General features: G+C 53.0%; 38 protein-coding genes, 1 tRNA gene, 1 rRNA gene and 1 pseudogene (1 of these 41 cut by a window edge). 23 read left to right on the top strand and 18 right to left on the bottom strand.

The window, feature by feature from the left end:
- Together rrf and AC3CB2_RS18195 are read left to right on the top strand one after the other, a co-directional pair.
- Positions 1 to 103, top strand: a 5S ribosomal RNA gene (gene rrf / locus AC3CB2_RS18200); the annotation flags it as partial.
- A gap of 52 nt (positions 104 to 155) precedes the next feature.
- Positions 156 to 232, top strand: a tRNA-Met gene (locus AC3CB2_RS18195).
- Between the two features lie 79 nt (positions 233 to 311).
- On the opposite strand, the gene AC3CB2_RS18190 is transcribed toward AC3CB2_RS18195, so the two are convergent.
- The 5 genes from AC3CB2_RS18190 to AC3CB2_RS18170 all read right to left on the bottom strand — a co-directional run bounded on the left by AC3CB2_RS18190 (position 312) and on the right by AC3CB2_RS18170 (position 4,720).
- Positions 312 to 473: a hypothetical protein gene (locus tag AC3CB2_RS18190; RefSeq protein ID WP_008548723.1), complete on the bottom strand. Its 162-nt coding sequence runs from the start codon at positions 471 to 473 to the stop codon at positions 312 to 314.
- An 18-nt stretch (positions 474 to 491) separates the two neighbouring features.
- Positions 492 to 1,604 (bottom strand): ABC transporter ATP-binding protein, encoded by a 1,113-nt coding sequence (locus tag AC3CB2_RS18185; protein WP_352935130.1) that lies wholly within the window; start codon positions 1,602 to 1,604, stop codon positions 492 to 494.
- A gap of 10 nt (positions 1,605 to 1,614) precedes the next feature.
- Complete coding sequence (locus AC3CB2_RS18180) at positions 1,615 to 2,502, bottom strand: carbohydrate ABC transporter permease (protein WP_014284571.1); 888 nt, start codon at positions 2,500 to 2,502, stop codon at positions 1,615 to 1,617.
- A complete protein-coding gene (locus tag AC3CB2_RS18175; protein ID WP_008548294.1) occupies positions 2,495 to 3,403 on the bottom strand; it encodes a carbohydrate ABC transporter permease in 909 nt (302 codons plus the stop codon). The genes AC3CB2_RS18180 and AC3CB2_RS18175 overlap by 8 nt, the downstream gene beginning before the upstream one ends.
- Before the next feature lie 69 nt (positions 3,404 to 3,472).
- Positions 3,473 to 4,720: an ABC transporter substrate-binding protein gene (locus AC3CB2_RS18170; protein ID WP_352935126.1), complete on the bottom strand. Its 1,248-nt coding sequence runs from the start codon at positions 4,718 to 4,720 to the stop codon at positions 3,473 to 3,475.
- A 203-nt stretch (positions 4,721 to 4,923) separates the two neighbouring features.
- Here AC3CB2_RS18170 and AC3CB2_RS18165 point away from each other — a divergent pair, with 203 nt between their 5' ends.
- From AC3CB2_RS18165 to ptsG, 6 genes are all read left to right on the top strand, one after another.
- A complete protein-coding gene (locus AC3CB2_RS18165) occupies positions 4,924 to 5,640 on the top strand; it encodes a response regulator (protein WP_208982245.1) in 717 nt (238 codons plus the stop codon).
- 27 nt (positions 5,641 to 5,667) lie between these two features.
- On the top strand, positions 5,668 to 7,095 hold the full coding sequence (locus AC3CB2_RS18160; RefSeq protein ID WP_352935123.1) for a sensor histidine kinase: 1,428 nt from the start codon (positions 5,668 to 5,670) through the stop codon (positions 7,093 to 7,095).
- A gap of 213 nt (positions 7,096 to 7,308) precedes the next feature.
- Positions 7,309 to 8,205, top strand: a complete 897-nt coding sequence (locus AC3CB2_RS18155; RefSeq protein WP_008548456.1) for a sugar kinase — start codon at positions 7,309 to 7,311, stop codon at positions 8,203 to 8,205.
- 1 nt (position 8,206) lies between these two features.
- The gene (locus tag AC3CB2_RS18150; RefSeq protein ID WP_352935120.1) at positions 8,207 to 9,247 is read left to right on the top strand and encodes an oxidoreductase; all 1,041 of its coding nucleotides are present in this window, start codon (positions 8,207 to 8,209) and stop codon (positions 9,245 to 9,247) included.
- A 580-nt stretch (positions 9,248 to 9,827) separates the two neighbouring features.
- Positions 9,828 to 12,380: a phosphoenolpyruvate--protein phosphotransferase gene (gene ptsP / locus AC3CB2_RS18145; protein WP_352935118.1), complete on the top strand. Its 2,553-nt coding sequence runs from the start codon at positions 9,828 to 9,830 to the stop codon at positions 12,378 to 12,380.
- Positions 12,381 to 12,480: 100 nt separating this feature from the next.
- Positions 12,481 to 14,190 carry a PTS glucose transporter subunit IIBC gene (ptsG, locus tag AC3CB2_RS18140; protein WP_352935116.1) on the top strand — a complete coding sequence of 570 codons (1,710 nt, stop codon included), beginning with the start codon at positions 12,481 to 12,483 and terminating at the stop codon, positions 14,188 to 14,190.
- 162 nt (positions 14,191 to 14,352) lie between these two features.
- Here ptsG and AC3CB2_RS18135 read toward each other — a convergent pair whose 3' ends face one another.
- From AC3CB2_RS18135 to AC3CB2_RS18100, 8 genes and pseudogenes are all read right to left on the bottom strand, one after another.
- Positions 14,353 to 15,543, bottom strand: a complete 1,191-nt coding sequence (locus tag AC3CB2_RS18135) for an NnrS family protein (protein ID WP_352935113.1) — start codon at positions 15,541 to 15,543, stop codon at positions 14,353 to 14,355.
- Between the two features lie 1,174 nt (positions 15,544 to 16,717).
- A complete protein-coding gene (locus AC3CB2_RS18130; protein ID WP_352935111.1) occupies positions 16,718 to 18,238 on the bottom strand; it encodes a hypothetical protein in 1,521 nt (506 codons plus the stop codon).
- A 547-nt stretch (positions 18,239 to 18,785) separates the two neighbouring features.
- On the bottom strand, positions 18,786 to 20,300 hold the full coding sequence (locus tag AC3CB2_RS18125) for a cytochrome D1 domain-containing protein (RefSeq protein ID WP_352935108.1): 1,515 nt from the start codon (positions 20,298 to 20,300) through the stop codon (positions 18,786 to 18,788).
- Positions 20,301 to 20,334: 34 nt separating this feature from the next.
- Positions 20,335 to 20,754, bottom strand: a complete 420-nt coding sequence (locus tag AC3CB2_RS18120) for a cupredoxin domain-containing protein (RefSeq protein ID WP_008548712.1) — start codon at positions 20,752 to 20,754, stop codon at positions 20,335 to 20,337.
- A gap of 211 nt (positions 20,755 to 20,965) precedes the next feature.
- Entirely contained in the window at positions 20,966 to 22,108 is a 1,143-nt protein-coding gene (locus tag AC3CB2_RS18115; RefSeq protein WP_425328961.1) for an ethylbenzene dehydrogenase-related protein, read from the bottom strand.
- A gap of 90 nt (positions 22,109 to 22,198) precedes the next feature.
- Positions 22,199 to 22,690, bottom strand: a pseudogene (locus AC3CB2_RS18110) (NapC/NirT family cytochrome c); the annotation flags it as partial.
- A gap of 246 nt (positions 22,691 to 22,936) precedes the next feature.
- Entirely contained in the window at positions 22,937 to 24,610 is a 1,674-nt protein-coding gene (locus tag AC3CB2_RS18105) for a cytochrome D1 domain-containing protein (protein WP_037036452.1), read from the bottom strand.
- 365 nt (positions 24,611 to 24,975) lie between these two features.
- Entirely contained in the window at positions 24,976 to 25,614 is a 639-nt protein-coding gene (locus AC3CB2_RS18100) for a TetR/AcrR family transcriptional regulator (RefSeq protein WP_352935105.1), read from the bottom strand.
- A gap of 299 nt (positions 25,615 to 25,913) precedes the next feature.
- Here AC3CB2_RS18100 and AC3CB2_RS18095 point away from each other — a divergent pair, with 299 nt between their 5' ends.
- The 6 genes from AC3CB2_RS18095 (at position 25,914) to AC3CB2_RS18070 (ending at position 33,333) form a co-directional block, all read left to right on the top strand.
- Entirely contained in the window at positions 25,914 to 28,247 is a 2,334-nt protein-coding gene (locus tag AC3CB2_RS18095; RefSeq protein ID WP_352935103.1) for a TonB-dependent siderophore receptor, read from the top strand.
- A gap of 69 nt (positions 28,248 to 28,316) precedes the next feature.
- Entirely contained in the window at positions 28,317 to 29,357 is a 1,041-nt protein-coding gene (locus tag AC3CB2_RS18090; RefSeq protein WP_352935100.1) for an iron-siderophore ABC transporter substrate-binding protein, read from the top strand.
- Positions 29,357 to 30,406, top strand: coding sequence for a FecCD family ABC transporter permease (locus AC3CB2_RS18085; protein ID WP_352935097.1), 1,050 nt, complete (start codon positions 29,357 to 29,359; stop codon positions 30,404 to 30,406). Before AC3CB2_RS18090 ends, AC3CB2_RS18085 begins: the two co-directional genes overlap by 1 nt.
- Positions 30,403 to 31,443, top strand: a complete 1,041-nt coding sequence (locus AC3CB2_RS18080; protein ID WP_352935094.1) for a FecCD family ABC transporter permease — start codon at positions 30,403 to 30,405, stop codon at positions 31,441 to 31,443. Before AC3CB2_RS18085 ends, AC3CB2_RS18080 begins: the two co-directional genes overlap by 4 nt.
- The gene (locus tag AC3CB2_RS18075; protein ID WP_352935091.1) at positions 31,443 to 32,234 is read left to right on the top strand and encodes an ABC transporter ATP-binding protein; all 792 of its coding nucleotides are present in this window, start codon (positions 31,443 to 31,445) and stop codon (positions 32,232 to 32,234) included. The genes AC3CB2_RS18080 and AC3CB2_RS18075 overlap by 1 nt, the downstream gene beginning before the upstream one ends.
- A gap of 40 nt (positions 32,235 to 32,274) precedes the next feature.
- A complete protein-coding gene (locus AC3CB2_RS18070; protein WP_352935088.1) occupies positions 32,275 to 33,333 on the top strand; it encodes a siderophore-interacting protein in 1,059 nt (352 codons plus the stop codon).
- A 6-nt stretch (positions 33,334 to 33,339) separates the two neighbouring features.
- Here the strand turns inward: AC3CB2_RS18070 and feoB are convergent, their stop codons facing one another.
- Both feoB and AC3CB2_RS18060 read right to left on the bottom strand, forming a co-directional pair.
- On the bottom strand, positions 33,340 to 35,163 hold the full coding sequence (gene feoB / locus AC3CB2_RS18065; protein WP_352935085.1) for a ferrous iron transport protein B: 1,824 nt from the start codon (positions 35,161 to 35,163) through the stop codon (positions 33,340 to 33,342).
- Entirely contained in the window at positions 35,147 to 35,476 is a 330-nt protein-coding gene (locus AC3CB2_RS18060) for a FeoA family protein (protein WP_352935083.1), read from the bottom strand. Before AC3CB2_RS18060 ends, feoB begins: the two co-directional genes overlap by 17 nt.
- 260 nt (positions 35,477 to 35,736) lie before the next feature.
- On the opposite strand from AC3CB2_RS18060, the gene AC3CB2_RS18055 reads away from it, so the two are divergent.
- The 9 genes from AC3CB2_RS18055 to AC3CB2_RS18015 all read left to right on the top strand — a co-directional run bounded on the left by AC3CB2_RS18055 (position 35,737) and on the right by AC3CB2_RS18015 (position 48,465).
- On the top strand, positions 35,737 to 37,065 hold the full coding sequence (locus AC3CB2_RS18055) for an MFS transporter (RefSeq protein WP_352935080.1): 1,329 nt from the start codon (positions 35,737 to 35,739) through the stop codon (positions 37,063 to 37,065).
- An 8-nt stretch (positions 37,066 to 37,073) separates the two neighbouring features.
- A complete protein-coding gene (locus tag AC3CB2_RS18050) occupies positions 37,074 to 39,257 on the top strand; it encodes a TonB-dependent receptor (protein WP_352935077.1) in 2,184 nt (727 codons plus the stop codon).
- A gap of 197 nt (positions 39,258 to 39,454) precedes the next feature.
- The gene (locus tag AC3CB2_RS18045; RefSeq protein ID WP_352935074.1) at positions 39,455 to 41,425 is read left to right on the top strand and encodes a beta-galactosidase; all 1,971 of its coding nucleotides are present in this window, start codon (positions 39,455 to 39,457) and stop codon (positions 41,423 to 41,425) included.
- A gap of 87 nt (positions 41,426 to 41,512) precedes the next feature.
- A complete protein-coding gene (locus AC3CB2_RS18040) occupies positions 41,513 to 42,667 on the top strand; it encodes an ABC transporter ATP-binding protein (RefSeq protein WP_352935071.1) in 1,155 nt (384 codons plus the stop codon).
- Between the two features lie 13 nt (positions 42,668 to 42,680).
- Positions 42,681 to 43,919: an ABC transporter substrate-binding protein gene (locus AC3CB2_RS18035; protein WP_352935068.1), complete on the top strand. Its 1,239-nt coding sequence runs from the start codon at positions 42,681 to 42,683 to the stop codon at positions 43,917 to 43,919.
- A 20-nt stretch (positions 43,920 to 43,939) separates the two neighbouring features.
- Positions 43,940 to 44,884, top strand: a complete 945-nt coding sequence (locus tag AC3CB2_RS18030; RefSeq protein WP_352935065.1) for a carbohydrate ABC transporter permease — start codon at positions 43,940 to 43,942, stop codon at positions 44,882 to 44,884.
- A complete protein-coding gene (locus tag AC3CB2_RS18025) occupies positions 44,877 to 45,689 on the top strand; it encodes a carbohydrate ABC transporter permease (protein ID WP_352935062.1) in 813 nt (270 codons plus the stop codon). Before AC3CB2_RS18030 ends, AC3CB2_RS18025 begins: the two co-directional genes overlap by 8 nt.
- Positions 45,690 to 45,692: 3 nt before the next feature.
- Entirely contained in the window at positions 45,693 to 47,405 is a 1,713-nt protein-coding gene (locus AC3CB2_RS18020; RefSeq protein ID WP_352935059.1) for an amylo-alpha-1,6-glucosidase, read from the top strand.
- A 7-nt stretch (positions 47,406 to 47,412) separates the two neighbouring features.
- Positions 47,413 to 48,465, top strand: coding sequence for a substrate-binding domain-containing protein (locus AC3CB2_RS18015; RefSeq protein WP_352935056.1), 1,053 nt, complete (start codon positions 47,413 to 47,415; stop codon positions 48,463 to 48,465).
- Here AC3CB2_RS18015 and AC3CB2_RS18010 read toward each other — a convergent pair.
- The 3 genes in view from AC3CB2_RS18010 to AC3CB2_RS18000 are tightly spaced (each overlapping or abutting the next) and all read right to left on the bottom strand, a layout consistent with a single transcriptional unit that may run on beyond the window.
- Positions 48,462 to 49,427, bottom strand: a complete 966-nt coding sequence (locus AC3CB2_RS18010) for a ThiF family adenylyltransferase (protein WP_352935053.1) — start codon at positions 49,425 to 49,427, stop codon at positions 48,462 to 48,464. The genes AC3CB2_RS18015 and AC3CB2_RS18010 overlap by 4 nt on opposite strands.
- Complete coding sequence (locus tag AC3CB2_RS18005) at positions 49,424 to 50,017, bottom strand: thiamine phosphate synthase (protein ID WP_352935051.1); 594 nt, start codon at positions 50,015 to 50,017, stop codon at positions 49,424 to 49,426. Before AC3CB2_RS18005 ends, AC3CB2_RS18010 begins: the two co-directional genes overlap by 4 nt.
- A protein-coding gene (locus AC3CB2_RS18000; protein ID WP_352935049.1) for a thiazole synthase crosses the window boundary here: on the bottom strand, positions 50,017 to 50,373 show its 3' end. 411 nt of this gene lie beyond the right edge of the window; 357 of the gene's 768 nt are visible here — the last part of the coding sequence; the start codon falls outside the window, past its right edge — the gene reads right to left on this strand; the stop codon is at positions 50,017 to 50,019. The genes AC3CB2_RS18005 and AC3CB2_RS18000 overlap by 1 nt, the downstream gene beginning before the upstream one ends.

Below are 50,373 nucleotides of genomic sequence, written 5' to 3'. Positions count from 1 at the left end.
GGCGGGGCGCCCCCACCCGATCCCATCCCGAACTCGGAAGTGAAACGCCCCTGCGCCAATGGTACTTCGTCTTAAGACGCGGGAGAGTAGGGCGCCGCCGGGCATGAATAAAGCACACACAATCTCTCAAAATAAAACAGAACATACCTTATTACCGCGGGGTGGAGCAGCCCGGTAGCTCGTCAGGCTCATAACCTGAAGGTCGCAGGTTCAAATCCTGCCCCCGCAACCAAAATATCAAACCCGCTATCGCAAAGATGGCGGGTTTTTTGTTGTCCAGATTTTGAAACAGAAACCGGCAACTAACCGGCCTAGGCCGGGAAATTCTGCTCTCCATCAAAGTACTTCCAGATATGTGAGGCCACCGGACCCGAATGGTGGTTGCCGCGCTTGGCAAGGCAGATTGGCAGGCTGATCTCGCCAAGAGTTGGCAGGGTCTTCAGAACGCCCTCAGAAAGCTCCTGAGCAATCATATGATGGGGGAGGCGGCCCTACCCAATCAACTCCTCCTTCTCCCCGTCAAACAAGCACACGCGTTCCATATCAACGGAAAACACCATGCTCTCTCCAGGGTAACATGCGAACAAGGGGGATACTCTGGCTTTGGCGGGGTGGCCGGATAGGCGGAGGAGGCAGAGGGTGTCGGCGCCGGTGGGTTCTAGGAGTTCGACGTCGCATTCGATCTGTGGGGTATTTGGGGCTGCGAAGGCGTTGTGGGTGATCATTTCGGGGCGCAGGCCGAGGATGACTTTTGTGTTTTCGCGCAGCTCCAGTTGCTTTGAAACTGGCAGCGGGAGGAAGTAGTCCTTGGGCTCACCTTTCAGGACAGCTGGGAGAATGACACCGAGCTGGTCGTGCTGCTTCACCAGATCCACTTTGACAAAGTTCATGGGCGGTGCGCCGACGAAGCCGGCGACGTACATGTTGGCGGGTTTGCTGTAGATCTCTTGCGGTGTGCCGATTTGCTGGATCACGCCGTCTTTCATGATGGCGATGCGGTCTGCCAGCGTCATGGCCTCGATCTGGTCATGGGTCACATAGACCATGGTGGCCTTGAGGGTCTGATGGAGTTTCTTGATCTCCGTGCGCAGTTCGCCGCGCAGTTTGGCGTCCAGATTGGAAAGCGGTTCGTCAAACAGGAAGATCTTGGGGCGGCGCACCAAAGCTCGGCCCATGGCGACCCGTTGGCGCTGGCCGCCTGAAAGTTGGGCTGGTTTGCGGGCAAGCAGATGCTCGATTTGCAGCATGCTGGCCACCTCGCGCACGGCGGCTTTGCGCTCAGCCTTGCTGATCCTGCGCATTTCCAAGCCAAACGCGATGTTGCGTTCCACCGTCATGTTTGGATAGAGCGCATAGCTTTGGAACACCATGGCGATGTCGCGGTTTTTGGGGTGAACGTCGTTGACCACCTCACCATCCAGCCGGATTTCACCGTCTGCAATAGGTTCCAGACCGGCGATGATGTTGAGCAGCGTGGACTTACCGCAGCCGGAGGACCCGAGCAGGACGAGGAACTCGCCGTCTTTCACATCAAGGGAGATGTCTTTCAAAACCTCAGTGGAGCCAAAGGACTTGGACGCATGTTCGATGGATATGGTTGCCATAAATGAGCCTCTAGCCTTTGACTGCGCCGGCGGTGAGCCCGCGCACGAAGAACCTGCCAGCGATGATGTAGACAACAAGGGTCGGCGCTGCGGCGATGAGGGCGGCGGCCATGTCCACGTTGTACTGCTTTACGCTGGTGGTGGAGTTGATGAGATTGTTGAGCGCGACTGTCACCGGCTGCGCTCCGCCGGAGGTGAAGCTGGCCCCGAAGAGGAACTCATTCCACACCTGCGTGAACTGCCAGATCACTGAGACAACGATGATCGGCACGGAAAGCGGCAGCATGATGTGCCAGAAAATGCGGAAGAACCCTGCCCCATCCATAGTGGCAGCGCGCACCAGCTCTTGCGGAACGGACACATAATAGTTGCGGAAGAACAGTGTGGTGAAGCTGATGCCGTAGATGGTGTGCACCACGATCAGGCCGGTGATAGAGTTGGCAATGCCCAGAAACCCAAGGGTTTGGGCCATGGGCAAAATCACGATCTGGAACGGGATGAAGCAGCCGAACAGCATCAGGGCGAAGATGATGTTGGCACCGCGGAAACGGAAGAGCGACAGGGCGTAGCCGCTCAAAGCACCGATCAGGGTGGAGATCACCACCGATGGCACGGACATGATCACCGAGTTGAGGAAGTATGGCCGCAGGCCCTCACAGCGCACGCCGATGCAGGCGCTGGACCAGGCCTCGCGCCAGGCGGTGAAGTTGAGCTCGTGGGGCAAGTCCAACAGAGCGCCTGCGCGGATTTCGGCCAGATCTTTCAGGGAGGTGGAGAGCACCACATAAATCGGGCCCAGATAGAGCACGGCGGCGGCGAGCAGCAAGGTCCAGATGAAGAGACGGCCAAGCAGGTAGCGTTTGCCACTGGCGCCGGGGAGTGTTTTGGGTTCAGCCATGGCGCTTTGCCCTCAACTCAGAATAAAGATAGGGCACGATGATTGCGGCCACAGTGGCCAGCATCATCATGGCAGAGGCTGCGCCAAGACCGATCTGGTTGCGGCGGAAGGCCATCTCGTACATGAAGTTGGCGGGCAGCGTGGAAGAATAGCCCGGACCACCATTTGTCAGCGCCACCACAAGATCAAAGCTCTTGATGGACAGGTGCGCGAGAATGACGAAGGCGGAGAGAAATACAGGCCGCAGGGATGGCAGGATGATGCCGAAGTAGATACGGGTGGTGCTGGCACCGTCAAGATGGGCCGCGCGGATGATGTCCTCATCGACTGTGCGCAGGGCGGACAGGAACAGGGCCATCACGAAGCCTGAAGCTTGCCAGACGGCGGCGAGGACGACCACATAGATCGCCATATCCCGGTTGACGATCCAGTCGAACTGGAAGCTCTCCCACCCCAGCTGTTGCATGTAGCTTTCGATGCCAAGAGACGGGTTCAGGATCCATTTCCACGCTGTGCCGGTGACGATGAAGCTGATCGCCATGGGGTAGAGATAGATGGTGCGCAGCGCCCCTTCAGCACGGATGCGCTGGTCCAGCAGCACAGCCAAAACACAGCCGATGGTGATGGCAAACAGGATGTAAAGACTGCCGAAAATCAGCAGGTTATGGAAAGCCACGTTCCAGCGGTCCATAGCCAGCAGGCGCACATATTGCTGGATGCCCTGAAAATCGAAGGTGGGCAGCATGCGAGAATTGGTGAGCGAGATGAAGCCCGTCCACGCGATGAACCCATACACGAAGAACACGATGAGCAGGAACGGCGGACCAACGACCAGCTGCGGCAAATATCGCTGCAGTCTGTCAAGAACAGACATCTGCTTGCGCTGCTGGGGGTTGGACATGGGGCTCTCTTTGCTCAGTGCTGGTTTGGGTGTCAGTGTCTACGCTTTACTCTGACTGCCCTTGGGAAATCAATCTGCTAGGATTACGGTCTCGGCAAGCTTTTCGACAGCTTCCTGTGAAGACATGTTGGTGTTGAAGTGCTCTGTCACCACATCCAGAAAGGCACCGCGCACCGCTCCGGACTGCACAAGCTCATGGGCGATGGAGCCGACAACGGTGTTACGCGCTTCGTTGAGCACCAGATCCTCACTGGATTTCATGGCGCACTCGTCAAAGCCCTCCAAACTCACACCCAGTCTGGCGGGAATGGAGCCTTTCAGTAGGTTGAACTCCTTCTGCACATCCTCATCCAGCAACATGGAGGCCATCAGCTGCTGGCCCTTCTGCTGTTCTTCATCAGAGACCTTAAACATGGCGAAGCTGTCGGAGTTGATGATGTAGCCGCCACTGGAGGGAGCCGAAACACAGACGAAGTCTTCCCCGTACTTGAGACCTGCGGTCAAAAACTCCGCCTTGGCCCAGTCGCCCATAATCTGCATGGCCGCCTCACCGCGCATAACCATGGCGGTGGCAAGGTTCCACTCACGACCCGGAGCGCCCGGGTCCACATAGGTGCTGAGCTTGCGCATTTGGTCGAATATCTTGATCATGGTGTCTGAGTGCAAGGCTTCCTGATCCAGATCCAGATAGACCTGCTTGTAAAATTCAGCCCCGCCGATACCCAGCAGCACCACCTCAAACAAAGTCACGTCCTGCCAGGGTTGACCACCATGGGCGAGCGGAATGAAGCCTGCGGCTTTGATCTTTTCAGCGGTCTCGTTGAACTCATCCCACGTTTGCGGAGGTGTGACGCCGACCTTGTCGAGCACCTTGGGATTGGCCCAGATCCAGTCCACGCGGTGAATGTTCAGCGGTACAGCCACATACTCGCCTTGATACTGCAAAGACTCTTTCAGGAGTTCTGGCAGCAGCGCGTCCCATTTTTGCTCGTCTGCCACTGCGTTGAGGCCTTCCAGCGCGCCAACAGCGGCCCATTCCTTGATGTTCTGTCCTTTGACCTGCGCCACCGAGGGCGGCACACCGGCGAGCACGCGGGCACGCAGAACGGCGGCCATGGCATCACCGCCGCCGCCAGCCACGGGCGCGTCATCCCATACGCCGCCGCGGGCTTCAAAGGCGTGTTTCAGCGACAACGCGGCGCGCGCCTCCCCGCCTGAAGTCCAGAAATGCAGAACTTCAGCTGTGGGTGCGGCCTGCGCGGTTATGCTACTGAGTAAAACAGCAAGTGCGACCAAGCTGAGACGCTGGCTGCCCATTACACTCTCCCGATGGATGGTCAGAGGACGCTTCTAGCAAACTCTTTCTTCAATTTATCTCGTATAAACACACAATCCAATGAACTTGCACGTGCAAGACAACCTGACGCATACACATTCCTCTCGCCGCGGCCAAATGTTTTGTTATACAGCACTGGGCCAGAGTGAGCTGGTTGGGATTGAAATGGGTACACCGAGGTATGATGCTCTCGAACAAAACACTGCTGATTGTTGACGATGATGAGGAAATCGCCAGCCTGACGGCAGACTTCCTGAAAGATCGTGGGTACACCGTGTTCACCGCAAACTCAGCGGAAGAAGCCATGGAGCTTCTGGACACCAACCACATTGATCTGATGGTTCTGGACATCATGCTGCCGGGAGAAAACGGGCTGACCTTGTGCCAGCGCGTGCGCCAGACCTCCAAGATGCCGATCATCATCATCTCCGCTATCACAGGTGATACAGAACGCATTGTCGGGCTGGAACTGGGTGCAGATGACTATCTGGAAAAGCCGTTTAACCCCAGAGAGTTACAGGCACGTATCTTTGCTATATTCCGCCGCACGGAAGACGTTGAAACAGCAGCAGCGCCCAAAGCGCAGCGCTTTGAGTTCAGCGGTTGGAAGCTGGATGAAGCAACCCGCCACCTGACAGCGCCGGACGGTGTGCTGGTGCATCTCAGCTCCTCTGAGTTCGATGCCTTGCTGACCTTTGTGAAGTCACCGCAAAAGCCGATTTCCCGCGATACACTGGGACGCGTGCTGCGCGGGGCCAAGGTGGATTCCCATGATCGCAGCATCGATATTCTGATCAGCCGCCTGCGCAAAAAGCTGGCGCAAACTGATCCAAATACCGACTTCATCACCACAGTGCGCCATCAGGGCTATCTGTTTTCTCAAAGCGTAACGCGAGTGTAATGTGAGAGCACCGGAAAGAGCGTGGCCGTGTCAGGACTGATCCTGAGCATCCTTCCCAGATCACTTGAACGCCGTATGGTTGTGGTTCTCATCACCGCCGTGCTGTCGATCTTTGTGGTTCTGGGGCTCACGCTTAATGCCTACAACAGCAGAGAGCTGGCGCTCGCCAACTCCTTTGAGGCCGGTGCCGAACTGAGCCGATACATTCGCACGTCTTTGCTGGGAAGCACCGCGCCAGCACCCTTTGCCGGCACCTATCTGCAGGTGGTTGAAGCTGGCAAACCAGCGCTTTCTGGCGATACCTCGTCTCTTCCGTTGACCATTGAAGCGGGCGGTCTCAGGCTCGCAGCCGAACTGGTGTTTACAGGCACGTTGCCACGGGCGGACCTGATCACGTGCGACCAGCAAACCCCAGCCTATCAGCTTGATAATCTGGGCGCTTTTGCGCAGGCTGTCACGCGGCAGGACAAGGCTGTTCAGCTCTACCTGACCTTGCCAGAGGGACAAGGCAGTCGCCTGATCACTTTCCCAAAACTGTGGCAGGACCGGATGACCGAGCCCGTACTTTTCATCATCGCAGCCCTTTGCATCACGCTGGTGTTCGTTCTCGCGCGCAGCCTCGTGCATTACACAGCTGCCCCGTTCCGGTCCCTCGCCAAGTATGAGCGCGCAGAGCTGAAACCGTGGGATACAGAGGAAGCTGTTGCCCTGCAGGATACGCTGGTGCGAGAGCAGGAAGCCCGGGCACAGCTGCTGGAGGAGCAAAAGCGGATGCTGGCCTCCATCAGCCATGACCTGCGCACGCCAGCTACCCGTTTGCGCTTGCGGCTGGAGCAGATCGAATCCACATCACTGCGCAATCGCATGTTGCATGATGTGGAGGAGATGACCCGTCTTATCGCTGCTTCCCTTGATTTTCTGCGGTTTAACGCCCTGCTGGAAGAGCCACAGCAGCTCTCCCTCGCCGCGCTGCTTCAGTCGCTTTGTGATGATTACATGGACACGGGCAACGATGTTGTCTTCGTGCCGCAACGCCACAAAATGACGGACCAGAGCCGCAACATTTTCGGTGGCGGCGGAGAGGTTGAACTGGAAGTGGAAGGCCGCGCCGTCATGAATGGTCAGCCCACCGCGTTGCGCCGTGCCTTCAGCAATCTCATAGATAATGCGCTCAAATATGGCGGTGCAGCCACTGTAGAAATGCAGAGTCTTGAGAATGATCAGCTGCTTGTTTCCATCAGCGATCCCGGCCCCGGCATCCCGTCTCATCTGCATGAAAAGGTGTTTGAACCATTCTTCCGCAATGACAGTGTGGAACGCACCCGTTCTTCCAGCGTAGGCCTCGGCCTGTCCATCGTCAAACAGATCATCAATGCCCATGGCGGCGAGATCAGCCTTGGCGAAACGGCAGAAGGCAAGTTCTGCATCTTCGTAAAACTGCCCCGTGAACTTTAAAGAATCACAGCCTGCGTAGTTTTCCTCATCTCACCCTTCATTTTGGGGAAAGATCTGCAAAAACAACCTGTAATGTAACAAGTTGAAACATCAGGTTTGCCGAGTGACCAGTTTCATGATTTCCCTAGGACATCATTTAGAAATCCGCCTTTAAAAGCGGAGGATGCTATCACTGCATTTGGGCAGTGGGGCCGGACTATAATGGAGTACAGGATGAAAGCGCTATTCATTGGCCAGTCCTACATCGACGTCACCTTTTTGTCAGAGACCATGCCGGAAGGCGACGAAAAGGCGATCGCGCAGGATTATGCAGTCAGCTTCGGCGGCAACGCCGTTACCGCAGCTTTTGTTTGCGCAAAGCTGGGCATCGCGCCAGACCTGCTGTGCTCCATGGCAGACGACTGGCTCTCTCGCATGTTCCGCGATATGGCCGCGAAGTACTCCATTCCTATACATAGCTGCAAGGTGAAGGAAAGCTCTCTCTCCTTCATCATGCCAAAGGATGGCAAACGTGCGATCGTTCGTTGTCGCGACAACGACTTCCTGCATCCGTTCCCAGATCTCAACCTTGCTGGCTGTCAGGCACTGCATGTTGATGGCCACATCCCACACGCTGCTCTGCACTACGCCAAACTGTGCCGCAAGCACGGCATTCTGACCTCTCTGGACGGTGGTGCGGTTCGCGAGAACACCGAGGAACTGCTCGACTACATCGACGTTGCGATTGTCTCTGAACTGTTCTGCGAGCAGCTTGGTAAATCTCCTGAAGACACGCTGGAATACCTGCGCGCCAAAGGCGTGAAAGTGGGCGGTGTGACACAGGGCGAGCAAGGTCTGCTGTGGTACGAAGACAAATGCCCGATCAAACGCCAGCCAGCGCTGAAGGTACCAAAAGACCGCGTCATCGACACCAACGGTGCCGGTGATACCTTCCACGGTGCTTATGTTTACGCGTATCTGGCTGATCCTAAAGGCAGCTGGGAAGATCACTTCAAAACCGCCCGTGCAGCTTCTGCGCACGCCATTCAGTTCCTCGGCAACGAAGCATCTTTGCCAACCGTTCTGGATCTGGACAACGTGCAGAAGAACTTTCCTGCAGGCGATGAGTGATATGAGCGCTGATCAACCTGTAAAAACGGCTCTGGTGGGCTTTGGCGTTTCCGGCCAGAGCTTCCACGCGCCGCTGCTGACCTTTGTTGACGGCATTGAGCTTGCGGCCGTTGTTTCCAGCAAGCCGGATCTCGTGAAGAGCAAATTGCCGGACTCTACGCCCTACACCTCGTTCGAAGAGGTGCTGGAGCTGCCGGAGATCGAGCTTGTCGTTCTCAGCCTGCCCAACACGCTGCACTACGACCATGCCAAAAAGGCGCTGCTCGCTGGCAAGCATGTGGTGGTTGAAAAGCCATTCACCATCACCAGCGCAGAAGCAAAAGAGCTGATTGAGATTGCGGAGCAGAAAGACCTGAAGCTCTCCGTCTATCACAACCGCCGCTTCGACTGTGACTTCCTGACACTGCAGGACTTGATGGAAACAGGCCGTCTCGGCAAAGTGCACTCATATTTGTACAACTACAATCGCTACCGCCCGGACATCAAAGGCCGCTGGCGCGAACAGGATATCCCCGGTGCAGGCATTCTGTATGATCTGGGCGCCCATGGTATCGATCAGGCGCTCTGCCTGTTTGGCACGCCAAAGTCGGTTCAGGCGAAACTGCGTGTTCAGCGCAAAGATGCAGCTGCAGTGGATCACTTCCACCTCGTGCTTGGTTATGATGACTGTGACGTCATCCTGCACGGCAACTGCCTCAGCACCGAGCAAGGCCCGCGTTTTCAGGTGAGCGGGGATAAAGCCACCTACATCACCTATGGCATGGACCCGCAAGAGGACATGCTGAAGGCCGGTGGCGGACCAGCCCGTTCTGACTGGGGTGTTGAAGCGGAAGACGATTGGGGCACTCTTTATGACGAGGCAGGTGAAGGTACACCTGTACCAAGCCAGAAAGGTGGCTATGAGCGCTTCTACGCTGGTATGCGGGATGCGATCCGCCACGGTACCGCTGTACCCGTCTCCCCTCACGATGCCATGCAGACCATCCGCATCATTGAGGCCGCTTACCTGAGCGACAAAGAAGTCAGAACAGTCTTGCTCTGAAGACCGAAACTCGGCTTGTGGCAGGCACGCGCTGCCACAGGTTCCTTCCCTCAGCGTTCAGCACATAAGCGCGCAACAAAAAGCGCTTTGAACGCAAATTTCACATAGCAACGCACTAAAAAACGGCGGACCAAATCCGGTACTCTGAAGACGTCTTCAGGTACGGATGCAGTCGGTTTCCGTCTGCTACAATCTGATTTTAGGCAGTTTGCGGGCAAAGCAGCGTGAAAAACTTGGCCTGTAATGTATCAAGCTGTTGTTACAAACCTGTTGCAAATGCGTAAGGGCACGCTCTGATCCGCATGTAATTCCAAGATATATATTAGTATAGAACTCAAACTAATCTTTCTTACAGATCTAATAGATTAGACCTGAGTTTTATAAGTAAGTCATTCTCTATGTAATGAGAAATATTTCCCTTTGTAACAATTCGTAACACCTCGTAACACTAGTCTTTTTACGTATTGTTGCGCGGCCTCGCCCAAATGATCCTCGCGTAAAAATCGCCTCTTGTCCTTTCAAGACTTAGTCGAAGCTTAAGAAGGCGCGCATTCACCTAATATAATCGGGAGATAAAACGGTGAAGGATCCAAAAAACAAATTTTCCATCAATTTGCCTTTGAAGGGCATTGTTCAGGCTGTCACCGACCTGCCCGATCCGGTGTTTGCCGAAAAGATGATGGGAGATGGCGTTGCCATCGACCCGATCGACAATGTTCTTTACGCCCCATTTGCTGGTCAGATAACTCAAATTCATAATTCACATCATGCAGTTACGTTGCAGCAAGGCGACGTTGAACTGCTGATGCACATCGGCCTCGACACTGTCGCTCTGAAAGGCCGTGGCTTCGAATTGCACGTCGCTGAGGGAGATCAGGTCGAGCAAGGTCAGCCACTTATCACCTTCGACGCCGACGTCATCGCCCGCGAATGTGTTTCCGTCCAGTCCGCAGTTGTTATCACCAGCGGTCAGGAAATCACCCCAGTTACTCCCCTTGGCAGCGTCCAGACAGACCTCAATCAGGTCGTCTTCACCGTCCCAAGCAGCAACGGCCCTCAAGGCACATCTGCCCCTGTGCAGGAAACTGCCGCGGAGCCAACCGGCCCTGCGATCACAGGCTCCATCAAGATCCCGAATGCCACCGGCCTCCATGCCCGTCCAGCCGCCCGTCTGGCTGTTGAAGTGCGCAAAGCCGATGCAAAAGTGACCTTCACCGTCAACGGCAAAACCTGTAGCGGTTCCTCTGTTACCGGCATCATGTCCCTGAAGACAAAGCTGGGTGACACGCTGGAGATCGAAGCTGTTGGACCGGATGCGCAGCAAGTGGTGGCTGATGTTATCGCCGCTGTGAAGGCCGGTCTAGGTGAAGAGATCATCAGCTTCTCTGAAGCCCCACAGCAAGAGGTTGAGGAAGAGGCTCCACTGCTTCAGGTTAAGTCTGGCGAAGAAGGCGTTCTCATTGGCTTCACCGCATCTCCGGGCCGCGCTATCGGCAAATTGGTCAAGCACAACAAGGCTCTACCGGAAGTCACCCGCGAAAGCATCGGCGCTGCTGAAGAGCGTGCAGCCTTCAAAGCCTCCGTCAAATCTTCCATTGCAGACCTGCAAAGCATCATCGATCGCCTGACCAAAAACGGTCAGGAAGAGCTGGCAGAAGTCTTCAACGCCCACATCGAGTTACTCTCCGACCCGGAACTCTCCGAAAAGCCATTGGCCGACATCGCCAAAGGGCAAGGTGCGGCGTGGAGCTGGAAGCTGGCGTATGAAGCGCAAGCAGAAACCCTTGCCAAGATGGACGACCCTCTGCTGGCAGGCCGCGCTGCCGACGTGCGCGACATTGGCCTGCGCGTTCTGAAGAAGCTTCTCGGCGTAGATGATGGTGGCGAAATCCTCGAAGAAGGCACAATCCTCCTTCAGGAAGACATCACACCATCCGAAATCGTTGCACTGGATCTGACCAAGATTGTCGGCCTGTGCACCACTCACGGCGGCTCTTCCTCTCACGCAGCTATCATCGCCCGCTCCAACGACCTGCCTTATCTTGTCAACGTTGAAGACGCCATGAAGGATCTGGCTGACGGCACCGTTCTGCTTCTGGATGCCAAACGCGGCAAGATCAAAGTGGCCCCGACTGATGCAGAGCAAGCGGCCTTCACCAAGAAGATCGAAAATGCTGCCAAGCAAGCTGAAGAATACCAGCGCGACGCTCATAAACCAGCTATCACCAAAGACGGTTTTCAGGTCGAAATCGCAGCCAACATCGGCAGCGTAGAAGACGCTGAAAAGGCTGTTGCAGCCGGTGCGGAAGCTATTGGCCTACTGCGTTCCGAGTTCCTCTACATGGAGCGTCTCAACGAGCCAACCGAAGAAGAGCAAGCCGAAAAAGTAGGCGCAATTCTTGAGGTTATGGGAAAAGAGCGTCCTGTCATCATCCGCACACTGGATGTGGGCGGCGACAAGCCTCTGCCATATCTGCCAATGCCGCATGAAGAAAACCCGTTCCTCGGTGTTCGCGGTGTTCGCATCGGCATCGAGCGCCCAAGCATCCTGCGCCGTCAGGTCCGCGCGATCCTCTCTCAGACACACAAGGGCCACGCTCGCATCATGTACCCAATGATCAGCGCCCTGGACGAGCTACGTGCCGTCAACGCGCTGGTGCGTGAAGAGCAGAAAAACCTTGGTGTTGAGCATGTTGAAGTCGGCATCATGATCGAAGTGCCTTCCGCCGCCCTCATGGCAGACAAGTTGGCACAGGAAGTGGACTTCTTCTCCATCGGCACCAACGACCTCACTCAATACGTCATGGCCATCGACCGCGGCCACCCAGGCCTCGCAGCCCGTGCAGATGCCTTGCACCCAGCCGTTCTGCGCATGATCGAACTCACCGTTAGAGCAGCGGAAGATGCAGGCAAATGGGTCGGCGTATGTGGCGGTCTCGCCAGTCAGATCGAAGCCGTGCCGATCCTCATCGGCCTCGGCGTCAAAGAACTCTCCGTCAGCGTACCTGCTCTGCCGGAAGTGAAACACACAGTTCGCACTGTATCCATGGAGGAGTCCCGCAAGCTCGCACAAGCGGCTTTGGACTGCGCGGATACCAGTGATGTGAAAGATCTCCTCAAGTCACACCAGTGATGCAGGAGTAAATGTGGGAGTTGGCGTTCCAGACGGGAATGCCTAACAAAATCAGGGGGCATGGCGTGTTCGCACACCGTGCAACTCTGGGGGAAAAACAATGAGTACATTCTCAAACGCATTTGGTGCCTTACAAAAGGTTGGTAAGTCCCTGATGCTACCAGTGTCGGTTCTTCCAGCTGCTGGTATCCTTCTCGGCGTCGGCGCTGCTGACCTGCCGTTCATTCCGGAATTCATCAACCATCTGATGGCGCAGGCTGGTGGTTCGATCTTCGGCAACCTGCCAATCATCTTTGCAGTTGCTGTTGCACTAGGCTTTGCGAAAAACGACGGTGTAGCCGGCCTTGCTGCTGTGGTTGGTTACGGTGTTCTTCTGGCGACAATGGGCGTTGTAGCAGAAACACTTGCCATCGAAACCAAGCCGATCCTCGGCATTACCTCCATCGACACCGGCGTGTTCGGCGGCATCCTCGTAGGCGCGCTGGCTGCGTTCATGTTCAACAAGTTCTTCCGCATCAAGTTGCCGGATTATCTCGGCTTCTTCGCTGGTAAGCGCTTTGTTCCGATCATCACAGCATTCGCCTGTATTTTCCTCGGCGTTATCCTGTCCTTCGTCTGGCCTCCAATCGGCGGCGCCATCAACGCGTTCTCCCGTTGGGCAGCTGAAGAAAACCCTGAAGTTGCGTTCTTCATCTACGGTGTGATTGAACGTGCGCTGATCCCATTCGGCCTGCACCACATCTGGAACGTTCCATTCTTCTTCGAAGCTGGTTCCTACATCGATCCGGCAACCGGTCAGGCTGTCACCGGCGAAATCCAGCGCTACCTTGCTGGTGATCCAACTGCTGGTAACATGGCTGGTGGCTACCTCTTCAAAATGTGGGGTCTGCCTGCTGCTGCACTGGCAATCTGGCACTGCGCGAAGCCTGAAAACCGCACCATGGTTGGCGGTATCATGATCTCCGCAGCGTTGACTTCGTTCCTGACAGGTATCACCGAGCCAATCGAATTCGCGTTCCTGTTCGTTGCGCCAGTTCTTTACATCGCGCACGCAATTCTGGCAGGTGTTGGCTACTCTTTGATGATCATGCTCGGCATTAAACACGGCATGACCTTCTCACACGGCTTCATCGACTACGTTCTGCTCTACCCACTCTCCTCCAACGGCTGGATGCTGGTCGTGTTTGGTCTGGGTTATGCGGCTCTGTACTACGCTGTGTTCCGTGTTCTCATCGTAGCTCTGAACCTGAAAACACCTGGCCGTGAAGCTGCAACTGAAGCATCCGCTGCTGTTGCCGCCGGTGATGAAGACGCAATGTCCGCAGCACTGGTTAAAGCTTTTGGCGGTGCAGACAACATCACCAATCTGGACGCCTGCATCACCCGCCTGCGTGTCAGCACGGCTGATGTTTCCAAGGTTGACGATGCTGCCCTGAAAGCCCTCGGCGCCCGTGGTGTGATCCGCGTTGGCAACGGTGCGCAGGCGATCTTCGGTACTGCCTCTGAGAACCTGAAAACCGATATGGAGATCTACCTGCAAGGCGGCGGAGCTCCCGCAAAACCAGCAGCAGAACAAGCTCTCGATGCAGCCGCGATCTTTAGTCAGCTTGGCGGCAAGGATAACGTGGTAGCTGTTGAAGCTGTGGCAAACACCCGTGTGCGCGTTGAACTGCGCGACATCGCTGGTGTGTCCATGCCGGACCTGTCCCAGGCAGGTGTTCAGGTCATGAAAGCCGGAGACAAAGCGCTCCACCTCATCGTTGGCGAAAAGTACACCACCCTCGCCAAGGATCTCTCTGCTCAGATCTAACTGACAGAGACCCAAGGTGCCTTTGGAGGTTTACCCTCCTCCCGAACCTTCAGAGGCACCGCCACCAAAAGCAGCACTCCCCACCCGGCGAGTGCTGCTTTTTATTTGGTTCGAAGGAAAACCAATAAAGGGCAGGGGGCTTATTTAAAGCCTATGATTTCCTCACCGCCTCCTCACCAACAACGGCCCGAACGTCGCCACATACACCACAAATGCAAGTATCCATGCCAGGGCCGAAACATCATAGAGCCTTGCCGCGATCTCTGGCATCTGTCCTGCGGTGAAGCGGAGGAGGATGGAGAGGGTCATGGCGCAGTAGAGGAAGGTCGTGCCTTTGCTTGCTTTAAGATCCTGACCGGTGTGGCCGAGGGTGGCGCGGGTCATGACGGCGAGGGTCATCATACCCATGACACCAGCCATGAGTAGGTGTTGGGAGCCGGTGACATCAAACAAGTCTGGGAGGAGGATTGCAAAGCCCAGAAGCAGCAGCCCGGTAGGCATGAACAGATACGCCACATGGAGCACCAGAACCAGAGGTTCTTTGAAGGTGTATTGCCCTTTCCAGCGAGCCAGACGGGCAAAGTGGAGGCTGCCTGCAATCACAAGCGCCACACCTGCAAGCCAATGATCTTCCAGTGCTGTCCAGATCAGAAGCCCTGCCAAAAGGAACAGTAGAGAGATCTTGTCGAACTTCTGCATAGGACCAACAGGGAGATCTTTGCTGCCTTGCTTCACAAGCCAGTTGCGGGTGAAGGATGGGATGATACGTCCGCCGATCAGACCAACCATCAGCACCATGGTGGAAATGCCAAGGCGCATACCATAGCCGTTTGCAGCGTACCCATCGCTCCAGGCTTCCCAGTGGAACAGCAGGTTCGCGATGATGAGCAGGGCCATCAAAGCAAGCACGATCAGGTTTCGCCAGTTCTTTCCTGCCATAATCTCGCGCAAACAAGCCGCTGCGAGCATCAAGGGCATGGAGATATCCAGCACGACGATCAGGCCCGCTGGCAGATAGGCCCCGAACAGGATCGCCACACGGCCAATCACCCATAAGCTAAAGAGCAAAATCAACGGCTTGCCGACAATTGGCATCCGCCCGGTCCAGTTGGGAATTGCGGTCAGCAAGAACCCTGCCACCACCGCGTTCAGATAGCCAAACAGAAACTCATGGGCATGCCATGAGACCGGACCAAACGCGACTGGGAGTTCAATATGCCCGGATATCATTGGAATCCAGAGCAGCATAATCACAACTGCCCAAATGGCACTGGCGAGGAAAAATGGTCTGAACCCGTAACTGAAAAGCGCAGGGCCCTGCCAGGATCTGACTTGTTCCATTGTAGTCGACATGAGGCGCTCTTTTGGCTCTTGATGATATGCTTTATGCACATTCAGTGATCTACGCGTTAGCGTTGCCATCAGCTTCACCAATCCAAACTAGCATGTCCTTGACTATTATTAAGTGCACTCTGCATTTGCGGGGGATGAAGGTTTCGGTACGTCATACGTCCCGGAGCTCTGCGATTTTTGCAGTAAGAAATTTAGATGCACCAAAAGCACCACATGGCCTCCCATGCAGTGTTGGAACTTAAATCTCCCGAAGATCGGGAGGAGCAAGGCGGCAGGCAACACCTGCGCTACTTGTTAGATATGAGTCTTCGGCATTGGCTACGCGCCTTGCCCGGGCATTTTGGTATGGCCAACATCGCCTCTTATCCTGAAAGACACGATAGCCGGTTTCCCGGAAGGACAATGGCTGTATCTGAGCAGGTTTCCTTGCTCTGATAGGTCCATTGCCCCTGACATGTGCTGCTCTGACCAGCAAATGCCACTGCGTGATGCCCTTCAGGCTTGGGCCCTTCCTCTCAGACCATGCAGTCACGCCTGAAAATCGGTGCCACCGGACCTTTGCAAGATGCGTTACCCCTCACAAAAGCCCCACCCAGCCCACGACACACCGACGGACGGCCCGCCAGCTGCCCGTCACGTGGGCATGCAATGAGTATAAGAGCACTTTCCTGCAAGGGGGATAAGTTTTTCCGTGCGCTTTCTTGCTCACTGCAGTGTTTAAACTCAAAGGGCAAGTAAGGGCCACTACCGGACATTCGAGTGTTTCCATCATGAGTTGAGGTAACATCGAGTCATCAATGCAGCAGGGCTTTATTGGTATGCTCGACTCAACTCGATATCTTGGTAGCCACTAATCGTACTAGCTCATTGCGGACATCGAACAAGTCGCAGGTCTTCGCTAACGCATCAATTTGCTGTGTATCAAAGCAGATGCCTGCGCGGGTAAAAGACACTTGAGTCCAAAAGCTATTTAAATCTAGATAGATGCAAAATAGCTAGGGGTTGATTGCAGATAATACTCAATCGTCGAGATTAACAACAACGCCTCACAGACACTACACAATAGCTTCCTTACAAATTAGCCAAAGCATAAGGGCAGCTGAAAACCCTAAAGATTTCTTTTCTATAGCAAAGTGTTCCGGATATGCGAGCAAGCTGTCTAGTTTAGATTGAACTAAAGGGTCTTTATTTCAATAGTCACTACACGGATCATACTATCCACAAATGCAACTCTTTGAATGTCTTTACGCAACTCCTCCAGCAATTTTGAAGTTCCAATCACAACAAGGATTGTAGGCATCGAGTATGCTCGAACACGGTCAATCAAACTGAAGAAGATGTGGCGGCGGTAAAGGTGAACTAGTTCTATAGCAAGTGGTTGCTCGTGATTTGGCTCAACAGAATCGATCAAGAAGTCAGGACGAATCCGACTATCTCTTGCTACGAACCATTTATCGCGTCTAATCCTTAGGTCCGCTAAATTTCTATCTTGGTGCAACCAGTCCTCCAGGCGACCTATCAAACTAGCCTCCCGCTCAAAACCAGAACTCTTAGTTTCAGGATGCCAACGAGCTATGTGATCTGCGAGGCGGTCTATTAGACGTTGAGGGCTGAAAATACTGAAGGGATTTTCACTCTCAGCATCCGAAATCTCCGCTTCCTCCACCTCGAAAAAGTCTGAAAGTACACCTAGGGTGTGTAATTTCTTCACTGTCTCATAGCTACGAAGAGAGCTGCGAAGTCGTACAATGATACTTCCTTTGAACACCCCAATAATCTCCCCATCAGGCACAAGCGACCTAAGAGCAGTTAAAACACGTTCTTTATCTTCTTCGCTTGGTTGGATACCAATGAAGCGAATTTCCCAAGTAGCGATTGGTGTAGTCGGGAATGCTGTCGCTCTATCGTAAAGAATTTCAGCAAGTAGCAATTGATCTTGGTCCGAGAGAGGCCTGTTCTTTCCTCGCCCTCCCCTCCTGACTGAAATCTTTCGATAGAGTTGCGCGAAGAGGTCTGATTCTGAACGTCTACGTGAAAGTTCATCCCAAATGTACTCCAAGCCAAAACGAGTATCATACCAAGTACCTACATCTGCATCAGGAACAAGCTGTGCTGCGACACGAGCAAGGGATTTGGGCAGGGGATCACTCCCGTCAAAATCTGGTATTCCACCAGTGCTATTCGCGCTGATGGATAAAAACTGATTTCGTATTTTTTGCACATATTCAAGTGCTTGTCGGCTCTCATCTGGGAAAGAACATGAGCCTGCTCCTAAAAGACCAATGGATTCTTGTTCAGTGTTAAGATCTAGAAAAATATTTCGGTCAAAGAAACGACGTGCACCACTTTTGTGAATGTTTGCTTGCAAATCGAGCTGGTAGATTGGGACGATGCTTACACCAGCCTCTTCGCAATTTGTGCGGTGCAACTTTGGTACCATTTCAAGCTCAAGAGTCGCTTTGTAAGTTCGCAAATCGATTAGTTGCTTTACCCGCTCTGTTGCATTAGTTGAGTTCGTAAACAGAAAAATCAGGTCTAAATCGCTATTTTGTGGATCAAACTGATCACCGCTTTCGTAAATGACGCTTCCAAATAAATACACATCGCAGTTCAGATCCTTCTTCAGATCATTAGTCCAAGACTTACAGAGATCTATTGCTAACGCAGCTTCTGGTGCCCAATCGACTCTAGCCATTTTGAAATTTCTTCTGAGAATAAGAGGGTCAAATAAAGTTCAAGTCTGAGATATTTACAACTTTAAGTAGATAAAATCTAGCGCCATATTCATGGTTTCTCGTTGGTTTCTGATCAACTCAAGCACTCAAATCGCGTGTGGTGACGACTGTCGCGTTCATTGGCTTAGATGTAAACCAATCCTAACTCGGCATAGACTTAGTAACATTGAAACAATGCGGTTAAAGGCAGTGTACGCAGAAAACAAGGGAGATGGTTGATGACAGAGTTCCAGTTCTCCTACGCTTCACATTGAAGTTTTCGAATGGCAGCTAATGGTCCTAGGCACTAATAGCTACCTCTCGGTTACCGGAGTTTTCGCGCTGCATCGAAAGCCCGCTTAGTCCGCGAGACTATATTTGTGCCTTTATATTGAGATATCTGCTGCCTTCATCAGTCAGTCAGATGGAAAACACTTGAAGTTGAAGGCAAGTCCAAACTCGGGATGTTTAAAGGTAGTACGAATGACCGCAGATGGTCAGCCACAACCTATAACTTACCCGCGTCCCCTACCTCTCAATCCGGTTGCCGATGTTGTATTTCCCGCGTGGTTTTTTCATTGGCAGGCGGTCGACTTCTTCCAGTGTCTTGGCGTCATAGATGACAACAGAGCCATCCTCTTCCCAGATGGAAACCAGTGCGTGCTTGCCGTCCTGTGTGAACTCAACATGGGCAGCGCGGGCGCCTTTTTGAGGGCGCAGGGTTTTCACAATCTCAAGGGTCTGTTTGTCGATGACCTGAATAGCATCTTTGTGCGGGCCAAAGAAAACATCCACCCAGAGATAAGGGGAGTTCTCATGTGTGCGGGTAAAGAAGCCTGACCCGAGCATCTCGATTTGCTTGAGGGTCTCCCACGTTTTCATATCAACGATGGAAACCAGAGGCTCTCTCAGGTGAGGCGTCGCCATGACCGTGCGCTCGCCCATCTTCCATGTGGAGCCAGAACCCAGATGCGGCATGCCTGTTATATCCAGATCTGCAATCTTGTGGCCGATCACCAGATCAACCACCTGTCCACCTTTACCGCTTGGAGAAGCCCCCATCACGTACTCATCAGTCGGGTCGAGATAGAAATCTTCGACGAGGCTTTTGACTGTGATGGTGCGGAGCGGAAACGGATCCTTGTTGGGAGCTGGCCCCTCCACGCGCCAGTCATGGGCAAAGCCATAATGCGGCGGATTGGGACCATAAAACACTTCCCAGATGGAGGGCGTGTCTTTCAGGGCCAACACAAAGCTCTTGCGCTTGGCGGCGAGGTAAACGGCGGACACGCGGCTCGGTGAGCCATCCTTGCCCTTCACCTGCTCCACCTTTTGTGGGCTCAGGTCATCAGCAGAGAGGATCGCAAATGTGTTGGGCAGGTAGTTGGCTACTGCAATCCACTTGCCGTCATGGCTCAGCATAATGTTCCGGCTGTTCAGGCCAGCACGAACACGGCTGACCTCCTGCAACGCGTAGAGATCAAACTTCTGAATCCAGCCATCGCGGGACATGATGTAGACGTACCGGCCATCCGGTGAGAACTTGGGCTGTCCGCGCGTACCAAACGGCGTCTTGAAGCGTGTCAGAACCTCAAAGCTGTCACCATCCAGAACGCTGACAGAGTGATCTGAAGTCTCAACCACCAGCGTCACATTCAGCGGATCTGCCGACCAGAGCGGTTTTTTGACCGGTTCATAGTCGTCGTTCTTAATCAGGCTCGCTGAGATCTGCTCCATCCCCCAGACAGGTGCTGGGGCCAGTGGAGTTTTCAGATAGGCGCTGAGCTCGTCAATCTGCTGGTCATTCAACACATCGCGGAAAGACGGCATCTCGGTCGCTTCCCGCCCGCTCCTGATCGTATCCTGAAGCGCTGTGCCCCGCAGACTGCCCAGAGTTTCAGGAAGTAGAGCCGGACCGATCAGGCCCAAACGGTTCTCTCCGTGGCATTCAACACAATGCTTTTGATAAAGAACAGCAGGGTCAGCAAGGCAAGCAGATGCTGTAAGAACAGCCGACCCAAGTGAAACAAGGAGCCTGATCATTGAATTAACTCAGAAATTTGGAGTGCAATCTACACTAGGGAGTAACGGTCACCATGCCGATCATCTTCTGTGTTTCCCAGTGAGGGCCACACAGATATTGCTGTGAGCCGGCACTTAGAAACGTGAACTCGAAGTTTTCTTCCGGAAACAGCCGGTCAGACTCTTTCTCGCCTGCCTCGTTCAAATGAACTGTATGACTGGTGCGCTTGTCCACGTTCACCCAGCGCACAGTCGTTCCAACAGGCACTGTCAGCTTTTCGGGGCAGAAGCGGTATTTGTACATGGTCACGACAGTCACGCCCTCAGCTTCAGCAGATGGATGCCCGAACATATCGACATAGCGCGCTTCTGCTTTTGCGCAGAGCTCAGCAGCCTTGTCGTCCTTGGCCATCGCTGGTGTCATCATCAGCAAACCCAATGCGACAGCGGAACCTTGAAGAAGTCTTGAGTACATGAGACGCCCCTCTCAAATGCATATCCAAAATAATCTAGGTATTATCGACAAGGATACACTTGGAAAAACTTAGAGCAAGCTCTGCAGCTTAGCGTATCTCTGAAAAGCGGAAGACGGCTTTCGGACAAAGATACGTAAAAACGAAATCCTGGCGGAGGCCCGCGCCTCCAAGAAAAAAGGTGGCCAATTGCTCGGCCACCCTTTGTGTGTTTTAGCGTCCTACCACGTTGATTTGGGCAGTTTCATCATCCAGCGCCAAACTGGTGTTCAGCGTCACGTGGTGGAAACGTGCGGATGAGAAGTCATCGTGGATCGCGAAGCCAACTGTGTAGGTCTTGCCTGCTTCCAGTGGCACATCGCCAGGCTTGTCGCTTGTCAGCGGACGGGAGAAGACCACGGTCCACATGCCAGCGGAAAGCTTGGCAGACGCTGCGATGTCACCGTCGTTCTGAACACGACGCTCAAGCAGGTAACCATTGGTTGCGGAACCGTCAGCATAGACACGCATCAGATCCATGAAGGTACCGTCAGCCAGCAGCTGGTCGATTTCTTCAGCAGACTTCAGCTTGTTCCAACCACCCTGTGCTTTACCGCGGCGACCTTTAACTTCGATCTTTGTGCGGGTTTCGCTCAGGTATTTCTGGATGGACTCTTTCGCCTTCAGCAGTTCAGCAACATCACCGGAAGCAGCGATTGCTTCTGGGCCCGGATCAAATGGCATGTAGGTGTTGTCTGCGTGACATGTTGCCCAGCAACCAACCTGTTCACCCATCTTGATGCCAGTACCGGTGATCATCATGGCAACCTTGATCTGGTTCTCCGGATCCATCTTGCCGCCGTCAACGAATGGTGCAGGTGCATGAGGTGCATCTGGCCATTGCAGACGGAAGTAGACGTTCTCGCCATCATGAGCAGCCTGCATCGTCGCGTTGATCACACCGCGCTTGCCAGGAATTGGCGTAGGCTCAGTGTTTTCAGTGCCCTTGACGATCTTGTTGCCGATGTTTTCCAGCTCTTTCGCGTGACAGGTTGTGCACTGGTCACCACCCTTTGTCAGCGGACGAGCACCACCGTGCTGCTTACCGTTCTGAACGAACTCGAAGGAAGCCTGACCAGGATAGAACAGGGTCATATCCACGCTGTTCACGCCGCTCCAGTCGATGTTTGCACCAACTGTATCGCCTGCATCAGCCGCACTTGCTTCACCGGAAGCTTTTGCGCGTTCTTCAGCAACAGCCGCGTCGACTGCAGCAGCGATCTGCGCCTGCATAGCTTCCTGCTGTGCTTTCTTCGCAGCACTTGCAGCTTCTGCTTCAGCAGCTTCTTTCGCTTCGATACGAGCGAGGCTTTCCATGTATTCTTTAGGAATCTCGCGAACGAAGTTGTGGTTCGGTGCCTCGATCATTTCGAGATATTCGTCAGATGCACGATCACGAACGTTGGAGTGCGCAATACCCTTGTGGCAATCGATACAGGTCTGGCCTGTCTTCATTGCATTCAGGTGCTGCTGACGAGCGCGCGGCTTCTGGAACTCCGGCATCATGGATTCAAAATCATGACAGTTACGGCATTCACGGGAATCCGTCGCTTTCATCCGCTCCCATTCGTTCTTGGCAAGGTGCAGACGTTTGTTCTCGAACTTTTCACGCGTGTTGATCGTTCCCACGAGCTTGCCCCAAACTTCTTTGGAGGCTTTGATCTTGCGGATGATCTTGTGTGTCCAGTCTTTCGGCACGTGACAGTCTGAACAAACTGCACCAACACCGGACCGGTTTACGTCGTGGATCGTGCCCTGGTATTCCTGATAGACGAAGTCATTCATCTCATGGCATGAGACGCAAAATTCTTTTGTGTTTGTCGCTTCCATGGCGGTGTTGAAACCACCCCAGAAGATAATGCCGACGACAAAGGCCGCCAGAAGGCCACCTACCGGCATTCCCCATAGGAAATACCTGCGCCAGATCGGCTTTTTCTTTTCCGTATCGTTGGACTGGGTCATTTCCAGGCTCCATTTTGGATTTTCTGTCGACCCATCCTTGCCGGGTCGTATGCGGTCGGCTTTCAAGATACGGGGAGCAAATCCGTCATCTCCGGCTGGTGCGCAGCCGTTCAGTCGCGATGCCGCTGATAAAAAAGAAGGGCGGGCGTGGCGCCCGCCCCTCCAAAAGATCATTAGATCTTATTAAGTTACGTGGTTCGAACGGATGTAAACGTTGAACTTGCCGGTTGGAGCGTAAAGGCCCTTAATCCGGGTTTTCTCTTCGAGTGTTTCAGCATCGAAGACAACGATTTCACCGTTTGGCTCCAGAGAGTCGCCCATGTTCCAGTTGGATACCCAAACTTCAGTACCATCTGCGTTGAACTCGAAGTGAACAGCGGCATTGCCTTCTGTTTCGGTGATGGTGATTGTTTTCACAATCTCACCGGTTTCTTTCGAGATCACCTGAACAGCCTGCTGAATTTCAGGATCTGGGTGTTTGGTCTGGTCAGCCCATACGTACTTGGAGTTAGGGTGTGTACGGATGAAGAGGCCTGGGCCGTCTGTTTCAACTTCGTAACACTTCTTCCAAGCTTCATCTGGACGGCCTGCTGGATCGTTACCCCATACAGATACAGTACCTACGCCGAGGTGGGTTGTACCTGCAACAGGACCACACTTAGGATCGTTCCAGTTAGCACCTGGGCCTGGGTGTGGAAGAGCAGCAACGTCGATCATAGCTTCGAGCTTGCGATCTTTGGTGTCCACTACAACCATTTTGTTCGATGCGTTTGCAGCGATCTGGAAGTAACGACCTGTTGGATCGAAGAAGCCATCGTGCAGGAACTTAGCGGAGTCGATTTTTTCGATACGAAGGTTATCGATATCGGTGTAATCAACCTGCCACATCTGGCCAAGTTCTTTAACCGCAACCAGCCATGTTGGCTCATTAGGTGTGGTGTAGATAGCAGCAACGCGGCTTTCTTCTACGTAGTCACCGTCAGTGTTGTAACCGCGGGTGGAAACCACTTTCAGAGGTTCCATGGTTACAGCGTCAACAATAGCGAAGTGTGGAGGCCAGTAAGCACCACCAATTACGTATTTGCCGTCACCGGAAATCGCAACGTCGCGAGCGTCGTACGCAACAGTAACTTCAGAAACAAGCATCTTGTCTGGGGTCTGCCAGAGGTCGATCTTGGTCATCTTACCGTCACGGCCCATGGTGTACCAGAAGCGACCTGGCTGCTCTGGTTCTTCCAGTTTATGGTGCTCAGATGCTTTGATCACGTGCACCGCATAACCGGTTGGAATGTGGACCAGAACTTCTTTGGTGTCGCCGTCGATGACAGCCACTTTACCAGCGTCACGCTCGATGACGACGAAGAAGTTTTCCCAGTTGCGGCCATGCATAGGCTTTGTAGGGTAGTCTTTTTCTTCGACATAAACCTTGCGGGTCTGCTTCATCTGGGTGAGCGACATTTCAGGCGGCTTTGGCGGATCCAACATGATGTAGGTCGCCATGTCCTTGATTTCTTGCTCGGTCAGAATTTCCGAGAAGTTGTTCATGCCCCCTTCGGTGCCCCAGGCAATGATCTTCTCAAGGCGTTCCTGACCCAGCTGAAGGGTACCACCTTCAGTCACGGTGCCGTCTTTGCCCGTTTTTTTCCAATGAGGTTCCAGGTTTTTACCTGTTGCACCCTTACGGAGAACGCCGTGACAACCTGCGCACTGCTCAAAATAGAGCTGCTTAGAGCGCTCAAAAGCTTCTTCGCTCAGTGTCGGACCTTCTGCAAAGGCGGGCGCAGCTGCACTACCGAGCAGCATCGCAAAGCCGGCCGCTAACGCGTAACCTGACCCACGTCTCTTTTTTTGTAACATTCTCAAACTCCAATGCTGGTGAGACCATGTCACAGTGAATTGATCAGCCGTCACGCTCCTTGACTAATGTTAAGCAAGAAAACTTAGAGCCCCTTTCTGAAACATCACACCTCCCAAAATCGCAGAAAACTCCCCATTCCAGCGACATTGCGACAGAACGTCTCAATCTGGAGTTTCATGCACATATTTTGAAAAGCTAAAAGAGACTAGGCGTAGGTAGGCGTGTGAGGGGAGGAGTTGAGATGTTGAGGTAACCTATTGAATATACGTAATATATATAATGCGGTGACCGACTGAACGTGTGGACTCAGCTAGCTGCTAACTGATTCTAAAGCCGAGTGAGGGACTCAGAATTAATCAGTCCTCTATTCCTCCAGCCTTTCCAGATCGAACACCAGATAAAGCAGGTTTTTGCACCAGTGCATGACGGTTTGGCGTTCTTTTGGGTCGGTGGTGAGGGCGATGATGTTGAGGCAGGAGACGCTAATGAGGTTTTGCAGGTAGGCGAGGCGCTGCGGGTTTTCTGGTAAAGAGCGACCGAACTTTTCCTGGATGCGGATGAAGCGGGAGAGGATCTGGTTGACGTGAGCTTCTTCCAGCTCTGACAGCTCTTTTGAGGAATTCATGGAGCGACGCAGTTGCCAGTGGCCTGCAGAGTTGGCGTCATAGCTGATTGCCATCTGCTCAAACATGTCATCGATGTAATCGCGGATAGGTTCGCTGCCATCATAGCGCGCATCCAGCTCATCCAATCCGTTTAGAGCATTCTCCAGCCAACGGCGGAACAGCTCGTAGAAGATCGATTGCTTGTTGGGAAAGAAGTTATAAAGCGAGCCAACACTGATATCGGCACGACGCGCTATTTCATTGGTGTTGATCTTATCGACCTGACCTTCGCTCAGCATGTCCAGAGTGGTCTGCAGGATCAGTTCAATCTTTTCACGAGAGCGTTGTTGCTTGGCCTTCTTTCGCAAAGCGAGGGATTGTTCGTTCAGGGATGGCATGGAAATGGCTGTCCTTTGTTAATCTCGCTTTACTGTGTTCTGCCCAACAAGATTTCCAGAGGCAAGCCCCTTGGAAAAGAATTAGCAGATATACTCACTGAATATCTTGACTTATAAAGTCATATTATCTATTGGAGTAAAAATCGAGTTATTGCTCAACTTTTTGATTTGAGAAATTGAAGTTGTTGCAATCGCTGAAAATTTTGAAAAATCAAATGATTAAGCTCCAACCAATTTAAGCGTCAAGCCAGAAGCCAGACACCATTGGGGCGGTTATCAGTGGAATAGGTGTTTGAAACATGGGCATCCACTACAAGTCTGCGCTTCTGTCTGGCTCCTCCATCAGCCTGCTGCTGCTTACCGGAATTGCAGCTGCGCAAGAGGCCAGTTCTTCCAATCAGGATCTGGATGAAGTTGTTGTCTACGGCTCGACAGTTGCCGAAGACGCATTAGCGCCAACGCTCGGCTATGTTCCGACAGAAACAGCAAGCGCAGGCCGCATTGGCTTGCCTATTGAAGAAACGCCACGTTCTGTTTCAGTTGTATCCTCCCAGCAGATGGAAGATCAGGGCGCAGAGTCTATTGTAGATGCGATTTCCTATAGTGCGGGTGTCATGCCTGCAATTTACGGTTTTGACCTTCGGTACGATAACTACACAGTCCGTGGTTTTGAAAGCGGTGTCGGCGGTGTGAACTATAGAGATGGTTTGCCGTTGCGCATCTTTGCGTGGGGTGGGTGGAACATTGAGCCGTTTGGTGTTGAGCGCGTTGAAGTGTTGCGCGGCCCTTCTTCTGATCTGATCGGTGCCAACCAACCCGGTGGTCTGGTCAATACTGTTACCAAGCGCCCACTGGAGGACTTTGAGGCCAAAATACAAGCTTCTTATGGCAACCATAACCGAAAGCAGATTGCTGCAGATGTGACAGGTTCTTTGTCAGAGGACTCACCCATCAGCTATCGTTTGGTTGGTGTGGGGCGGCTCTCTGATACGCAGGTAGATGAAGTTAAAGATGATCGTCTTTACTTCGCACCGTCGCTCACGGCCAAAATTGGTGACAACACCAAGCTAACATTGCTGGCGCAGTATCAAAAAGACATTCAAGGTGCCAGCTGGCAGATCTTGCCAAGTATGGGTACTTTGAAGAGTAACCAGCAGGACGGTGATTTCGACTACAGCACCTTTGCGGGTGATCCTGACCGCAAAGGTTTGAACCGCGATCAGCACTACGTTGGCTACGAGTTGGACCATGATTTTGGAGGTGGTGTCGAGCTCTATCACCGTGCTCGTTTGGCCTACAACAAAATTAATTATGATAGCGCTTACAACGGCGGCGCGCTTGATTTCGATAGCTTAACCCTCAGTCCAACCGCTGTTCCGGGTATTGATACCGCGGTTCTTATCGCCCATGAAGTGGATGAAACCGCTTGGCAGGGCTCCGTTGATACAGCGCTCAAGTGGGATAAGGAGTTTGGCGCCGTTACAACTCAGTTTGTAGCTGGCGTAGATCTTTATAAAGGTCAGTCAGAAGCTGATCTGGGTGGTGGTTATGCTGGTGAGAAAAATCTAAAGACTGGTGATATCAGCCATGATCTCGGCCTCATTCTCAAGGCTGGTGGAACCACTGGTGATCCTGCAAGAGACAATCCATTTTATGCTTATGTTGATGGACTGCTGGCACCACAAACCGGTTATCAGGATCAGAAGGTTTCGCAGGCTGGTGTGTATGCTGCCGCGAACTCGAAGATCTTTGATAAGTTTCGCCTAGATCTGAGCTTGCGTCATGACTGGCTGTCAACTGAAACCAAAGCTAAGCTGGCTTCCCCTGGTGCGATAGCTGCGGAGGAGAGCACATACAATACCGCTCTCACAGGCCGTATTGGTGCTTCTTATGTCAGTGATCTAGGACTGATCCCGTTTGTCAGCTATGGCACATCTTTTGATGTTCCACCGGCGGGTGTAACCACAGACGGAAAAGTCTTCGACCCAACCACTGCAGAGCAGTTTGAAGTTGGGCTGAAGTATGCACCAGAATCCTTCAATGGGTTCTTCAGCGTCACTGGTTTTCACATCACTAAAGACAATCTGGTGGTTTCTGATCCGGATAACTCAGCAAACCGGGCGCAGGTGGGTGAAGTCAGGTCTCAGGGCATCGAGTTAGAAGGCGCAATTGAGCTGTTCAGTGGCTTATCTGCGCTCGCCAGCTACACTTACCTGGATACAGAAATCACGAAGGATCTGACCGGCAAACTGGCAGGTAAACAGCTGGAGCGTACACCAGAACATTCCGGTTCTCTCTGGCTGAAATACGATTTTGCTGATCAGGGCAACTGGTTGGATGGCCTCAGCATTGCAGCTGGTGCTCGTTATCTGGGAAACCGCTACGCGGATGCAAAGAACACAGTGCAGCTGGATGCCGTAACTTTGTTCGATGCGGGTGTGAGCTATGAGTACAACAATCTGAAGCTCTCCTTCACCGGGCGCAACCTTGCTGACAAGTCTTACATCAGTCATTGCGGAACAGCCTCATTGGCAGATCCATCACTTGGGCTTGCCATTCCAACTATGGATTCCATGAATTGTACTTATGGTCGGGGCCGTGAGCTGCGGCTTCAGTTGACGAGTACTTTCTAGACTTTCCTAAACAGAAAATGAGTTGATGCCACGGGCTTTGCAGTCCGTGGCTGGTTTTGTGAGAGAGACATGCATTCCATCCACGCATGCATCAAACAGTTAGAACGGGTTTTGCTAGGCGGCGCACTGTGTCTGGCAATGCTTTTCGTGAGTGCTCAGCAGTCAGAGGCCACTGACTTTCCCGCGGTGTTCCAACACCAGTACGGGACAACGACAGTAACCTCTCCGCCCAAGCGGATCGTATCTGTCAGTTTCATCGGGCATGACTTTTTGCTGGCTCTGGGCGTGAAGCCTGTGGCGTTGCGGCGTTGGTATGGCAACTATCCCAATGGAGTTTGGCCGTGGGCCCAGCCTGCTTTGGGGGATGCCAAACCAACGGTCATGTGGGGAGAGATCAATGTGGAGCAGATCGCTGCGTTGAAGCCTGATCTGATCCTAGGCCTGTGGTCCGATATGACGCGTACTCAATACAAGATCCTCTCACAGATTGCACCGGTTCTTGTCCCAGAAGAGCATTATGGTGATTACGGTACACCCTGGCAGCAGATGACGCGTACGATTGCGAAGGCTGTTGGGCGTGCTGAAAAAGGGGAGCAAGTGGTGCGGGATCTGGATGCCCGCTTTGCTGCTATCAAACAGAACCATCCGGACTGGTTGGACAAATCCGCAGTGGTGGTTTGGCCGGGAGATATTGGCGCTTACCCATCGTCAGACCTTCGTGGGCGTTTTTTGAGCGATCTTGGTTTCATCGTATCCGAAAAGGTCGAAGCACTTGTTCGCAGTGATCTGTTTTATGTGCGTGTTTCACCGGAAGATCTGGACCCTATCGATACAGATGTTCTGATCTGGCTCGATTTTGGCTCAGGCGCGTCGCAGATCAATACCCTACGTCTGCGCCCGACCATGCGGGCTTATAGAGAAGGGCGTGAGGTCGTTGCGACACCGATGATTGCTGCCGCGCTTTCGCATTCCTCTCCACTCAGCCTGAACTTTGCTCTGGACCAGCTGGAACCGCTGATTGCCGCCGCCATTGATGGAGATCCGGCGACACCAGTGACCACCTCTGTTGAGGCTGGCATCACGCAAGCACAGCAAATGGAGGGGCAGTGATGTTTGTTGATGTTGCTCAGCGTATGGGTGCTGTAGACAATCTCAGGGTTTCGGGTAAATCTCGTGGTGGCTGGTCACTTGCGCTTGTGATCCTTTTGGTCGTTCTCTCGGTGATTTCGCTCGGTGCTGGTGTGCGGTCCATTCCGCTATCTGCAATCACCGATGCTTTGTGGGCGACGAACCTAAACAACCCAGACCACATTGTGATCATGGAAATGCGGGTGCCGCGCTTGATTGGCGCGTTGCTGATTGGAGCGTCTTTGGCCATGGCTGGGGCGATCATGCAGATTGTGACACGCAATCCGCTGGCGGATCCGGGATTGTTTGGCGTGAATGCCGGGGCATCCATGGCCGTGGTGCTATCCATTTGGGGTGCAGGCATTTCTGCGGCGGGCCTGTTCATCTGGCCTGCGATGGCCGGTGCCTTCGTGGTGAGCCTCGCCGTATATGCTCTTGCCAATCTTGGGCAGGGCGGTGCCAGCCCTTTGCGGATGGCTTTGGCAGGGGCTGCTGTCAGCTCGTTTCTTTTGGCACTTGTCCGTGGAGTTCTGCTGGTAAGTCAGCAAACATTGGAAACCTACCGCTTCTGGGTGGTTGGCTCGCTGCAGGGCGTGAAGCCCGAAGTGCTACTGCAGCTCTGGCCCTTCTTTGCTGCCGGCTTTGTTTCCTGTCTCATCCTCGGTCGTTGGCTGAATGCTCTTTCTCTTGGTGAAGATCTGGCGAAGTCACTTGGAACCAAAATGGGTTTAGTCAAAGGCCTCAGCCTGTTTGCGGTAGTCTGTCTGTCAGGTGGTTCTGTTGCTCTGGCTGGGCCCGTCGCATTTGTGGGGCTCGTCGTGCCTCATGTAGCACGCCGGTTCAGTGGTGCAGACAGTGCCTGGCTGCTGCTGTTTTCCGCCTTACTGGGAGCTCTGTTTGTGCTGGCCGGCGATATTCTTGGCCGCGTTCTTCTTGAAGGTCGCGAGCTGCAAATCGGTGTCACTGTGGCATTAGTGGGCGGTCCGTTCTTTGTCTATCTCCTCAGAAAAACAAGGATGATGTCTCCATGAAGTTGCTTGGCCATCATCTCGTCGTTCCGCTACCGGGCGGCGCGCTTCTTATGCGCAAGCGCAGCGCTGCTGTCGGCTGCGTGTTGCTGGCATTTACGTTGATCGCGATGTTCGCGGCCCATTGGCTCGGTGTTTATCCAATCGCTGCGGATCGGATCTTGCCGCTTATGTTCAGTGGTGAGAACAGCGTTGATCAGCTCATCCTGCTGGATGTGCGCATGCCGCGTATTCTTGTGGGCGTTTTTGTTGGCGGCCTTATGGGCATGTCCGGCGCGATTTTCCAGGCGTTGATGCGTAACCCGCTAGCCTCACCGGATGTGCTTGGGTTCAACGCTGGCGCCGCCTTTGGTGCACTTCTGACAATCTTCCTGTTTGGCTCTGCTGCCTATGTGTTCTGGGGAGCCGTGGTCGGAGGTGTGCTGACAGCTGTGCTGGTTGTTGCCTTGTCCTGGCAACGTGGGCTTGATCTCTTTCGCCTGATCATGGTGGGCATTGGCATTGGCTTTACATTGCTGGCTTGTGCTGACTTCCTCATGTCGCAGCTGGATATTCAGCGTGCATCCGATATGGCCAAGTGGCTTGTTGGCAGCCTAGGGCAAATCCAGCGGGAGGATATCGCTCCGGTTGCGATTGCGTTTGTGGTGCTGGGTTCTCTGAGCATTGTGCTGCAATACTCATTGGACAGGCTCGCTTTTGATGAAGACCTGGCAACGGGCCTCGGTTTGAAGGTGAACAGCCTTCGCTTGCTGTTGGTCGCCGTTGCCGTGGTGATGACTGCCACCGCAGTGGCCGTTGCTGGGCCAATTCCATTTGTAGCGTTCGTTTCAGGGCCAATCGCACGGCAACTGTCCAAAACACCATCTTCAGCACTCATCCTGGCCGCGGGTATTGGCATTCTGGTCACGCTGCTGTCGGACACAGCTGCCCGGACACTGGTTGCCTCATTCCAGATGCCAACCGGTGTGCTTACTGCCTTGATTGGTGCTCCTTATCTCATTTGGTTGCTTGCACGGCAGGCGAAACGGAATCTTATCTAATGCTTCAGACTCAAGAAAATGCGCCGTTGGAAGCCAAAGATCTCGGGCTTTCGTTTGGCTCTCACGTTGTCCTGAAAGACTTCAATCTGGCAATCCCAAGGGGAAAGATCTCTGTGGTGATCGGCCCCAATGCTTGCGGAAAGTCCACGCTGCTCCGCTCGCTGGCACGATTGGAGAAGCCAACAGAAGGCACTTTGCTATTGGATGGAAAATCTATCCATAAACAGCCCACACGCGGTGTTGCCAAGCGTCTTGGCATCCTGCCTCAGATGCCTGTTGCGCCAGAAGGGATCACGGTGGGAGATCTGGTCAGTCGCGGTCGTACGCCTCACCAGTCTGTCTGGCGGCAATGGTCCCGTCAGGATGAAGAGGCGATCCAGAAAGCCATGGAGATGACCAAGGTCACCGAGCTGCGCGACAAGCCTTTCAGCTCTCTTTCGGGAGGACAGCGCCAGCGTGTCTGGATTGCTATGGCGTTGGCGCAGGAAACTGATTTGCTGCTGTTGGATGAGCCGACCACCTTTCTGGATCTCGCTCATCAGATCGAGCTGCTGGAGCTTCTCAAACAATGCAATGAAGAGCAGCAAATGACAATTGTCGCTGTACTGCACGATATCAACCTTGCCGCACGCTACGCGCACAATCTGGTGGTCATGAAGGATGGCCGGATTGAAGCGCAGGGCAGCGCAGGCAAGACAATCACCAAAGACATCATGAAATCTACCTTCGGACTGGATTGTTATGTGATGCCGGATCCGGTGAAGGGGACTCCACTGGTTGTTCCAGTTTGATGCCAAAAAAACAATTTCAATAAGTTAGACGAGCACTTTGATGACAACCACCGCAGTAGAACTCCATAAAATTGAAAGCCTCATTCCTGGCATCGAGTTTGATAAAGCCATTGAGCTTTTTGGCGCGGAAGCCAAGCTTCACAATCTGACGCTAGAGGAAATCACCGGCAAGCATTACCGCGTGAACTCTCCACTTGGGATGGTTGAGTTTGTAAAGGTGGATGCGCAGGCAAAGATGACGATCTCCGCTCCATCTCAGGATGCGTTGCATCTGGTGAAGGAAAGCATTGAACATCTGATCGGACACATCGACATCAATATTCCGCCTCAGATGGTTTGGAGTGGAGATTTTACCGCTGGTGTACACCCGCCAAACTTTTTGGAAGTTCGCGTTGTCCGCACAGCTGCGTTCAGCTCTAACTTCATCCGGGTGACTGTCTCAGCAAAGGGCATTGAGCGCTTTTTTGAAGGTGGTTTGCACTTCCGTCTGCTCTTCCCCAAGAACCCAAGCTTTGAGGCGCACTGGCCATACTGGGATGACAAAGGTCGCACAGTCTGGCCTGAGGGTGACTATGAGCTGATGCGTCCGGTTTATACGGTGCGCCAGTTCGACAAAGCAGTGCAGAGCATAGACTTTGATGTCTTCCTCCATGAAGGTGGCCCAACTGCAGATTGGGCAGCTCGAGTTATTGAGGGAGACACAGTGGGCTTGCTTGGCCCGGGTGGTGGCTGGATTCCGGAAGCAAACTATCTACTGCTGGCAGGGGATGAAACGGCTATCCCGGCGATCTCCCGTATTCTTGAAAGCTCTCCGAAAGGCACAAAAGGTGCCGTGGTGATCAGCGTTTCCAAAAAGGGAATGGAAACACCCATCCCGCTGCCAGAGGGCATGAGCCTTGAGTGGGTTTATCGTGATGCTGTTGGGCATGATGGATTGTTTGAAGCAGCAAAGCAGATCGAAATTCCGAATGTACAAGAGGCATTCTGTTGGTTTGCAGCCGAAAAGAAAACGGCCAAGAAAGCCCGCAAACACTTCCGCAATGAAGTCGGCTTCAAGGCGGACAACTGCTACATCGCTGGGTTCTGGGAAGAGGCGTAATTCCTCTTAAAACCCAAGCAGTTTTGCACCTTGATAGAAGATGAAGGACACCGCCCAGGCATAGGTGAGTGACAGGATCAGGGAAAAGCTTGTGAAGCGCCAGCTTTTCCCTTCTGCATGAACTGTAGCGATGGTTGTCAGGCAAGGCGTGTAAAGCAGGCAGAACAGGCAAAAGCTGTAGGCTTCTAGCGGTGTGACGCTCATCGTAATGGCTTGAGAAACACCGCTGGTAGAAAGAGCGTAGATGGTGGAAAGCGACCCGATCACAATCTCTTTTGCGATGAAGCCGAAGATCAATGCCAGGGTGAGATAAGGGTTGATGCCGATTGGCTCCATAATCGGTTGAAGCAGAACCCCAAGCTGACCGCCATAGGTGTTCAGCCCTTCTGCACCAACAGGAAGGTTCGTCAGCAACCACACAAGAATGCAACCGATGACGATGAAGCGCGACGCTCTTCTGATAAACTCGCGTACCTCACCCCAACCGCGTAAAAGCACCTGCTTCACCGTTGGAATTCGGTAAGGCGGTATTTCCAGTAAAAACGGTTCCTTGCTTTTAAACTGGCGCGAAAAACTGAAGATCGCTGCAGTCGAAAAAGCTGCGAGAAAGCTGATCACATAAAAGGAAAAGAGAACGAGTGCCCCCTTGGAGCTGGGGAAGGTGGCGCTGATGATGAAGACGAACACTGCAAGCCGTGCTGAGCACAGCGAAAACGGAATAACGAGCATAGCCAGCAACCGTAGTGAGCGCGTCCGCATCACGCGTGTCCCCATCAAGGCAGGAACATTGCAGCCGAACCCCATCATCTGCATAACGAACGCCCTGCCATCCAATCCGACACGCCGCATCAAGGCATCCATCAAAAAAGCTGCCCGGGCCAGATAACCGCTGTCTTCCACGGCTGCCATGCAGAAGAAGAACAGCACGAGCAAAGGCACAAAAGAGGCGACTGTAGACAGACCAAGCCAAATGCCGTTGATCAGGAAGCTGTTCAGCCAGGCAGGTGCCCATGCCAGCCCCGGCTCCAACAACGTTGCCTGTACCCAATCCGCACCGCTGCTCACTAGGTCTTGCGAGGGCAAGCCGATCTCCCAGATGACCGAGAATATGACCAGCATGCTGAGGAAGAACATGGGCAAGCCCAACAAAGGATGCAGGAACAGCTTATCCAGCTTCTCCGTGAGTGTCTTCGGCCATATTTGGGGAAGAGTGACACACCCTTTCAGGGCGTCATCAAGTGTTTCCTCGGTCATCAGTGTTTTGAAAAGAGAGTCATAGTCTGCCAGAACCGGCTTACTCGCAAACTCTGAGCTGAGGCTTTCTGACACCTGCTTCATAGCACCTTCAAAGCCCGTGCCATACTTGGCGCTGATAAGAGCCACTGGCATCTTGAGAGAGTCCTGAAGTTTCTCCAAGTCAAACGTGATGCCAAGCTTGTGTGCCTCATCGCACATGTTGAGCATGACAACAGCAGGCAGGCCCAATGCTTTAACCTGCAACGGCATCAGGATTTGACGCTCGATCTGCGCGGCATTGATGACGATGATCACCAGATCGACGGGAAACTTGGTCAAGAAGCGGTTCACGACCGCTTCGTCTTCAGATCCACCTTCCAGATTGTAAATCCCTGGCAGATCAACATATTCCACTTTTCGCCCATCCAAAGGAACACGTGCGCGCATCACGTTCACGGTGATGCCCGGCCAGTTCCCGACTGATGCCCGTGCGTTGGTGATGCGATTGAACAGCATGGATTTACCCGTGTTGGGCTGCCCGATAAGCGCAATCCGAGGCGTGCTTTGGGCTCCTGTCTCAGGCCGGGGATTCATCGCCTTTGATCTCCTCCACAACAACGCACCGCGCTTCAGAACGGCGGATGGCCACCTGTGTTGCCTGATTAACCCGCAGCAACATGGGGCCACCCAACCAGGCCAGTCGAATAACACTCACCTCTTTGCCGATATTGATGCCAAGAGCATTCAGGCGAACCACCAGTGCGCGGCCATCAGCTGTCTCTTCACTCTCGATTGTGCGCACAACAGCTCGTTCACCCTTGAGAAGTTGATCGAGACTGCGTGTTCGGGATGCGTTGCTCATGATCTGCTTGTGAGGTGTTGAAATGAAGTTGAGGTTTAAACTCATGAATACACAAGCCGATCCCGGAAATGTGGTTATGGGTTTCTTGCCTGACCTGATCCAACTTGAAGCAATGTTCTCAAGGACTGCCTAACCTAGGGATATGCCCTAATGGCATGCCTGATATCTGTTTAAACCCAAGGATCTACCTGCGATTAAGTTGCATGTGCAGATTGATAATATGAGTGTAATGCACTAGTTAAAAATAATTAATTGGTTAGCCAGAGCGACTCGTTCGAGCCAGGCCGTTGAGCGCTAGGTAGAAAATGGCTAACGACAGCAACGCCCTTATTGCAGGGCAGGGGCGTACATCCTCCCAATTTGAGCAAGGCGAGCGCACCGCACGCTCAGTTATTGTTGTTCTTGCGGGGCTTTATGTAGCGCAGGCCATTCCGGTCTATCTGGTTGCTGCAGCCATGCCTGCCATCTTCAGGGCTCAAGGCATCAGTCTGGTCAGCATCGGTTCCATGGCACTTTTGATGCTGCCTTGGGTCATCAAGTTCCTCTGGGCGCCTGTGGTTGACAGATACTACGTCGCAGCTTTGGGAAAGCGCCGCAGCTGGATTATCCCGATGCAGCTCGTCTCCGTTGGCATCATCACCTATCTCTCCACGCTCAACGTCGCAGAGCACTTGCACATCCTGTTCCCGTTGCTGATGGTTCTGGCGCTGTCTTCCTCCACGCAGGACATCGCGACAGACGGCTTTGCAGTGGAGCATTTGGCACCAAAAGACCAGCCACTGGGCAATGCGGTCCAAGGCGGCAGTGTCGCTGCTGGCGTCCTGATCGGCGGTTCTCTTTCACTATTCCTGCATGATCTGTGGGGTTGGAGCGCCGCACTCGAGACGGCTGCCGCTCTCTCCTTCCTGACATTGCTGCCGCTGCTCTTCTTCAGAGAAAACCCACGCAAAGGCAAAACGGCGGAAGGCGAGGGCAAGTCACGACCGTCCATCATCAGGTTCGTAAAACGCCACAGCACCTTAATGCTGCTGTTCTTCGCCTTGCTGTTCCGCCTGCCAGAAGGTCTGGTGAAAGGCGTCGAGCAAGCATTCCTCGTAGATTTCGGCTTCACACTCTCTCAAATCGGTATGGTCAGCGGCGGAGCGGCAGCTTGTGTTGGCCTTGGTGGTTCAGCCATTGCGGTGGTGTTGATCAAACGTGCAGGACTGATGCAGTTCCTATGGCTCATCGGCGGCCTGCGAACCTTGTGTTTCCTCGGCTACGCAACAGTTGCATTGCTGGATTACCGCGGTGTTGTTGTTCTGGTTGGCCTGTCAGCGGCCAACACCTTTATCCGCTACATGGAAATCGTCGGCCTCTACAGCGCCTTCATGCGGGTCAGCTCACTCAAACAGGCTGGAACGGACTTCACCATCCTAAGCTGCGCAAACCTGCTCGTTTACATGTTGGGCAGTGTTGCCGCGGGCATGATCGCTCAGCATTCCGGCTACGGCATTCTCTTCTCGCTCGCCACAGTCTGCTCTGTCGCAGGCATTCTGGCCAGCATGCACTTCTTCAAAAAAGCATCCATCGGCAAGGGGCAACAAATTGCCGAAGGTGCTGAACTCTCAACTACATCTACCGTAAATACTTAGGGGGCAAAATGAAAAGCGTCGCAATGGGGAACAAAGGTTCCCTCGCGCGGGTGCTGCTATGTACCGTCGCGCCATTAGCAATGTTTCAAACAGCATCCACCGCAACCGCACAAGAGGCCATCGAAGACGACACCGACCTCACCGTCGTCGTAACCGCCAGCCGCACCGAGGAGTCCATTTCTTCTATTCCGGGTACCGTGCAGGTGATCTCCGGTGAGGAACTGCAGCAAATGGTTGCGGCGAATGGTGATATCACCACGGCTTTAGGACGCTACATTCCGGGCCTGAACGTCAGCAATGATACACTGAGCGGGTTGGGAGAGACCTTCCGAGGGCGATCATTGCAGGTGTTGGTGAATGGCAGTCCGCGCACCTCTTCTCTTCGCAAAGTAAACCGTGTTCTCAGCCTGATTGATGCAGACAGCATTGAGCGTATCGAGATCATTAATGGTGCAAGCGCTGTTTATGGTGATGGCGGGACTGGTGGTGTCATCAATGTGATCACCAAAGGTGCAGACAAGGAAGGCTTCAGCGGCTCTTTCTCGACAACGATCTCGGCGAGTGAGCGTGACATCAAAGACAGTGCACATGTGCTTACAAGTGCTGAGGCTGGATATCGGAAAGATGGCAAAAGCATTCAATTGAACGGCCAGTTCAAAAACACGGGTGACCTGTTTGCTGGAGATGGAACGCGTATTCCTGAAGACCCTGCAACGGGGCAGGGCGGTGGCTCAGGGATTGAGCAATACAACATCTCTGGCCGTGTTGGTTTTGAAGCTGACCGTTTTGATGTTTCCATCTATGCCAACGTGTTGAAGATGGAGCAGGATATCGAGTTTTATTCTGACTTTACATCAGATCCTGTATCTCAGGACACTAGTGCGCCATACATGGGCTTAAGCCCGATGGAAGATGCAAAAAATCTTACGGCGACGGTGAACATCTATGATGTAGGTTTCCTCGGTGATGCAAATGTCGAGCTCTTCTATAATGACACAGAACGTCGTTCTGCATTGGTACCCTTGAGTGCCGCTAACCCGTTTACATATAGCCCGGATCCCGATCGTTCACAAAACTCCGTGTTCATGAAGCAGGTCGGGATTCGCACAACATTTGATCGTGATCTCAGTGACTTCTACGAGGGCTTGGAGTTCAGCTACGGCGGTGACTTTACATATGAGGACGTAACGCAGAAGCTGCCGAACGGTCGGGACATTATGGGTCCGATGGAACAGAACTCATTTGCTGTTTTCGGCCAGTTGAAAGTGCCTGTAGGCGAAATGTTCGAGTTACGCGGTGGATTGCGCTATCAGCGTTACGATCTGAGCGTTGGTGATTATACACGTCCTTCTGGAACATATTATTACCGGGGCGCTTTGATTAACGTGGCTGAAGCATATGTCAAAGGCGGTGATACCGTTTATGATGCAACAGTGTTTAATCTGGGAGGTGTAATGCATCTCACCGATGATTTCGATCTTTTCGCTGGCTTCTCTCAAGGTTTCTCTGTTCCTGATGTCGGTGGTTTCACCCGTCGTTCTTTTGATGATACAAATCCAGCTCGAACAGAGTTTGATTTTTCTGATCTGAAACCAGAAGCAGCGATTGTGAACAACTATGAGGTTGGAGGTCGCTTTAACAATGGTAAAGTGTCAGTTGCAACCTCAGTGTTTCTTTCAACGACTGACAAAGGACTGACCTTCAATCCTGCTGCGAGCGCGCTTAGACAGAGAAAAGAACGTATTTGGGGCGCTGAGTTAAACACAACAGCTGAGATTAACAGCTATTGGAGCCTCGGAATGATCCTTTCTTATAAGGAAGGTATCTATGACTATGATGAGGACGGTGATCTTGATGATGCCTTGCCAAACAACCGTATTGGCTCTCCCTTCCAGGCAACACTGTACTCCGATTACCGCTTCGACAACGGTTTAAGCTTTCATGGTGAGGCAATATACGGCTCTGGCCGAGACGTCGACGATGGCAACCCAAATTCTGAAGATTTGAAACTCAAACAAACCTTCACCGTCAATGCTGGCGCAAAGTACGATGCTGACTTTGGGACCATAAAACTTGGCGTAGAAAATGTGTTCGACACCAAGCAAAACAACGTCACCGCAAGCTCCGGCCGCAACCGCAACGTCCTAGCAGAAGGCCGCCGCTTCTTCTTGCAGTACTCTAAGACATTTTAAAATTGGAGATTTACGGGCGGAGATGGTCTCTGCCCGTAAACAACACCCAAGCGGTGTTGCACCTCTAAGTCTACACTTTCCTCAATTCAAAAATTAAACGTTTATATTTCATTTGAATTTCTGATATATCTCAGGCGTTGGGTGATTCTCACGAGGTCACTCAGCGAGTGGCAGGTGAATGAGTTGGGGCGTGTTGGATGTTGGAGTTGGGGACTTGCTATTATCCGGAGCAATGGCCAGAGGAGCTATGGGCGGATGATGCGCGTAGGATGGTTGAGTTGGGACTCACATGGGTGCGCGTTGCGGAGTTCTCATGGGCTCTTGTCGAGCGGGAAGAGGGTGTGTTTGACTGGGCGTGGTTGGATAAAGCCGTCAACATCCTCGGCGAAGCGGGTTTGCAGGTTGTTATGTGCACACCAACAGCAGCGCCTCCCAGATGGTTGATTGATAAGCATCCTGAAATTCTGCCGGTTGACGAAAACGGAGTGACACGCAAGTTTGGTGCACGGCGTCATTACTGTTTTTCCAGCCCGGTCTACCTTGAGTACGCGGCAAAAATCGCAGAAGCTTTCGCTAAGAGATATAGCAAGAACCAGTTTGTCAAAGCCTGGCAGATTGATAATGAATACGGCGACCACGACACGATCTATAGCTATTCGCCCGCAGCAAAACAGGCTTTCAATTGCTGGCTCAAGCAGCAGTATGGCTCGATCGAAGCCCTGAATGAAGCTTGGGGAACGTGCTTCTGGGGTATGCGTTACACCTCATTTGAGCAGGTGGAGTTACCCAATAATCTCGTTGAAGAGCCGAGCCCAACCCATCTGCTAGACTTCTATCGCTTCTCTTCTGATCAGGTGGTGAAGTTCAATCGTACTCAGGTGGATGTGCTGCGAAAGCATGTCGGCAATGTTCCGATTACCCATAACTTCATGGGGCACAACACCGACTACGATCACTATGCTGTTGGCAATGATATCGACTTCGCATCCTGGGATAGTTACCCCATGGGCGCACTCGTCAACGCACTTAAGGATGATGCTGAAAAAGCACGTCTTTTGAGGGTAGGGCTACCAGATCAACCGGCTTTCAATCATGATCTTTATCGCCATGTGGGCAAAGGAAAAGCCTGGGTAATGGAGCAGCAGCCGGGGCCGGTGAACTGGGCAAAACACAATCAATCGCCGCAGGATGGCATGATCCGCCTCTGGACATGGCTGGCCTATGCTCATGGCATTGATGTTGTTTGTTACTTCCGCTGGCGCCAATCTAAGTTCGCGCAGGAGCAGTTCCATACAGGTCTATTGTTGCCCAATAATGAACCTGATCAAGCGTTTTGGGAAGTGGCTCAGGTTGCAAAAGAATGCGCATCACTGCCTGAGACAGGAGCCAGACAAAAGGCACAGGTTGCCCTTGTGCTGGATTATACGTCTCGTTGGGCAGCTCATACTTTGCCTCAGGGAGCTGATTACTCCAGTGCGAAAGTGGCGATGGAATGGTACGCATCGTTTTCTCAGATCGGCGTTGATGTTGATATCATTGGCTCGCACTCTGATCTCGCGGGATATAAACTGATCATCCTGCCTGACGTGATCATCGATGATCCCGAGTTTGCGTCGCGCCTGAAGGAGGCTGAAGCCAGAGTTTATCTGGGGCCAAGAACGGGCAGTAAAACAAAACATATGCACGTGGCTGAGCCTCTGCCGCCTGGGAGCTTCAAAACTCTCATCGATCTGGATGTGGTGCGTGTGGAGTCCCTTCCACCTTACAATCAGGATCAGATCTTCTTTGATGGCCATTGGGGTGAAGTTACCAACTGGCGTGAAAGTGTGAAGAGTTCAGAGACTGTTTTGGCCAACTTTCAGTCTGATTATCGCGACGGCCAACCGGCTTTGGTTGGTAACGCGAAATGCATCTATGCCGCCGCGCATTTTGATGGTGCGTTTCAGAAAAGGCTCGCTGAGTATCTGGTGAAATGGGCTGGTGTGGAGCCTCACGCCGGGGCGCAGGAGGGCTTGCGCATCACACAGCGTGGGCATCTTAAGTTTGCGTTCAATTTCACCAGTGAAGTCAGAAAGATCGAGCTTGGAAGCTCAGTTAAGACGTTTGTGGGAGGAGAGCAGATACCACCGTTTGGCGTGGTGATCTGGTTGGATGAACCAGATGGGTGAGTAAGGCGATCAAAACATAAGTAGCTTTACATATAAAATTAAACGTTTATATTTTGAGTGACCTTGCTCAGCTTCGGGGGGAGATCCATGGCAGGGGTGAATATCAAACAGCTTTATAAGAGCTTCGGCACAACGCAGGTGTTGACCGGGATTGATCTGGACATCCGTGATGGCGAGTTCGTGAGTTTCCTCGGCCCGTCTGGCTGCGGAAAGACCACACTGCTGCGGTCCATTGCTGGTCTGGAGGAAGTTTCCGGCGGATCAGTGTGGTTGGGAGAGCGAAACATCACGCAACTGCCTCCTGCCAAGCGGGATATTGCGATGGTTTTTCAAAACTATGCGCTCTATCCGCATATGAACGTCTACAAAAACCTTTCTTTCGGTCTGTCTTTAAACGGCGTACCCAAAGCAGAGATCGAAGAACGCGTTCAAACCGCAGCTCGCATCCTGCAAATCTCGGATTTACTGAAGCGCCGTCCCAAGCAGCTCTCGGGCGGCCAGCGACAGCGTGTTGCTATTGGGCGTGCAATCGTACGTGATCCCAAGCTGTTCTTGCTGGATGAGCCACTCTCCAATCTCGATGCTGGCCTGCGTGTCAGCATGCGCGTGGAGCTTGCCAACCTGCACCGTCGACTTGGTGCGACGATGATCTACGTCACGCATGATCAGGTTGAGGCCATGACGCTCTCCAGTCGCGTGGTTGTTCTCAGCAAAGGCGTTGTCGCACAGTTTGGCACTCCGCTTGAGCTGTTTTATGCCCCACAAAACCTGTTTGTTGCCGGTTTCATCGGTTCGCCCAAGATGAACATGATGAAAGTAAACGCCAGTGCGATCAATGAGATGAGCATTGCGCTCACCTCTGAAAGCATGTCTGGATCTATTCCGTTTCAGCTAAGTGCTCCCGTGCAACACATTCCCGGCCAGCTCCACACATTCGGCATTCGTCCGGAAAATGTGGAGCTGGTTGAGGAAGCAGAAGCCCATATGAGCGGCAATGTGGAATTGGTTGAGCGATTGGGAACAGAAAGCCAGGTTCACGTTCGATTAGATACCGGGCAGGGGCTTACGGTTGTCACGAGGGGAACGCATCCGGTCAACATGGGCGACAGAGTCCATCTCAAATTTCCAGCAGAGCACTGCCATCTTTTCAATCCTGAGGGGGAGGCCTATCCGCGTCAGTTGGATGGGGAAACACGTTCACTGATTGAACGTCAGGAAACCGCAGCACTTTGCATTGCATAGAAGGAGGAGAGGAATGAAAAAGCATCTGAAACAACTGGCGATGGTGACGGCAGTTGCCTCGATGGCTTTGGGAGGAGCCAGTGCTGTATCTGCAGAAGAGGTGCTCCGGTTTGCAACATGGAACAGCAGCGAGAACCTTGGCATTCTGCAGGAAATCTCCAAGCGGTTTGAAGCGGCCAACCCCGGTGTAAAAGTGCAGGTGGAATCCTATGGTGACGGCTATGATAAAAAGCTGATCGCCGCATTCGGTGCCGGAAACCCGCCCGATGTCATGTACATGTGGAACTACCCCAAATACTACTCGTCCCTGATGCCTCTCGATGAGTTGATGGCGCGCGATGCTGAGGAGATGGACCTTGAAGATATCCCGGCAGGCCTGATCAACATCACCCGTGTGGAAGGCAAGGCCTACGGTATTCCGGCAGGCTTCACCACTCATGTGGTCTACTACAACAAGGATATGTTTGCTGCAGCCGGTGTTGCTGAGCCGGAAGCAGGCTGGACATGGACGGACCTTCGCGCAAAAGCCGCCAAGTTCCGTGATAAAGCCAGCAAAACCTACGGCTTCGCAGTGGAAGCCAAGCCGGATCCTTATGACTACGAGCAGTTCTTCTGGTCCAACGGCACGCGGTTTATCGCCGAAGATGGAAGTACCGTTGACGGATACATGAACAGTCCTGAGGCTGTTGAAGTACTGACCATGTTTGCAGAGATGGCGAAGAACGAGGAAGCTACGGTTCTCGGTATTGGCGATAATACCTCCGGTTCCGCACTGTTCAAAGGCAGCAAACTGGCAATGTTCCAGAGTGCGATGTGGTCCAAAGGCGGTATCGATAAAGCAGGCATCAACTATGGCGTGGCGATGCTGCCAGCATTTGGAGATAAGCCAGTTCATTCGTCCATCGGCGCATCCGCTATGTCGATTGCAAAAGCGACCAAGAATCCAGAACTTGCTTGGAAGTTCGTAAAGTTCTTTGCCTCTCCAGAGGCTGTAAAACTGCGTGAGAACGACCTGCCGATCCGCACGAGTGTTGCTGAGGAGATGGAGCTCACATCTGACCCAATTTTCAAGCCATTTTTCGAAATGCTGGCGCTGTCAGATCGCGAGTCCAACGCGTTCCTCAAGCATAAGAACTGGGGCAAGATCCAGACCAATCTTGAGCGTGCGATTGAAGCGACAATGATCGAAAAAGGCAACGCTAAGAAGCATTTGGATAGTGCGGTTGCGCGTTCCAAGCGTCACCTGAAATAAGAATGTTGGGGGAGGGAGAGATGACTACTCTGGTCGTGCAGGATGAAGTTGCTGAGGAGCGGCATCGCTTCATCGAAAAGCTAACGCCATATCTATTCATCTCTCCCTGGATTCTGGGTTTCCTGTTCTTCACCCTTGGGCCGCTCATCTTTTCATTCATCATGAGCTTTTATGACTGGCCTGTGGTGGGGGAGCGGACGTTCGTTGGACTGCAAAACTACCAGATCATGCTGACTGAAGACCCATTGTTCTGGGACAGTCTTTGGATCACAGTGAAGTTCGGCCTGTTCTTTGTGCCATTCAACGTGATCCTCGGCTTGCTCCTTGCCGTTCTGCTTAATCAGAAAGTCATCGGGACAGGCTTTTTCAGAACAATCTTTTACCTGCCTTCAGTGATCTCCGGTGTCGCGCTCGTCACCATCTGGGCGTGGATCTATAGCCACGAGTACGGCATTTTGAACTTCCTGCTCGGCCTCGCGGGCATTGAAGGCCCAAACTGGCTGGGTGACCCAAACTGGTCATTGTTGGCAATCGTGATTGCGTCCCTCTGGGGGCTTGGCGGAACCATGCTCATCTTGCTGACGGGCCTGCAATCCATCCCGAAAGAGCTGTATGAGGCTGCCAAGATTTCCGGCGTGCCTGCATGGGCGAGGCTGGTTTACATCACCATCCCTATGCTTTCACCCATGCTGCTCTTTACGGTGATCACGTCGATCATCTCAGCCTTCCAGCAGCTGACAATTGCATTGCTGCTGACTGGTGGTGGGCCACTGGAAAGTACCTACTTCTTCGCCATGTACATCTATGACAATGCATTCAAATACTTCGAGATGGGATTTGCCGCTGCCAACTCCTGGGTCATGTTCCTGATCATCCTTGCTCTGTCCATGATGGTTCTGAAGTCATCTTCTGCATGGGTCTATTACGAGGGCGAGATGAAAAAGACGGAGGCCAACGATGATTAGAGCTCTCACATATGGTGCGCTGCTTTTCCTCTCTGCGATGTTCATCATCCCGTTTTACTGGACCTTCATCACCGCAGTAAAAAGCATCGGAGAACTCTACCAGTTTCCGCCTGTCTTCTGGCCAAACGAGGTTATGTGGGAGAACTTCATTACTGCATGGTTCAAACAACCTTTTGATGTTTATCTCAAAAACTCAGTGATCGTGGTGGTTCTCTCGACCATCGGGCAGCTGTTTTCTTGCTCACTGGTTGCTTTCGGCTTTGCACGTTTTCAGTTCAAGGGCCGTGATGCCATCTTCGTCCTGTTGCTCTCAACCATGATGATCCCGTGGGATGTGAAAATGATCCCGCTCTACATGGAGTTCAACATGCTTGGCTGGATCAACACGCTTAAACCACTGATCGTGCCAGCCTACTTTGCTGATGCATTCTTCGTATTCTTGCTGCGCCAATACATCATGACTGTACCCATTGAGATTGATGAAGCCGCGCGCATGGATGGGGCGAACTCCTGGCAGATCTACTGGCGTATCCACTTGCCATTGATGATGCCAGCGCTCGTGCTTGTTGGCACCTTCCATTTCATGAACGCATGGAACGACTATCTGGGCCCACTGATCTATCTAAACGATCAGTCCAAATACACGCTGACGCTGGGCCTTTCCATGTTCAAGGGCCTGCACGAAACAGACATCACCTCGATTGCGGCAATTACGGTCGTCCTCTGCATTCCGCCGTTGATCCTGTTCTTCTTTGCACAGCGCTACATCATGGATGGTTCAATTGGCTCCTCGGTAAAGGGATAATGTATGACGCTATTTGACTTTACCCGAGTACCCTTTTCTCGCCACCAACGCTTCACAACGCTCTCCATGGTGCGTGGGCATGGTGGTGAGCAACAATGCTACCTGCGCTACGTGGCAGGCGGAGATGAGCGACCCAGCCTGGGTCGTTTGTGCAAGCTGGAGTTCTTAAGCGAGGATGGTTTAGAACTGACACCTCGGTTCTCTCTATCTCCATATCGGCTGGATGTTGAATTGTTTGCTGATGAGCAGAAAAGAGGAGACATTAGCTTCTGTATCGGAGATGGAGAAGTGCTCCACTTAAAAGGGCAGGGAGCCTCGGTTCGATTTGCGCTTGAAGGCTCTCGGTACGACTACGCTTTCCAACACCCAGGTGGTGAGCAATGCATTGTCGCAGCAGGAGAAAACCTGCGCTTGACTCCCTTCACCTCAAAAGGCGACGCCATAGTTGAAGGCAACTGGCGGCGTGACCACGCAGACAACGTTGCCTTGACCTTCTCAGGAGAGCAGTTTGAAGGCGGAATATTCCTTCACCGTCGCCTTTGCCCGGCTGTTGCGAAGACTTCGTTTGAGGATGTCCAAGCAGCATCTCAGCGAGCCTTCGACGAATGGCATGGAAAGCAACATCAGAGCGAAGCGGAGAAGTTAGCCACGTACCTTCTATGGGCAAACACAGTCCCGGCGGAGGGTGCCTTGACACATCCAGCCACGTACATGTCCAAGAACCACATGATCAACATCTGGAGCTGGGACAACGCCTTTTCTGCCATAGGTCTTGCTGGCATCAATCCTGAGCTGGCGTTCAGCCAGTTCGCGGTCATTTATGAGTGGCAAGACGAGAGTGGTTTGCTGCCAGACTTTGTGCATGATGCTGGAGCCTCATTCGCATTCACAAAGCCCCCTGTCCATGGCTGGGCCGTCTCCCATATTCTTGAAACCTATCGAGGCAGTTTCACGCCTGATCAAATCGTCTATCTGCGCGAGAAAATGGAGCATCAACTCAGCTACTGGCTCACGCACACACGCGCAATCCCGCAGGAGCTTCCAAGTTACTTTCACGGCAATGATAGCGGCTGGGACAATGCCAGCTTCTTTGATCATGGTGGACCTGTGGTAGGGCCAGACTTGCCCACATTCCTCTGCCTTACTGCAAAGTGTATCGCGCAGCTCTACAGAAAAGCCGAAGCACCAGAGGTTGCCAGTAAGTTTGATCAGATAAGCACGGACCTCAGGGATCTGATGATCAAGCAACTCTGGAATGGCAAAACCTTTGAGTTCCGCAAATCAGCGCAACCAGAGCTGACCCTTCCGGATACCAGCCTTGCCCAGTTTATGCCGCTGTTGCTCGGCAGTGATCTGCCAAGAGAGATTGCAGAGAAACTGCTCGAAAGGTTCAATTCCCTAGGCTTCCTCACTGAATGGGGACCTGCTACAGAACACCCACAGAGCACTTACTATGAAGCAGATGGATATTGGCGTGGCCCCATATGGGCGCCTACCACACTGCTGATCTTCGATGGTTTATGTCAGCAAGGTGAGATCCGACTGGCGCATGAACTGGCAAAGCGGTTTATGAGAACTTGCGAGGCTTCAGGAATGGCAGAAAACTTTGATGCCTTGACTGGAGACGGTCTACGCGACAAAGCATTCGCTTGGACATCCGCTGTCTATCTTCGTTTTCAGGATGTGCTGTCAAAGGCACAACTGACCCCAGCTTGAGTATCCAATGGCGCAAAGACCAACGATCAAAACAATTGCGAAAGAAACAGGGCTCTCAACAGCCACTGTTTCAAAAGCGCTCAATGCTTCTCCCCAGGTGCGCCCGCGTACCCGTGACAAGGTTCTGCAAGCTGCAAAAGAGCTGGGTTATGAGCTGAATATAAGCGGTGTTCAACTGCGCACTGGCAAGACCTATCAGATCGCCATGGTGACGGTCATTGCATCACCGGATGATGATGAATGGGCAGGGGTAGGCTACACGCAATTGATCAGCGGCATCTCCCGAGCAATCGCTCATACGCCCTATCGTGTTGTACAGTATCAGGTAGCCAGTTTTGATGAGAGCTTCGAAGTCATAAAGCGTATCGTCCAGAATAAGAAGGCCGATGGCATTATCATCTCCGGAACACGCGTAAACGATCCCCGCATCAGCTTCATGCAAGAGCAGGAGTTCCCGTTTGTCACCTATGGCACTAGCGATGCCAGCGCACCTCATGCCTATGTGGATACGGACAACCGCCGCATCGTCACGATCTGCGTGGATCGCCTGCTCTCCAAAGGCCATCGCCGGATTGCAATGATCAACGCCAGAGAAGAGCTGAACTACACGCAAAACCGAGTGGAAGCTTACACAGCATCTTTGTCTCGTGCAGGACTGAGTTTCGATCCATCTCTGATTGCTTATGGCCGCCTGACACCTGCATTTGGCCGCGAGCAACTCTTTGAGATGTCTATGTTTGAAGAGCCTCCAACCGCTTACATTTGCGCCAATGAAGCGACGGCAATGGGTGTTCTTTCAGGATTTCAGGTGCGTGGTATGGAACATGGCCGCGATGCGGTCGTGATTGCAACGGATGACCTGAATGTGTCGCAGTATTTCTCACCACCAATTACAACTTGTTATCTCCCGATATCGAAGCCAAGCGAAACGCTGGGCCAGTTCATGCTGGACTTAATTGGCGGTGAGGATCCTAAAAATCTCCAGAAGCTGTTTGTGCCTGACTTGATCGAGCGTGGCGCTGACACGTGCAATCTCGAAAAGCAGCAGGCACAAAATTAGCTCCTGCTATCAGCAATCAGAGCGATGTTTTTAAACCCTCGCTCTGAAAGCGCTTGAGCCCCTCGCCATGCCCGCAAACCAGTCCGGCAACAAAGCACGATGCGCTGGGTGCCGTCGAAGTCGTAGTTGGTGAGCTCTTCTGGAAGAACACGCTGGGCACTTGGACAAACGGGCTCGGGTGCTTCAATGCTGTCTCTCAGCTCAATCACCAGATCATCAGAGTGCAAGCCTTCTGTTGAGATAAACGGAGCATGCCACTCTGGTTCCTTCGCGTTGAGAAATGAGAACCCACCGAACTCAAAGCTCTTAAGATCGATTGTGACGAGGCGGCCCATTGGGTTCGGTGAAAAACCCAACAACACCGCCAGAACCATCTGCGCCTGCATGGCACCAATGCTTCCAACTGCTGGCCCAAGCACACCTGCACTTGAGCAGTTTGCAGTGTTGGTAGGCGGAGCAGGAAAGACCGCCCTCAGCGAAGGCACACCGCCACAAAATCCACCAAGGTACCCATTGGTTCCCAATGCAGATGCCGAGATGAGCGGTTTGTCTTGCTGAGTGCATTCGTCAGAAAGTGTGTAGGACGCTGCGAAGGTGTCAGCCGCATCTACAATGATATCTGCCTGACCAACCAACTCAGAAACATTTCCTGGCTCCAGCGCAAGGTTGCGTGAGTGCAGCTCTACCTCTGGATTGTAGCCATGCAAACGAGCCGCAGCCGCATACGCTTTGCCCTCTCCGACATTGGCTAGAGAATACAGCGGCTGGCGATGCAGATTGCTCTCCTCAACCACATCAGGATCAACAATCGTGATGATGCCAACCCCGGCACCAGCAAGATACTGCAGGACTGGACACCCCAGCCCTCCAGCTCCAACCACCAGCACATGCGAAGCGCGTAGCCGGTCCTGACCTTCTGTATCGACCTCCGGTAAAATCATCTGACGATCATAGCGGGTCATAACCTACAGGCCTCCGCCCACTCCTGTGTTCTGGCAACCGGATCTGGGGCTTGCAGGATATCTGTCACCACAGCAGCACTATCTGCCCCAGCTTCGAACACGCCAGCAAGCCGCTCCGGTGTTAGTCCTCCGATAGCTACGAGAGGTGTTTCTCCAACCATCTGCTTCCAACGACGGATGCGATCCAATCCCTGAGGCGCCCACTTCATTTTCTTCAGCTTGGTTGGATAGACTGGCCCCAGTGCCACATATTCAGGATTATGAGAGAGGGCTCGATCAAGTTCGGCCTCATCATGGGTAGAAAGACCAAAGCGAATGCCCGCTTTTCGAAGAGCGGTAAAGTCTGCGGTATCCATGTCCTCTTGGCCAAGGTGAATGAAGTCACAGCCCAGTTCCAACGCCAGCTCCCAGTAATCATTAATGATCAACTGGGCACAATGGGCTTTACAGAAATCTCGGGCTTTGATGACTTGCCGACGAATCTCAGCTTCTGGCTGATCTTTAATCCTCAGTTGCACAAGCTTTACGCCATGAGGCACCAGTTTCTCAATCCAGTCTACGTCCCCGGTAATCAAGTAAAACCGTTCCATCAGATCAACTCCGCCATGCCAAGGATTGGGGTTGAGGGAACCGCCATATCCCTCGGTTCCATTGGATCGGCGGCATACCCAAGCCGACCTGCTTCAATCGCTTGCGCCATCGCTTTCGCCATCAATGCTGGATCTCCCGCTTTTGCGACAGCAGTGTTGAGCAAGACAGCATCCATACCCAGCTCCATGGCATGCGTTGCATCAGATGGACGACCAATCCCGGCATCGACGATCAGCGGAATATCTGGAAAGTGCGCTCGCATCGCCCGCAAAGCATCTGGATTCCGCAGGCCCTGACCAGATCCAATCGGTGCCCCCCAAGGCATCAGCAGCTCGCAACCAACTTCCAACAGCTT

Source organism: Pseudovibrio sp. SCP20, from assembly GCF_057774105.1.
The sequence above is the reverse complement of the archived record's forward strand: the minus strand, read 5'-3'. Positions and strand labels throughout refer to the sequence as shown.

Excerpts from the sequence above, each read along its gene's own strand:
- AC3CB2_RS18190 (WP_008548723.1), bottom strand. The coding sequence starts at position 473 with ATGATTGCTCAGGAGCTTTCTGAGGGCGTTCTGAAGACCCTGCCAACT.
- AC3CB2_RS18185 (WP_352935130.1), bottom strand. The coding sequence starts at position 1,604 with ATGGCAACCATATCCATCGAACATGCGTCCAAGTCCTTTGGCTCCACT.
- AC3CB2_RS18180 (WP_014284571.1), bottom strand. The coding sequence starts at position 2,502 with ATGGCTGAACCCAAAACACTCCCCGGCGCCAGTGGCAAACGCTACCTG.
- AC3CB2_RS18175 (WP_008548294.1), bottom strand. The coding sequence starts at position 3,403 with ATGTCCAACCCCCAGCAGCGCAAGCAGATGTCTGTTCTTGACAGACTG.
- AC3CB2_RS18170 (WP_352935126.1), bottom strand. The coding sequence starts at position 4,720 with ATGGGCAGCCAGCGTCTCAGCTTGGTCGCACTTGCTGTTTTACTCAGT.
- AC3CB2_RS18165 (WP_208982245.1), top strand. The coding sequence starts at position 4,924 with ATGCTCTCGAACAAAACACTGCTGATTGTTGACGATGATGAGGAAATC.
- AC3CB2_RS18155 (WP_008548456.1), top strand. The coding sequence starts at position 7,309 with ATGAAAGCGCTATTCATTGGCCAGTCCTACATCGACGTCACCTTTTTG.
- AC3CB2_RS18150 (WP_352935120.1), top strand. The coding sequence starts at position 8,207 with ATGAGCGCTGATCAACCTGTAAAAACGGCTCTGGTGGGCTTTGGCGTT.
- ptsG (WP_352935116.1), top strand. The coding sequence starts at position 12,481 with ATGAGTACATTCTCAAACGCATTTGGTGCCTTACAAAAGGTTGGTAAG.
- AC3CB2_RS18135 (WP_352935113.1), bottom strand. The coding sequence starts at position 15,543 with ATGTCGACTACAATGGAACAAGTCAGATCCTGGCAGGGCCCTGCGCTT.
- AC3CB2_RS18130 (WP_352935111.1), bottom strand. The coding sequence starts at position 18,238 with ATGGCTAGAGTCGATTGGGCACCAGAAGCTGCGTTAGCAATAGATCTC.
- AC3CB2_RS18125 (WP_352935108.1), bottom strand. The coding sequence starts at position 20,300 with ATGATCAGGCTCCTTGTTTCACTTGGGTCGGCTGTTCTTACAGCATCT.
- AC3CB2_RS18120 (WP_008548712.1), bottom strand. The coding sequence starts at position 20,754 with ATGTACTCAAGACTTCTTCAAGGTTCCGCTGTCGCATTGGGTTTGCTG.
- AC3CB2_RS18115 (WP_425328961.1), bottom strand. The coding sequence starts at position 22,108 with ATGGAAAGCCTCGCTCGTATCGAAGCGAAAGAAGCTGCTGAAGCAGAA.
- AC3CB2_RS18105 (WP_037036452.1), bottom strand. The coding sequence starts at position 24,610 with ATGTTACAAAAAAAGAGACGTGGGTCAGGTTACGCGTTAGCGGCCGGC.
- AC3CB2_RS18100 (WP_352935105.1), bottom strand. The coding sequence starts at position 25,614 with ATGCCATCCCTGAACGAACAATCCCTCGCTTTGCGAAAGAAGGCCAAG.
- AC3CB2_RS18095 (WP_352935103.1), top strand. The coding sequence starts at position 25,914 with ATGGGCATCCACTACAAGTCTGCGCTTCTGTCTGGCTCCTCCATCAGC.
- AC3CB2_RS18090 (WP_352935100.1), top strand. The coding sequence starts at position 28,317 with ATGCATTCCATCCACGCATGCATCAAACAGTTAGAACGGGTTTTGCTA.
- AC3CB2_RS18085 (WP_352935097.1), top strand. The coding sequence starts at position 29,357 with ATGTTTGTTGATGTTGCTCAGCGTATGGGTGCTGTAGACAATCTCAGG.
- AC3CB2_RS18080 (WP_352935094.1), top strand. The coding sequence starts at position 30,403 with ATGAAGTTGCTTGGCCATCATCTCGTCGTTCCGCTACCGGGCGGCGCG.
- AC3CB2_RS18075 (WP_352935091.1), top strand. The coding sequence starts at position 31,443 with ATGCTTCAGACTCAAGAAAATGCGCCGTTGGAAGCCAAAGATCTCGGG.
- AC3CB2_RS18070 (WP_352935088.1), top strand. The coding sequence starts at position 32,275 with ATGACAACCACCGCAGTAGAACTCCATAAAATTGAAAGCCTCATTCCT.
- feoB (WP_352935085.1), bottom strand. The coding sequence starts at position 35,163 with ATGAATCCCCGGCCTGAGACAGGAGCCCAAAGCACGCCTCGGATTGCG.
- AC3CB2_RS18060 (WP_352935083.1), bottom strand. The coding sequence starts at position 35,476 with ATGAGTTTAAACCTCAACTTCATTTCAACACCTCACAAGCAGATCATG.
- AC3CB2_RS18055 (WP_352935080.1), top strand. The coding sequence starts at position 35,737 with ATGGCTAACGACAGCAACGCCCTTATTGCAGGGCAGGGGCGTACATCC.
- AC3CB2_RS18050 (WP_352935077.1), top strand. The coding sequence starts at position 37,074 with ATGAAAAGCGTCGCAATGGGGAACAAAGGTTCCCTCGCGCGGGTGCTG.
- AC3CB2_RS18045 (WP_352935074.1), top strand. The coding sequence starts at position 39,455 with ATGTTGGAGTTGGGGACTTGCTATTATCCGGAGCAATGGCCAGAGGAG.
- AC3CB2_RS18040 (WP_352935071.1), top strand. The coding sequence starts at position 41,513 with ATGGCAGGGGTGAATATCAAACAGCTTTATAAGAGCTTCGGCACAACG.
- AC3CB2_RS18035 (WP_352935068.1), top strand. The coding sequence starts at position 42,681 with ATGAAAAAGCATCTGAAACAACTGGCGATGGTGACGGCAGTTGCCTCG.
- AC3CB2_RS18030 (WP_352935065.1), top strand. The coding sequence starts at position 43,940 with ATGACTACTCTGGTCGTGCAGGATGAAGTTGCTGAGGAGCGGCATCGC.
- AC3CB2_RS18025 (WP_352935062.1), top strand. The coding sequence starts at position 44,877 with ATGATTAGAGCTCTCACATATGGTGCGCTGCTTTTCCTCTCTGCGATG.
- AC3CB2_RS18020 (WP_352935059.1), top strand. The coding sequence starts at position 45,693 with ATGACGCTATTTGACTTTACCCGAGTACCCTTTTCTCGCCACCAACGC.
- AC3CB2_RS18015 (WP_352935056.1), top strand. The coding sequence starts at position 47,413 with ATGGCGCAAAGACCAACGATCAAAACAATTGCGAAAGAAACAGGGCTC.
- AC3CB2_RS18010 (WP_352935053.1), bottom strand. The coding sequence starts at position 49,427 with ATGACCCGCTATGATCGTCAGATGATTTTACCGGAGGTCGATACAGAA.
- AC3CB2_RS18005 (WP_352935051.1), bottom strand. The coding sequence starts at position 50,017 with ATGGAACGGTTTTACTTGATTACCGGGGACGTAGACTGGATTGAGAAA.